The organism is Streptomyces sp. S063, from assembly GCF_002832675.1.
Taxonomy (GTDB): Bacteria; Actinomycetota; Actinomycetes; order Streptomycetales; family Streptomycetaceae; genus Streptomyces; species Streptomyces sindenensis.
The window spans coordinates 4371714-4427471 of sequence record NZ_CP021707.1; the positions used below are offsets into that span (position 1 = coordinate 4371714).

Here is a 55758-nt window from a genome sequence, read left to right on the forward strand (position 1 = left end):
CAGCAGCGCGCGGGCCTCCGCGTGGCGGGTGACCGCGTACACATGTACACCGCCCGGCAGCTCCACCTCCGCCAGCGGACCGGCGGCCCGCAGCGCGGCGCTCTCGCCGTCGAGGTCTCTGACGAAGGGGTCGAGCGCGATACGGGTCATGCGGGGCCTCCGTGGCTTCCGGGTCTGCCGAGGGCGGGGGTGGGAGTGAAGAGCACCGGCAGGTCCGTCAGACCGCGCAGCCACGGCGACGGGCGGCGGGTGAGCTGCTCGGCGGGGACGGCGAGGTCCACGTCCGGCAGCCGGTCGAGCAGGACCTCGATACCGGTACGGGCGATGACCTCGGCGGTCTCCTGGGCCGGGAACGGGCAGCGGTGCTCACCGTGGCCGAAGGAGAGGAAGGCGTTGTTGCCGCCGGTCAGCGCCGAGCCGTCGGTGCGCACCTGCGGGTCGCCGTTGGCGGCGGCCAGGCCCAGGAGCAGCAGGTCGCCGGCGCGGATGTGGCGGCCGCCGAGGTGGGTGTCGCGGGCGGCCCAGCGGCCGGCCACGTTCTGCGTCGGGGTGTCCTCCCAGAGGACCTCGTTCATGGCCTCGGCGACGCTGTGCCGGCCACCCGAGAGCGAGGCGGCGAACCGGTCGTCGGTGAGCATGAGACGCAGCGAGTTGCCCATCCAGTCGGCGGTCGGCTGGTGACCGGCCGCCATCATCACCATGAGGTCCTGGGCGACCTCCTCGTCGGTGAAACCGCCGGGGTCGGCGAGCATCCGGGTGGCCACGTCGTCGCCGGGCTCGGCGTGCTTGTCCGCCAGCAGCTGGAACATCGACGCCCCCAGGTGCTGCTGTCCGGCCAGCGCCCGCTCCCGGCCGTCGATCATGTCGTTGATCGCGCCGACCAGCGGATGGGCCTCCTCGTCGGAGAAGCCGTAGATCCTGGCCAGGACCAGGGCGGGGAGCAGCTTGGCGTACTCCGCGATGATGTCGACCGAGCCCTTGGTGCAGAACCGGTCGATCAACTCGTCGGCGAACTCCTCCGCGTACCGCTTCAGCGAGAACGGATCGACGCCCTCCAGCGCGTTGCTGATCATCATCGCCCGGACGCTGTGGCGTTCGCCGACCGTGTAGAGGATCGAGGGCTGCTTGCGCCCGATCATCGGCAGCAGCGGCCAGTCGTCGGGGATGCGGTCCCACTGGTTCCACAGGTCGGAGTCCCGGCTGAAGAGGACCGGGTCCCCGGTGACCTGGTGCAGTTCGCGGTAGCCGAGGACGAGCCAGGCGGGGATGTCGCCGTCGAGGACGACCGGGGCGATCGCCCCGTGGTCGCGCCGCAGGTCCCGGTAGAGCTGGACGGGGTCGCTCTGGAAGCGGGGCCCGGACAGCGGGACGGAGGTGTGGGTGACGGGGCAGCCGGAGACAGTGGTCACGGGGCGGGCTCCGGGGTCGGGCCGGCCGCCGCCAGGGCCGCCGTGGGCGCGGCCGCCGCGGAGGCGGTCGTGCCGGCGGCCTGGAGGCGGGCGGCGGAGAGCGCGGCGAGGTGCTCGACGAGCGTGATCAGCACGTACTTGCTGGAGGACCGGTCACGCGCGTCGCACTCCACCAGCGGCACGTCGTCCGCGAGGTCCAGGGCCTCCCGGATCTGCTGCTCGCTGTGGAGCGGGCCGCCGAAGTCGTTGCACGCCACGATGAACGGCGTGCCGTGGTGCTCCAGCCGGTCGATGGCGTACCAGGAGTCGGCGAGGCGGCGGGTGTCGACGAGGACGACCGCGCCGAGCGTGCCGGAGAACAGCCGGTCCCACAGGAACCAGAACCGCTCCTGTCCGGGCGCGCCGAAGAGGTACAGCACGGAGCGTTCGTCGAGCGTGATGCGGCCGAAGTCGAACGCCACCGTGGTGGACGTCTTGGCGTGGACGCCGTCGAGGTCGTCGACGGCCTCGCCCGCGCGGGTCATCGTCTCCTCCGTGTTGAGCGGACGGATCTCGCTCACGGATCGGACCATGGTGGTCTTGCCGACGCCGAAGCCGCCCACGACAACGATCTTGAGTCCGTTGTCGGCGGTGGAGCTCAGGGTGGCGCGGTCAGAGGTTGCGGAGTCCAACGAGCACCTGTTCCAGGATGTCGGGGTCGGGGAGCCGGTCCGCGACACGGGCTGTACGGGGGTGGCGGGCGCTGATCCGGCCGGTGTCGAGCAGGTCGCAGAGCAGGATGCGGACGATGCTGACCGGCAGGTTCAGGCTCGCGGCGATCTCGACGACGGCGGTGGGGCCCTGGCACATCCGCAGGATCGCGACGTGCTCGGACTGCATGCCCGGGGACGGGTCGCACTCGGCGACGATGAGCGTCACCAGGTCGAAGGCGGCGGAGTCGGACCGGCTGCGGCCCCCGGTGAGGGTGTACAGCCGGTCCGGATCGTCGTCGCGGCCCGGGCGGGGGCGGGGCGCCGTCGTCATACGGCCGGGGCCTCGGCGGGTTCGCGCGGCGGCGCGACGAGGTGCTCGCCGAGCTGCTCGACGAGCTCGCTCATGTTGTGGCCGACGAGGCCGACGTCGGAGTCCTCGTCGGCGACGACGGCCAGGTGGGCCCCGGCCCCCGCCTCGACGATGAACAGCACGCCGCCGTAGAACTCGGCCATCGCGGACCGTACGCCGCCGGTGCCGTCGCCGAACTCGATGGACGCGCCGTGCGACAGGCTCTGGATCCCGGCGGAGATGGCGGCCAGCTGGTCGGCCTGGTCGACGGAGAGCTCGGGGGTGCGGCACAGCTTGAGGCCGTCGCGGGACAGGACGAGGGCGTGGCGGGTACCGGGGGTGCGGTCGAGCAGCCCCTCCAGCAGCCAGTTGAGCTTCTCGTCGGTGGTCGCGGTCATCGGGTGTTGCCTTCCGGGTGCGGGGAGTTGGCTCGTACCGCCTTGCTGAAGGTGCTGAAGCGCGCTGCCTGGACCTTCGGGTCGGTGGTACGGGCCCGGGGGGAGTCGGCTCCGCCGGGGGCGGCGTGGCCGGTACGGGCTTCGGCGGCGGCCAGGGTCCGGCCGCGGCGGCGCTTGGGCAGCCCGCTCTCGCCGAACTCGGGCACGCTGCCGGTGGACTCGGAGACGGAGTCCACGGAGGGGGCCGGGGAGCCCGAGGGGGCCGCTTCCGCCGCCGGGGTCAGGGGCGTGGGGGCGCCGTCCTCGGTACGGGCCCGGGAGGTGCGGGCGGGCTCGGCGGCGTCGGCGGCGTCGCCGGGATCGGTTCCGGCGGCCGAGGCGTGCGAGGGCTCGGGCTCGGCGGGGACGGTGTCCACGGGGGCCGGGGCGGTGGCTGCCGGTGCGGCAGTCGCCGCCGCCGGTGGAGCCGGGGTCGGTGCGACCGCGCGGGAGATCAGCTCCTGGGGGAGCATCATCAGCGCGCCCGTGCCGCCACGGGCGGACGGCCGGAACGAGACGGTCAGGCCGTGCTTGCGGGCCAGCCGGCCGACGACCGCGAGCCCGAGACGGGTGCCGGAGAGGTTCGTGAGGTTCTGGTGGTCCGCGGAGACCGCCTGCTCCGCGCGGCGCAGCTGCACCTCGCTCATGACGAGTCCGCTGTCCTCGACGGTGATGACGATGCCCGCCGGGACCTCCTCCACGTACACGTGCACCTCGGCGGTGGGCGGCGAGAAGTTGGCAGCGTTGTCAAGGAGTTCGGCGAGTGCGTGCATGACGCCCTCGGCCGCGTGACCGGCGATGGCGACATCGCTGGTGGAGTGGAGGCGGACCCGCTGGTAGCTGCCGATCCGGCCCATCGCGCCGCGCAGGATCGACTCCATGACGATCGGCTTCGCCCAGCGCCGGCCGGAACGGGCCCCGGTCAGCACGGCGATGGAGTCGGCGAGGCGGCCCGCCTGGGCGGTGCGGTGGTCCAGGTGGAGCAGGTCCCCGAGCACGGACTCGTCGGAGTGCCGGTGCTCCATCTCGCGGAGGTCGGCCAGCATGCTGGTGGCCAGGGCCTGCATCCGGCCCGCCGCGTTGGCGCAGGCGGCGACGGCCGCGGAGCGCTCGGTCTCGGCGCGGGTCGCACGGGCCGTCAGCCGGTCGACGCTGAGCTGGAGGCGGGCTTGTTCGGCGGCGGCCGCCGCGACGATCCGCTCGTTCTCGGCGCGGGCCTCGGCGACGAGCCGTGAGGTCTCGGCGGCGGCGGCGCCCTTGATCCGGGCGGTCTCCGCCGTGAAGCGCTGGGCCTCGACGGCGGAGGCGGAGACCAGGCGCGAGGTCTCGGAGGTGAACCGCTGGGCGTCGGCGGCCCGCAGGGCGCGCAGCGTCCGCGCGGTCCCCAGGGTGTGGACGGTGACGGCCACGCAGACGCTCAGCAGCACGGCGGCTGCGCCCGCGCCCCAGGCCAGCGGGGTCCGTACCGTGTCGGGGGCCGCGGCGACGGCCCACAGGGTCAGCGTGCCGGTTGCGGCTGCCGATATCAGCAGGGCGAGTGCGGTGGGCCGGTGTGAGGGGCGCAATCGGAGTCCTCGGTTGCGGACGGTGCGGGGTGGCAGGGTGGTGCGAGCGGTGGTGCTGGTGTGGCGAATTCAGGACACTTCGTCACGGGTGTGGGCGATCCTGCACAACTGGAACTGATAGTTCCTGCGCAAGTCTTGGTCACTATAGGAGACTTGACGGTCTGTTTGGGAAGATCTTGTGGGCTTTTTTGCGCGACTTGTGTACTTTCATCCGTGCGCATCCCAAGAGTTCATCTGTACCGGCGGCATGCTGAAGGAATGGCCGAACAGCATCGACCGCATACCGGACCGTCCGCCGGACGGCCCGCTGGGCCGCCCGCAGGACCATTGGCCCCGGACTTCCCGGCTTTTGCCGCCGCGCTCCGCTCCGCCGTGCGCGGCGCGAGCGACTTCGGGCCCGCCGCCCGGGCGTTGACGACGATGGACGCGTCCAACTACCGCCGCGTCCCCCTCGGTGTGCTCGCCCCGCGCGACGCCGACGACATCGCGGCCGCGCTGACGGTCTGCCAGGAGTACGGGGTGCCGGTCGTTCCGCGCGGCGGCGGCACGTCCATCGCCGGACAGGCCACCGGCACCGGCCTCGTCCTCGACCTCACCCGCCATCTGCGGGCGATCCTCGACCTGGACCCCGCCGCCCGCACCGCCGTGGTCCAGCCCGGCGTGATCCTGGACGACCTGCGGGCCGCCGCCGCACCCCACGGCCTGACCTTCGGCCCCGACCCGTCCACCCACAGCCGCTGCACCCTCGGCGGGATGATCGGCAACAACTCCTGCGGCGCGCACTCGGTGGCCTGGGGCACGACGGCGGACAACGTGCGGGGGCTCTCGGTGACCCGGTACGGGGGACAGGCGCTGCGGCTGGAGCAGGGGAGCGGTACGGGCCCGGCGGGCGTCGACGCCCTCGTCGCCTCCCACCTCGCCCTCCTCCGCACCGGCTACCCCGGCCTCCCGCGCCGCATCTCCGGGTACGCCATCGACGCGCTGCTCCCCGAACACCCCGGCGGCCCCGACCCGGTGCGGGCGTTCTGCGGCAGCGAGGGCACCCTCGGCGTCGTCACCGAGGCCACCGTGCGTCTGGTCGAGGCCCCGCGCGCCCGCGCCCTGGCCGTCCTCGGGTACGCCGACGAGTCCGCCGCGGCCGAGGCCGCCCCCGGCCTCCTCCCGTACGGCCCGCTCACCGTCGAGGGCATGGCCGCCGACCTCGTGCGCGAACCCTCCGGGCTGCTGCCGCGCGGGGCCGCCTGGCTGTTCGTCGAGACCGGCGGGGCCACGCCGGCCGAGGCCCGCGCGCACGCCGAACGCGTCCTGCGGGCCGCCGACGCGGTGGACGGGGCCGTCGTCACCGACCCGGCCGGGCAACGGGCGCTGTGGCGCATCCGCGAGGACGCGGCCGGGACCGCGACCCGGATGCCCGACGGCAGTGAGGCCTGGCCCGGCTGGGAGGACTGCGCGGTCCCGCCCGCCCGACTCGGCGCCTACCTCCGCGACTTTCGGGCCCTCCTCGCCGAACACGGCCTGCGCGGAACCCCGTACGGCCACTTCGGCGACGGCTGCATCCACGTCCGCATCGACTTCGACCTGATCACCGAGGCCGGGGTGGCCCGCTTCCGCCGGTTCTCCGAGGAGACGGCCGATCTCGTCGTCGCGCACGGCGGTTCCCTCAGCGGCGAACACGGCGACGGGCAGGCGCGCGCGGAGCTGCTGCCCCGGATGTACGGGGACGAACTCGTCGCCCTCTTCGGCCGGTTCAAGGACCTGTGGGACCCGGACGGAGGTCTGAACCCGGGGATGCTGGCCCGCCCGGACCGCCTGGATACGAACCTCCGCTTCGCCGTCCTCCCGAAACGCCCGGTGGACGTGGAGTTCGGCTATCCGCAGGACGGCGGGGACTTCGCGGGCGCGGTTCGCCGCTGCGTCGGCGTCGCCAAGTGCCGTACGACGGAGGCGAGCGGCGCGGGCGTCATGTGCCCGTCCTTCCGCGCGACCGGCGAGGAGGCCCACTCCACCCGGGGCCGGGCCCGGCTCCTCCACGAGATGCTGGCGGGCGAGGTGATCACGGACGGCTGGCGCAGCACGGAGGTCCGGGACGCCCTCGACCTGTGCCTGTCCTGCAAGGGCTGCCGCAGCGACTGCCCTGTGGGCGTCGACATGGCCACGTACAAGGCGGAGTTCCTGCACCACCACTACGAGGGCAGGCTCAGGCCCGCCGCCCACTACGCGATGGGCCGCCTCCCGCGGTGGCTGCGCCTCGCCGCCCCCTTCGCCCGTCCGCTCAACGCCCTCGCCCGGCTGCGCCCGCTCGCCGCGCTCGCGAAGCGGCTGGCGGGGATCGCACCCGAGCGGACGATCCCGGTGCTGGCGCCGGAGACGTACAGCCGGTGGCTGCGCCGGAGGCAGGGGAGCGGGACGCCCGTCCTCTCCGCCGGCCGGGCGGTGCACCTCTGGGCGGACACCTTCACCGAGTACCTGTCCCCGCAGGCCGGCCGGGCGGCGGTGCGGGTACTGGAGGCGGCGGCGGGGCGTTCGGTGCTGCCGCCCGTCCCCGGACTGTGCTGCGGCCTCACGTACGTCTCGACCGGGCAGCTCGACGCGGCCCGCCGGGTGATGCGCCGCACCCTGGACCGGCTGGACCTCCCGCCGGGCGAGCCGCTCGTCGTCCTGGAGCCGAGCTGCGCCGCCACCCTCCGCACCGATCTGCCCGAACTCCTCCCCGGCGACCCGCGTGCCGCCGAACTCGCCTCGGCAGTCCGGACGTTCGCCCAGTACCTGGAGGAGTACGCCCCCGACTGGACGCCGCCGCGCCTGGACCGCCCGGCCGCCGGCCAGACGCACTGCCACCAGCACGCGGTCCTCGGCGACGCGGCGGAACGGCGCCTGCGCGAACGGCTGGGCCTGACCGGCGAACTCAGCGGCGGATGCTGCGGGCTCGCGGGAAACTTCGGCTTCGAGAAGGGCCATTGGGAGGTGTCGGTCGCCTGCGCTGAGGAGCGGCTGCTCCCCGCCGTACGGGCCATGGAACCCGGGACGGAACTCCTCGCGGACGGCTTCTCCTGCCGTACTCAGCTCGACCAGCTGGCCGGGCGGCGGGCCCGGCATCTGGCGGAGGTCATCGCGGAGGCCATCGAGGAGGGCACGGGGGAGGTCACGCCGAAGCGCGCTTGAAGGGTTGGCTCTTCTGGGTGTCATGGCCTCCGGGCGACGATCTCGCGGGCGAGGGCGGCCAGTTGCGGGAGGGCCGGGTGGCCCGGGGCGTCGCGGCGGGCGAGGAGGACCGGGACGCCCGGGGCGTCGTCGAGCGGGACGTAGGCGACTCCCGCGTGCGGATGCAGCTCCGCGGTCGACGTGGTGGACACCCCGCTGCCGCGGCCCGCGGCGATGGCGGTGAGCCAGTCGTCGGTGTTGCCGACGGTGAGGGTGGCGGCCGGGCGGGTGTCCGGCGGCCAGAGGTCCACGGTGGTGGTGCCGGAGACGGTGTTGAGGACGACGGGACCGTCCGCGAGATCGGCGAGTTCGAGCGAGGGGCGCGTCGCGAGCGGCCCGTCCGCGGTCACCGCCGCCACCCGCGCCTCGGTGAACAGCACTTCGGTGACCAGCCCCGGCGCGTCCACCGGCCCACGCAGCAGCGCGCCGTCGACCTCGCCCCGTGCCAGTCCGGCGGTGCGGTCGTCGATCCGGAGCAGCTCCAGCGGGGTGCCCGGGAACCGCTCCTGCCAGGTCCGCAGCAGCGGTGTGGTGTACGGCCCGAACGCGGACCAGGCGTGCCCGAGCCGCAGCGGCCAGGTGCGCAGCCGCCCGGAGTCGAGCGCCTCGTCGAAGGCGGCGACCGCGGCGGCGGCCTTGTCGCGGAAGGCGAGACCGTCGGGGGTGAGGGCGAGGTGGTGGGTGGAACGGTCGACGAGCCGGACCCCGAGGTGCCGCTCCAGCGCGGCGAGGGTGCGGGACACGGCGGGCTGGGTCAGCCGGAGGCGGGCGGCGGCGCGCGTGATGTTGAGCTCGTCGGCGACCGCGAGGAAGGCCCGCAGATGCCGGAGTTCCACGGGGCGGCCGGGGGAGGGTTCCTCGTTCATGCGTGGGAAGCATAACGAGAGCGTGATGGGCATTTCACGGAACGCGCGGGCGTCTTTACCGTGAAGGGAAACCCATGGCGGACAGAGTTCCTCATCCTGTACCGTCCAGTCCATTGCACTGCACCTTCTCGCCACCTACTCGCTCAGTCCGGAAGGCCCCCGTGAACGACCAGCGCAGCGCCGCCGAACCGGCCGCCGCAGCCGTCGCCGTACCCGAAGCGGTGACGGCACTCGAAGGCACCGGACGGTCCTGGGCCGACCGCCGGGCGGCGCTGGCGCCGATCGCCCTGGTGGTCGCCGGCGGCCTGTCCGTCCAGTTCGGCTCGGCCGTCGCGGCGCTGCTGATGCCGAAGGCGGGCGCGCTGGGCGTCGTCACCCTGCGCCTGGCTGCCGCCGCGCTGATCCTGCTGGTGATCTGCCGCCCGAAGCTGCGCGGCCACTCGCGTGCGGACTGGGGCACGGTGCTGGCCTTCGGCGTCGCGATGGGCGGCATGAACACGCTCTTCTACCTGGCGCTGGACCGGATCCCGCTCGGTATCGCCGTCACCCTGGAGGTGCTGGGCCCGCTCGCCCTGTCGGTGTTCGCCTCCCGCCGCCTGATCAACGTCCTGTGGGCCGGGCTGGCCCTCGTCGGCGTGGTCCTGCTGGGCGGCGGCGGCTTCGACCGCCTCGACCCGGTCGGCGCGGCCTTCGCACTGGCGGCCGGGGCGATGTGGGCGGCGTACATCGTGTTCAGCGCCCGCACCGGCCGCCGTTTCCCGCAGGCGGACGGGCTCGCGCTGGCGATGGTGGTCGCGGCGGTCCTCTCGCTGCCGCTCGGCGTCATCGAGTCCGGGTCGAAGCTCACGGTCCCGTCCACGATGGCGCTCGGCGCGGCGGTGGCGGTCCTCAGCTCGGTGCTCCCGTACACCCTGGAACTGATGGCCCTGCGCCGGCTGCCCGCACCCACGTTCGCCGTGATGATGAGCCTGGAGCCGGCCATCGCCGCCGGTGCGGGCTTCCTCATCCTGGACCAGGCCCTCTCCACGACGGACGCCCTCGCCATCGCCCTGGTCATCGGGGCGAGCATCGGCGCGGTGCGCAGCCGGTCGGGGCCGGCGCCACGACGCGAGCCCTGAGGCGCGGACGGCCGGCCCGGGAACGCCTCAGCAGTCGGCTGGCAGGATCCGGAAGGAGTCCAGCCCCGGGGTCAGCGGTGACATCGCGCGGAAGTCGCGCTGGTCCAGGGTGAAGATTCGATCTGTCCGGTAGCGGTCGGCCAGGACCACTCCGACCGCGTCGGCCAGGTCGAGCCGCAGCCCTTCGTACTTCTGACGGACCTCATGGGCGGTGTGCAGGTCCGCGAGCTTGAGCTCGGCGAGGCGGTACTGCCCGTCGTCGATGCGGGAATTCAGCGCCTCCATCACCTGCAGGGCCGCCGGGAACCCCAGGTCGCGGTGGACCAGGTGATCCAGTTCGGTGACGACGAGCGGGGAGATCGCCAGGCGCTCGTGCTCCAGGACTCCCGCCGCCGCGGCGTGCTCGGCCTGGGCGGCGTCGAAAGCGGCGTAGAGGGCCGAGGTGTCGGCGACGATGATCAACGGCGTGCGGCCCGTTCCTTGATGTGCTCGTAGACGGCGTCGTCCATCTCGTCGGGCGTACGGGAGCGTCCGCTGTCGAAGACCGGCAGCTCACGGCTGCGCTTCGGTCGCTCCGCGCTGTCCAGCAGCATGGCGATGCCGCGCCGGATGAGCTCGGCCTTGCTGACGCCGGTCGCGGACGACTCGGCGTCCAGTCTTACTTCCAATTCGTCCGGAAGATACACGGTCGTCTTTATCATGCTGCCCAATTTACCACCCTGCCCTACGTAGGGCAGGGTGGTAAACGGTGAGACCCGGCCCGACGTCAAGCCGACGCGGGGAACGGGAAGCGGACGTCGGTCAGCCGTTCCGACACCTCCCAGAGCCGCTGCCCGGTCCCGGCGTCGGTGGCCCCCGCGGCGAGCGGGACCCGGGCCGGCCCGCCGCGCAGCTCCCCGCGGCCGTCCGGGCCGATGAGCTCGCCGCCCCGCGCGCCCGGGTCCGTCGCCGCGTACAGCTGCGGGAGGGCGCCCGCGTCGGGCTGCTGGGCGAGGGGGCGCAGGACGCTGCCGAACAGCACTTTCACCAGGCCGGTCGGCCCGCTCGTCTGGAGCCGGGTGGCGGTGTAGCCCGGGTGCGCGAGCAGGCTGCGGACCGGGCTCCGGGCCGCGGTCAGCCGCCGGTGCAGCTCGTGGCCGAAGACGGCGTTGGCGAGCTTCGAACGGTCGTAGAAGGTCATCGGGCGGTAGGCGCGTTCGCCGTTCAGGTCGTCGAAGTCCAGGTGCGCCCTGCGGTGGTTGACCGAGGTGACCGTGACGACGCGGGGGTCGCGCCCCTCGGCCAGCAGGTCGAGCAGCAGCCCGGTGAGCGCGAAGTGGCCGAGGTGGTTGCAGGCGAACTGCAGCTCGTGGCCCTGCGCGCTCGCCGAGCGGGGCGGCGCCATCACCCCGGCGTTGTTGACCAGGACGTCCAGTCGGGTGTGACCGGCGTGCAGGTCCTCGGCGAACGCCCGTACGGAGTCGAGGTCGGCCAGGTCCAGGCGGCGCACCTCGACGGAGGCCCCCGGCCGCCCGGCCGTGATGCCGGCGGCGGCCCGGCGGCCCTTCTCCTCGTCCCGCACGGCGAGGATCACGTGCCCGCCCCGGTGGACGAGAGCCCGTGCGGTCGCCAGGCCGAGGCCGCTGTTGGCTCCGGTGACCACGGACACCCGGCCGGTCTGGTCGGGGATCTGCTCGGCGGTCCAGCGACGCTGCGGTGCCGGGTTCCGTGCCGTGCCCTGCGTCGGTTCCTGTGTCATGTGGCATACGTTGTCGTTGATGGCATCAAGTGTCAAGAAGCTACTGAGTGCCAACGATGGCATGGGGCTACGATGGTGGTGTGAGCCTCCGTCCCGCAGTCACCATGGCCCAGCGCAAACGTCAGCTCGTCTCCGACGAGCTGACCGAAGCGGCGCTCCAACTGATGGCACGGGAAGGGTTCGACGCGGTCACGGTCGACGCGATCGCGGCCGCCGCCGGAGTGTCCAAGCGGACGTTCTTCCGGTACTTCGCGTCCAAGGAGGACGTGGTGGTCCGGTTCCTGGCCGACATGGGGGCGGGCATGCACGCCGAACTGGCCGCCCGCCCCGCGGCCGAACCCCCCTCCACCGCGCTGCGGCACGCCGTCTGGGTCGCCATGGCGGCCTGCGCCGACGGTGCCGAGCACTCAGGCCGGGCCCTGCGGGTGGTCCAGCTGATCCTGCGCACCCCCGCCCTGCGCGCCCGCTTCCTGGAGCACCAGGCGCAGTGGCGCGACGACCTCGCCGTGGAGACGGCCCGCCGCCGGGGGCTCGACCCGGAGACGGATCTCTATCCACGCCTCGCCGCCGGGGCGGCGCTCGTCGCGTTCGACACCGTGCTGCGGCGCTGGAGCGACAGCGACGGGGCGGAGGACCCCGCCGCGCTCACGGACCGGGCGTTCGCCCTGCTCGCCCCGGCCCTGGACGCCGGCTAGTACGCCCCAGGGACGTCTCACCACATGCACGGCGGGCCCAACTCGGTGATCGAGTCGGCCAGTTCCGCCGGGCGCTCGGGCCACCCCGTCCGGTGCCAGTGCTCGATGCGCCAGGACAGCCGCCGGGGCCACAGCGGGGTGGCGGGCAGGCGCTCCACGGGCACCCAGGCCGGGGCGCCGCCGTAGTTGTCCAGCGTCTCGGGCGGGCCGACCTCGCCGGTCGCGGACACGAGGAAGTAGTGCTCGTGCCGGCCGTCCTTCCAGACCCGGGCGACCTCGGGCCCGACGGTCCCGGCCAGGCCGGTCTCCTCGTCCAGTTCCCGCAGGACGGCTGCTTCCGGCGTCTCGCCCGCCTCGACCCCGCCGCCCGGAATCTCGTAGTGCGACCCGCCGCCCTCCTCGGTGAACCGGATCAGCAGCAGGGCCCCGTCGCGGATGACGACCGCCCCGGCCCGCACCCGTACCGGCTCCACCGCCGCGGGGTCGACCAGGGCCACCGGCCCCTGCGGCGCCGCGCCCAGCGACCAGGCACGCAGGACCGCCTCCGCCGTCCCGGCGGGCCGGATGCGGGCGTGCAGGGCCTCCTCCAGGGACAGCGCGACGCGCGGTGCGGCAGCGGTCCCGGGGCGCCCGCCGGGAAAGGCGTGGTACGCGCCCTCCGCGTCGTGGTGGAGCTCAAGGATCAGCTTGTCCGCGTCGAACAGGACGGTCACCGGGCGGGTTTCGGCAGTCATCGACGGAGGCTAACGCGCCCCGGGGCGGGCCGCGCCCGGAACGAGAATCCGGCCGGGCAGAAAATCATGCAAGCGTGCTTGATTGTTTCTCGGCGCGCTGCCATGCTCCTGGGCACCACACCCGGTCCCGAGGGGGCGCACGTGTCCGCTGTCGTAGCCGTGATCGACGATCTGCGCGAAGAGAGCGATGAACTCGACAAATTGGTCGGGGAGTTGGATGCCCCGGGCTGGCGCGGACCGACCCCGGCGGAGCGGTGGACCGTCGCCCACCAGATCGCCCATCTCAGCTGGACCGACGAGGTCGCGGTGCTGGCGGCCACCGAGCCGGACCGGTTCGGCGACGAGGTGGCCAAGGCCCTGGCCGCCCCCGACTCCTTCGTCGACGAGGCGGCCGACGCCCTGGTCGCCGCCCATGCCCCGGACGCCCTGCTCGTCCGCTGGCGGGAGGGCCGGGCCCGGCTCGACAAGGTCCTTCGCGACGCCCCGGACGGCACCCGGATCCCCTGGTACGGGCCGCCGATGAGCGTCGCGTCCATGGCGAGCGCCCGGCTCATGGAGACCTGGGCCCACGGCCAGGACATCGCCGACGCCCTGGGCGTGACCCGGGCCCCGACCGCCCGGCTCCGGCATGTGGCCCGGATCGGCGTCCGGGCCCGGAACTACGCCTACGCGGTACGCGGGATCACCGCGCCCGAGGAGGAGTTCCGCGTCGAACTCGACGCGCCGGGCGGCGAAATGGTCGCGTACGGCCCCGAAGGCGCCGGCCAGCGCGTCACCGGCCCGCTCCTCGACTTCTGCCTTCTGGTCACCCAGCGCGCCCACCGCTCCGACCTCGCGGTCACCGCCGAGGGGCGCGACGCCGACCAGTGGCTCTCCATCGCGCAGGCCTTCGCCGGCCCGCCGGGACCGGGCCGGCTGCCGCGCGCGGAAGAACCGCATCGCGCGGAGCGGGAGACCCGATGAGCAGCGCCCCCGCCCCCGCCCTCCGCATCGGCAACGCCTCCGGTTTCTACGGCGACCGCTTCGACGCCCTGCGCGACATGCTCACCGGCGGCCCTCTCGACGTCCTCACCGGCGACTACCTCGCCGAGCTGACCATGCTCATCCTCGGCCGCAGCCGCCTCAAGGACCCGCGGAAGGGCTACGCCACCACCTTCCTGCGCCAGTTGGAGGAAGGGCTCGGTCTCGCCCATGAGCGCGGGGTGAAGATCGTCGCCAACGCGGGCGGCCTCAACCCGGCCGGACTCGCGGACGCGGTCAGGCGGTTGGGGGACAAGGTCGGTGTGCCCGTCACCGTGGCGCACGTCGAGGGCGACAGCCTGCCCGTCCCGGACGGGGCCCTCACCGCCAACGCCTACCTCGGCGGCTTTGGGATCGCCGCCTGTCTGCGGGCCGGGGCCGATGTCGTCGTCACCGGCCGGGTCACCGACGCGGCCCTGGTCACCGGGCCGGCCGCCGCCCACTTCGGCTGGGGTCCGGACGACCTGGACGCGCTCGCGGGGGCCGTGGTCGCCGGGCATGTCCTGGAGTGCGGTACGCAGGCGACCGGCGGCAACCACGCCTTCTTCGGCGAGTACGACCCGGCCCGGCTCCGCCGCCCCGGCTTCCCGCTCGCCGAGATCCACGCCGACGGCTCGTCCGTCATCACCAAGCACGACGGTACGGGCGGGGTCGTCGACCTCTCCACCGTCACCGCCCAACTCCTCTACGAGACCGGTGGAGCCCGGTACGCGGGCCCCGACGTCACCGCCCGCCTCGACACCGTACGGCTCACCCCCGACGGCCCCGACCGGGTCCGCATCGACGGCGTACGCGGCGAGGCCCCGCCGCCCACCCTCAAGGCCGGGGTCACCCGGCTCGGCGGCTGGCGCAACGAGGTCGTCTTCGTCCTCACCGGCCTCGGCGTCGAGGCCAAGGCGGCTCTGGTGAAAGCCCAGTTCGCCGACGCCCTGGAGCGGGGCGGCACCCGCCCGCCCGCCGAGGTGCGCTGGGAGCTGGCCCGTACCGACCACACCGACGCCGACACCGAGGAGCGAGCCAGCGCCCTGCTCCGGCTCGTCGTCCGCGACCAGGACGCCGAGGCGGTCGGCCGCACCGTCTCCGGGGCCGCCGTCGAGCTGGCCCTCGGCAGCTATCCCGGCTTCCACGTCACCGCCCCGCCCGGAAAGGGGGCGCCCTACGGGGTGTTCGAGGCCAGGCCGGTACCGGCGGCCGAGGTCGAGCACCTCGCCGTGCTGCCGGACGGACACCGGCTAATCATCGAACCCCCAGCTATCACGCAGGAGTTGGCCGAGGTCGAGCAACCGCCGCTGCCCGACCCGTACCCCTCCACAGCCACCCGGCGCGCCCCTCTCGGTCTGATCGCGGGCGCGCGCAGCGGTGACAAGGGCGGTGACGCCAACGTGGGCGTCTGGGTCCGCGACGACGCTGCCTGGCGCTGGCTGGCACACGAGCTGAGCGTCGAGCGGTTCAAGGAACTTCTGCCGGAGACAGTCGACCTGACCGTCGTCCGCCATGTCCTGCCCAACCTCCGCGCCCTGAACTTCACCGTCCACGGCCTCTTGGGCGAAGGCGTCGCCGCCCAGGCCCGGTTCGACCCGCAGGCGAAGGCGCTGGGGGAGTGGCTGCGGTCGCGCTGGCTGCGCGTCCCGGTCGGGCTGCTCGAAGGCATCGATGACCCGGAGGTGACCGCATGACCGTCCTGCCCACCGCGCTCGACACCCACAGCCCCGAGTACGCGGCGAACCGGGCCACCATGGCGGAGAAGCTCGCCGAGCTGGAGACCGAGCACGCCAAGGCGCTCGCGGGCGGCGGCGAGAAGTACGTGACCCGGCACCGGGGGCGCGGCAAGCTCCCGGCCCGGGAGCGGATCGAGCTGCTCGTCGACCCCGACACCCCGTTCCTGGAGCTGTCGCCGCTGGCCGCCTGGGGCAGCGATTACGCCGTCGGGGCCTCACTCGTCACCGGGATCGGGGTGGTCGAGGGCGTCGAATGCCTGATCACCGCCAACGACCCGACCGTACGCGGCGGGGCCTCGAACCCGTGGACGCTGAAGAAGGCCCTGCGCGCCAACGAGATCGCCTTCGCCAACCGCCTGCCCTGCATCAGCCTGGTGGAGTCGGGCGGGGCCGACCTGCCCTCCCAGAAGGAGATCTTCATCCCCGGCGGGGCGCTCTTCAGGGACATCACCCGGCTCTCCGCCGCCGGAATCCCCACCGTGGCCGTCGTGTTCGGCAACTCCACCGCCGGAGGCGCGTACGTCCCCGGCATGTCCGACCACACCGTGATGATCAAGGAGCAGTCCAAGGTCTTCCTCGGCGGACCGCCCCTGGTGAAGATGGCCACCGGCGAGGAGAGCGACGACGAATCCCTCGGCGGAGCCGAGATGCACGCCCGTACATCGGGGCTCGCCGACCATTTCGCCGTGGACGAGCACGACGCGATCCGGCAGGCCCGCCGGATCGTCGCCCGGCTCAACTGGCGCAAGGCACACACCGATCCCGGCCCGGTCGAGCCGCCGAAGTACGACGAGGACGAGCTGCTCGGCATCGTGCCGGGCGACCTGAAGGCCCCGTTCGACCCGCGCGAGGTCATCGCCCGGCTGGTCGACGGCTCGGACTTCGACGCGTTCAAGCCGCTGTACGGGACGAGCCTGGTCACGGGGTGGGCACGGCTGCACGGCTATCCGGTCGGGATCCTCGCCAACGCGCAGGGGGTGCTGTTCAGCGAGGAGTCACAGAAGGCCGCCCAGTTCATCCAGCTCGCCAACCAACGCGACATCCCGCTCCTCTTCCTCCACAACACGACCGGCTACATGGTCGGCAAGGAGTACGAGCAGGGCGGCATCATCAAGCACGGCGCGATGATGATCAACGCCGTGGCGAACTCGAAGGTCCCGCATCTGTCGGTCCTGATGGGCGCGTCCTACGGGGCCGGCCACTACGGCATGTGCGGCCGCGCCTACGATCCGCGCTTCCTCTTCGCCTGGCCCAGCAGCAAGTCCGCCGTGATGGGCCCGCAGCAGTTGGCCGGGGTCCTCTCCATCGTGGCCCGCGCCTCCGCCGCCGCGAAGGGGCAGCCGTACGACGACGAGGCGGACGCCGGACTGCGCGCGATGGTGGAGCAGCAGATCGAGGCGGAGTCGCTGCCGATGTTCCTGTCCGGGCGGCTGTACGACGACGGGGTCATCGACCCGCGCGACACCCGGACCGTCCTCGGGATGTGCCTGTCCGCGATCCACACCGCACCGGTCGAGGGCGCCCGCGGCGGCTTCGGCGTCTTCCGGATGTGAGGCCCAGATGACCACCGCTACCGATGGGGCCCGGATGACCATCACCACGTTGCTCGTCGCCAACCGGGGCGAGATCGCCTGCCGGATCTTCCGCACCTGCCGCGACCTCGGCATCACCACGGTCGCTGTGTACTCCGACGCGGACGCCGACGCCCTGCACGTACGCGAGGCGGACCTCGCCGTACGGCTGCCGGGCGCGGCCCCCGCCGACACCTATCTGCGCGGCGACCTCGTCGTGGCCGCCGCGCGGGCCGCCGGGGCGGACGCCGTGCACCCCGGCTACGGCTTCCTCTCCGAGAACGCCGCCTTCGCCGCCGCCGTGCAGGACGCGGGGCTGGTGTGGGTGGGCCCGCCGGTGAAGGCGATCGAGCTGATGGCCTCCAAGACCCGGGCGAAGGAGCTGATGGCGGGGGCGGGGGTGCCGCTGCTGGCCCCGGTGGACCCGGCGACGGCGGGCGAGGACGATCTACCGCTGCTGCTCAAGGCGGCCTCCGGCGGCGGTGGGCGCGGCATGCGCATCGTCCGCGAACTCGACGCACTACCGGGCGAGTTGCTGGCAGCGGCTGCCGAGGCCGCGTCCGCCTTCGGTGACGGGGAGGTCTTCGCCGAGCCGTACGTGGAGCGCGGCCGGCACGTCGAGGTCCAGGTGATGGCGGACGCGCACGGCACCGTGTGGGCGCTCGGCACCCGCGACTGCTCGCTCCAGCGCCGCCACCAGAAGGTCATCGAGGAGGCCCCCGCTCCCGGCCTGGACGAGGCGCTGCGCACGCGGCTCCACGAAGCGGCGGTGGCGGCGGCCCGTGCCGTGGACTACCGGGGTGCGGGCACCGTGGAGTTCCTGGTCTCCGCCGACGGCCGCCCGTACTTCCTGGAGATGAACACCCGCCTCCAGGTCGAACACCCGGTGACGGAAGCCGTGTTCGGGCTCGATCTCGTCGCCCTGCAACTGCGGGCGGCGGAAGGCGAACCGCTGCCGTCCCCCGAGCCCCCGCAGCCGTCCGGCCACGCGGTCGAGGCCCGGCTCTACGCCGAGGACCCGGCACGGGGCTGGCAGCCGCAGACCGGTGCGCTGCTCACCCTGGAGGTGCCGGAGGGCCCCGGCCTGCGCCTGGACACCGGGTACGCCGGCGGGGACACCATCGGCGTGCACTACGACCCGATGATCGCCAAGGTGATCGCCCACGCCCCGACCCGCACCGAGGCCGTCCGGCTGCTGGCCCGAGCGCTGGAGCGGGCCCGTGTCCACGGCCCGGTCACCAACCGCGACCTGCTCGTACGCTCGCTGCGCCACCCGGACTTCGCGGCGGCCCGCCTGGACACGGGGTTCTACGGCCGGCACCTGGCGGAGCTCACCGCCCCCGGAGCCGGCCGGGACCCCGCCACGGCCGCCCTCGCGGCCACTCTGGCGGAAGCCGTACGGGGCGCGGAAGCGGGCCGGGGCGCGGAAGCCGTACGAGGCACCGAAGCGGGCCGGGGCGTATCGACCCACGGCCCCGCCCCGGCCCGCTTCGGGGCCTGGCGCAACGTCCCCTCGCAGCCCCAGCGCAAGCGCTACCGCAGCGAACCCGACGGCACCGAGCACGAGGTGGCCTACCGCACCCCGCGCACCGGAATCCCGCAGCCGTACGAGACCCCCGGCACCCGGGTCCTGGCCGCGAAGCCCGACCACGTGACGCTCGAAGTGAACGGTGTGACACGGCACTTCGCCATCACCGCGCACGGCGGCCGGGTCCACGTGGACGCCGCCGACGCCTCGTACACCTTCACCGCCCTGCCCCGCTTCACCGACCCCGCCACGCACACCGCCCCCGGCTCCCTGCTCGCCCCGATGCCCGGGACCGTCGTCCGCCTGGCCGACGGTCTGACGACCGGGGTCACCGTCGAGGCCGGGCAGCCGCTGATCTGGCTGGAGGCGATGAAGATGGAGCACCGCATCCTCGCCCCCGCCTCCGGCACCCTCACCGCTCTGCACGCCGCCCCCGGCCACCAGGTCGAGGTCGGCGCGCTGCTCGCCGTGGTCCAGGAGGACCCGGCCGCCACCCCTGTACCCGTTCCCGTACCGGAGGAGACCGCATGAGCACCGCACGCACCGTCCTCGAAACCGAAGAGCACCAGGCCCTGCGCGCAGCCGTCGCCGCCCTCGGAAAGCGGTACGGGCGCGACTACATGACCACCGTCATCCGCGAGGGCAAGCACACCGACGAGCTGTGGGCGGAGGCCGCCAAGCTCGGCTACCTCGGGGTGAACCTCCCCGAGGAGTACGGCGGCGGAGGCGGCGGCATGGCCGAACTCTCGATCGTGCTGGAGGAGTTGGGCGCGGCCGGCTCTCCGCTCCTGATGATGATCGTGTCGCCGGCGATCTGCGGCACGGTCATCGCCCGCTTCGGCACGGAGGAGCAGAAGCGGACGTGGCTGCCGGGCCTCGCCGACGGCAGCCTCACCATGGCCTTCGGCATCACCGAGCCGGACGCCGGGTCGAACTCCCACCGCATCACCACCACCGCCCGCCGCGACGGCGGCGACTGGGTCCTCACCGGCCGCAAGGTCTTCGTCTCCGGTGTCGACATAGCCGACGCCACGCTGATCGTCGGGCGGACCGAGGACGCGCGCTCCGGGAAGCTGAAGCCCTGCCTGTTCATCGTCCCGCGCGATGCCCCCGGGTTCGGCCGGAACCGGATCGACATGGAACTCCACGCCCCGGAAAAGCAGTTCGAGCTAGTCCTGGACGATGTGCGGCTGCCGGCGGACGCCCTGGTCGGCGACGAGGACGCGGGTCTGCTTCAGCTCTTCGCCGGGCTGAACCCCGAGCGGATCATGACGGCCGCGTTCGGCATCGGGATGGGCCGTTTCGCACTCTCCAGGGCCGTCGAGTACGCCCGTACCCGCCAGGTCTGGAAGGAGCCCATCGGCTCGCACCAGGCCATCGCGCACCCGCTCGCCACCGCGCACATCGACCTGGAGCTGTCGCGCCTGATGATGCAGAAGGCGGCCCGGCTGTACGACGAGGGCGACGACATCGGGGCGGGCGAGGCGGCGAACATGGCGAAGTACGCGGCCGGGGAGGCGTGCGTGAAGGCCGTCGACCAGGCGGTGCACACGCTCGGCGGCAACGGACTGACCCGGGAGTACGGCCTCGCGTCCCTGATCACCGCGTCACGGGTGGCCCGGATAGCCCCGGTCAGCCGCGAGATGATCCTGAACTACGTCTCGCACCAGTCGCTGGGCCTGCCGAAGTCGTACTAGTCCCCGTTCCCCGCTGTCCGTTCTTCGTGATCCGATCCCGTCCGACCCCTCCCCCTACCTCCCCCACAGGGGTAATTCTGACCTCCACACCCGCACGGCGTCCCGTGCCGCCACCCGGGCGGCGCGGGCGACCGCGACGACAGGGGACCGCCATGGTGTTCCGCAGCGAGTACGCAGACGTAACGGCCCTCGACACACCCATCCACGACGCGGTTCTCGGCGAGGCCGCAGGGTTCGGTGACACCGTCGCCCTGATCGACGGGACGAACGGGATGTCCCTCACGTATGCCCAACTCGACGGCTTCCACCGGCGTATCGCCGCCGCGCTGGCCGAGGCGGGGCTCAGGAAGGGCGACGTCCTCGCCCTGCACAGCCCGAACACCATCGCCTACCCGGCGGTCTTCTACGGTGCCACCCGCGCCGGGGCCTCGGTCACCACGGTCCACCCGCTGGCCACGCCCGAGGAGTTCGCCAAGCAGCTCGCGGACAGCGGGGCGCAGTGGATCGTCACGGTCTCCCCGCTGCTGGCCACGGCCCGTCGCGCGGCCGAACTGGCGGGCGGTGTACGGGAGATCTACGTCTGCGACCAGGCGGAGGGGCACACCTCCATCCTGGACATGCTGTCCTCCACGGCTCCCGAGCCGGAGGTCGCGATCGACCCCGGCGAGGACGTGGCGGCCCTCCCGTACAGCTCCGGCACGACGGGCACGCCCAAGGGCGTGATGCTGACGCACCGGTCGATCGCGACCAACCTGGAGCAGCTGAGACCGTTCATCCCGATGAGCGAGGGCGACCGCATCCTGGCGGTCCTGCCGTTCTTCCACATCTACGGCCTCACGGCGCTGATGAACGTACCGCTGCGCTGCGGCGCGACGGTCGTCGTACTGCCCCGCTTCGACCTGGCGCAGTTCCTGGAGGCGATCCAGACCCACCGCATCTCCGGCCTGTACGTGGCCCCGCCGATCGTGCTGGCCCTGGCGAAGCACCCGCTGGTCGGGGAGTACGACCTGTCCTCGCTCCAGTACATCGTCAGCGCCGCCGCCCCGCTGGACGCCGAGCTGGCGGCGGCGTGCTCGGCCCGGCTGGGGGTGCCGCCGGTGCGGCAGGCGTACGGGATGACGGAGCTGTCGCCCGGTACGCACGTGGTGCCCCTCTCCGTGGAGCAGCCGCCGCCGGGCACGGTCGGCAAGCTGCTGCCGAACACCGAGATGCGGATCGTGTCGCTGGAGGACCCGGCGAAGGACGCGGAACCGGGGGCGGACGGCGAGATCCTGATCCGTGGCCCGCAGGTGATGAAGGGCTACCTGGGTCGCGCGGACGCCACGGCCGCGATGATCGACGAGGACGGCTGGGTGCACACGGGTGACGTCGGCCGGACCGACGAGGACGGCTGGCTGTACGTCGTCGACCGGGTGAAGGAGCTGATCAAGTACAAGGGTTACCAGGTCGCCCCCGCCGAGCTGGAGGCGCTGCTCCTGACGCACGAGGCGGTGGCGGACGCGGCGGTGATCGGGGTGTACGACGCGGAGGGCAACGAGGTCCCGAAGGCGTTCCTGGTCCGGGGGCCGGGAACGGCGGCGGAGGGTCTGACGGCGGACGACGTCATGACGTACGTAGCCGAACGCGTGTCTGCCTACAAGAAGGTGCGGCAGGCCGAGTTCATCGAGGCGGTGCCCCGGGCGGCCTCCGGCAAGATCCTCCGGCGCGAGCTGCGCGACCGCGAGAAGACGAGTCGTTCGGGAACATCGGAGGACCAGTGACCCTGATCGCCACATCCCGGGACCGGGGCATCACGACGCTGACGCTGGACTCCCCGGCCAACCGCAACGCGCTGTCGACAGCGCTGGTGGGCCAGCTGCGGGAGGCTCTGGCCGGCTGCGCGGCCGACGACACCGTACGGGCGGTGGTGCTGACCCACACGGGGTCGACGTTCTGCGCCGGGGCGGACCTGACGGCTCCGCCGGAGCCGGAGGCGTTCGTGGGCCTGATGCGGGAGATCGTGGCGCTGCCGAAGCCGGTGGTGGCCCGGGTGACCGGCCACGTCCGGGCGGGCGGCCTGGGCCTGCTGGCGGCGTGCGACATCGCGGTGGCGGGCGAGGGGTCGTCCTTCGCCCTCACCGAGTCCCGCCTGGGCCTGGCCCCGGCGGTCATCTCCCTCACGCTGCTGCCGCGCCTGGACCGTACGGCGGCGAACCGCTACTACCTGACCGGGGAGAGGTTCGACGCGGCGGAGGCGGCGAGGATCGGCCTGGTCACGGTGGCCGCCGAGGATGTGGAGAAGGGCCTTGTCCCGGTCCTGGACGGACTGCGCCGGGCCTCACCTCAGGGGCTGGCCGCATCGAAGGAGCTGGTCACGGCTACGGTGCTGAGGAGCTTCGACCAGTACGCCGAAGACCTCATCGCCCGATCAGCGAAGCTGTTCGCCTCCGACGAGGCGAGGGAGGGGATGACGGCCTTCCTCGAACGACGGGACCCGGCATGGGTGCGGTGACACCTTCCTTCTCTGCTTCGCGGGCTGCTCACGCGCCCAAGCAGGACCGCAGCCGGGCGACGCGGCAACGGCTGCTGGAGGCGGCGGTGGCCTGTCTGGCCGAACACGGCTGGGCGGGCTCCACCGTCTCGGTGGTCGCGGAACGGGCCGGCGTCTCGCGGGGCGCGGCCCAGCACCACTTCCCGACCCGGGAGGACCTGTTCACGGGCGCGGTGGAGTACGTGGCCGAGGAACGCTCGGCCGCCCTCCGCGCGCTCCCCGTCCAGGGCCGGGCGGAGGTGGTCGCGGCCCTGGTCGACCTCTACACAGGCCCGCTCTTCCGGGCGGCGCTCCAGCTCTGGGTGGCCGCCTCCAACGAGGCCCAGCTCCGCCCGCGCGTCACGGAACTGGAGGCGCGGGTGGGCCGCGAGACCCACCGCATCGCGGTCGAACTCCTGGGCGCGGACGAGTCCCGCCCGGGTACCCGCGAAACGGTCCAGGGCCTCCTGGACATGGCCCGCGGTCTCGGCCTCGCCAACCTCCTCACCGACGACACGGCCCGCCGGGAGCGGGTGGTGGCCCAGTGGGCGGCGCTGGTGGAGGAAGGGCTGGGCTGAGGCCGGGCGGGGCCCTCCCGGTCACTCGGCGGCCGGGACGGGCGTGGCCTGGTGGTAGTACATCCGCCAGCCCGTCTCCCCGTCCCGCCTGCGCCACAGCGAACTGCGACGGGCCCGACGCCCGCCGAAGTCGGTCTCGTACGTGAGGTGCACGATGCCGGGGGCGAGGACGACCCCGCTCATCCGGGAGGGCTCGAACCGGGCCCCGCCCCCGCTGCTTTTGCCGTCCTCGCCCTCGCCCTCACCCCCGCCGTCCAGGTCGGGGAGGGCGGCGAGCATCTCCTCGTACGTCCACCGCCGCCCCGAGGCCCCGACCTCGACGAACTCGGGCGAGGAGGCGCGCGGCGAGCGGGCGTGACGTGCGGACGAGGGGGTCCAGCAACTGGAGCTCGGCGTCGATGGCGGCGTTGACGTCGGCGGCTTCCTGGGGTTCCTGGCTGATCCGGCTCATCGGTTCATGATCGCGGAAGGGGCCGGGGAGCGCACGCCCGTATGTTCCGGGCCGCTTGCTCTAGGGCGCTTTGAGGAGGTCTCGGAGGTTGGCCATGTGAGCTTTGACGGCGGCGATGTCGGTGGGGTCGGGTGGACCGGCCTGGTGGCCCTCGGCGTGGGCGGCGCGGCAGGGGCGGCAGAGGCCGTCCGGGAGGGCTTCGGGCTGGCCGGGGCGGCCGCAGTCGGTGCACTCCATGAGGATGCGGGGAGCTGGACTGCCGGTGTTCGGCCTGGCGGGTTCGGCGGGCAGCCGGGGCGGGATCTTGTCGGTGAGGCGGCGGCGGACGAAGCGGGGCGGGCAGTCGACCTGGGCGGGGAGTCCTGCGGTGAGGGCGGCAATCAGGTAGTCGGCGTTCACGCCTCGGGCGAGCCACTCCGCGGCCTGGGGTTCGAGGGCGGCGCAGTCGTCGGCGGACAGCGCCAGCCGGATGTCCCGGCGGCCGAGTTCGGCCAGGGCGAGGTAGGCCGGGGAGGGGGCGGTGGTAGGAGCCGGTGTCGGTGCCGCCGGAGCTGTTTCGGGTGCCGGGGCGGGGTCGGGCACGGTGCGCTGCTGCGGTACGGCGGCGGGGGCCGGGGGCTCCGCAGACGCTGAGGGTGCTTGCGGTGCGGCGGTGGGGGATGCGGTCCGGCTGGCGTTCTCGGTGGCGAGGTAGGCGGCCCACCACTCGTTGTCGCGGGCAGTGCGGGACCAGAACGTGCGGAAGACCCAACGGGTTTCGTCGCCCGCGCCGACAGAACACCGTACGCGTCGAAGGTGCCCGGCGACGGACAAGGCCTTCAGAGCGGTGGAGATGGCCTGTTGCCCGTACAGCGGGAGCTGCTTGGCCAACTGCTTCACGCTCATGGCTGCCCCGTCGGGTAGGCAGTCGACGAATCCGGCGACGTAGCGCTCACGAATCGGAAGGAATGCGAAGTCGTCGCGTGTTCGGTGCTGTTGGCCGGGCGCGGAACGTTTCCCGTACCCGGGCTTGGCCATCGGGTACGCAGGTGAGACTGCGGGGGCGGGAAGGGCGGAGCTAAGGTGCTGGGTAGCCAATGGATCGTCTTTCTAGGGTATCGATCTTGCGGTGAGACCCCGACTGGTGCTCCAACACCGTGTCGGGGTCGTTCAGTTCTCGCACCGTAGGCGGCCGTCACGCTGCGCCGCAAGCTGTCACGATTAGTCATACTGGCTGGCCGTGACGGGGTGGGGAGGTGGGGGAGGTTTTCCCAACCCCCTTCTTCTACCGCCCGGTTAAAGAAGGCGCTCGAACCCCGGGTCTCGCATCCCGACGCCCGGGTCTCGACACCCGAGCTTCGGGCCGGAGCCCCGTTCACGCACCCCCGAACGAGTGATGTCGGAGGCTCGGGTCTCGGGTCTCGGGCCCCGAGCTTCGGGGGATTACGCCTTGCCCTCGCCCATGGCCGCCCGCAGCCAGTCGAGGCTTCCTTGCGCCAAAAGTTCGTCGGCGAGGCGGTTGGCGGTCTTGGTGACGAGTCGGCCTCGGCTGTTGTCGATCCACCGCTGAGCGTTCTCGTAGCCCTGGGCCTTGTACTCGATGCCCTGGAGCAAGCACTCCCAGCTTGTCCGCGTCCCGGACACATACCGCCTCCGGCGATTCCTTCGCCTCGTACTCCGCGACCAGTTCGCGGATCGCCGAGGCCAGCACCTCGGGCATTCCCGCAGTTTGGTCGGCGGTGACCTCTTGGGGGTCGCCGACGGGGGCGTACTTCTTCCCGAGGTGGTTCACGTCCCCGGTCCGTGTCTCCTGTGCGTCGTGCCAGACGGCGAGGTAGGCGGCCCGGGCGGGGTCGGCGCCCTACAGCTTCGCGATGATCGTGGCGATCAACGCCGTACGCCAGGAATGCTCGGCCACACTCTCCGGATCGCGCACCCCGGCCATCCACCAGCCGGTGCGCCGCGTCTGCTTCAGCGTGCCCGCCTCGTACAGAAAGCGGCCCACCGCGGCCAGGTCTTCGCTCACGACCCTCTCCTCTCACGCTTCGCTGAGGCGGATCGCGTACCGGTGCCTTCAGGCGTTGTGAGCCTGTGCCTGGTGCGCCGCCGCGATCCTGTCGATCCGTGCAGCCAGATCGAAGTCGGCCGCTGTGAGCCGGTGCCCGGCGTCGTGCGTCGTGATCCGGAACCGTACGTGATCCCAGCGCAGGTCGATGTCCGCGTGGTGGCCGACGAGCCGCTCGACGTCCGCAACGTTGACGATCAGCGCGACGCCGCCGTGGTACCGGACGCCGAACTCGCGGGTGATCGTGTTCCCTTCCCGGTCCCACCCCGGCAATCCAGCCAGGCACGCGGCAATCTCCTCGTCCGGCAGCGGATCCTTGCCCATCGTCAGCTCCCCTCGGTCACCGGTGCCAGGATCTCTGCGAGGTCCCGGCCGACCGGGGCATCGTGCCACGGGCGCATCGCACGCTCCAGCCTCGCCAGTTCCCGGCACATACGGGCCGAACGGGTTTCAACAGCGATGGTGGCCACTGTGCGGGCGATCTCCACCGCACGGTCCGGCTCCCGCGCCGTGGCGGCGGCGGTCGCCTGCCGGGCCATGTACACCCCGCGGTCTCGGCGGGCTGTCTCCGGTACCACCGCCAAGACCTGCGTCCACAGGGAGCCTGCTTCTGCGCTCAGGCCGAGCCGCCCGTAGCAGGTGGCTCGCTGCACCTCCAGGTACCCCGGAGTCCGGCGGCATGCGTTGCCCCATGGCAGGTCGTCGTCGACGTTCGGGAGGAGGCGGTCGGCCTGATCCAGGAGGTGATCGACTGCGCGCCGTTCGCCGGTGAGGCTGGCACCGTGGGCCTGCTGCTGCATGGCCATGATCCGCACTTTCGGTACGAGCCGGTCGGTATCGTCGAGAACGGCCTCGCACAGCTCGACGACCGCGTGCCCGTCGCCCAGATCGGTACGCACCTGGGCCTGGTTCACCAGTGAGTACCCAATCAGGTGCGGGTCACGGGACCGCGCTGCGACTTCTTGCGTAACCCCTCGCCAGAACGCGGCTCCGTCGATGTCACCGGCATCCTGGTACAGCCAGCCGACGAGAGCCGAGTAGGCCGCGCCGGCGCGGAGAAGTCCACGCCGCGTCTCACCCTTGGCGGAGCGCACCAGCTTGTCGATGAGCTGGTACTGCGCGGACACCGTCCCGATCAGATCATGGGGGCCCAGGAGCATGTCGGCCCGGTAGTGACCCTCCAACTGCTGCTGGAAGTAGTCGACGAGAGCAGGGTCCACGTGCTGCGGAGCCGTGGGCCCCATGGCGAGCGCGGCCGCGGTGACGGAGGTGAAGGTTCGGCGGTTCACCTGCTCCTCCTCATGGTGCTCCGGTCGGATCCAGCCCGGCGGGGTCGTGAAACCCAGGTCCTCGGGCCAGCGGCCGAGGGCGTCATGGAGAACGATGGCGGTTTCCTCGGCCGGCCAGCCTGGGCGTTCTCCTTCCCAGCGGCGCCACGTCCGTGCGGAGACGGTGAACTGGCGGTCGTCCAGTAACTGTTGCCCGTGCCTGGTGAGCGCCGCAGCAGCGGCCTCGATGGTCCGCCACCCACGGCGCAGGCGGGCGGCTCGTAGTGCGTCGTTGCGGCCCATGCGTTCAGTGTGAGCTGTCATCGTCCGTACTTCTGGCCGTGGCCGCCGGATGGCCGCACGTGGCCATCGCACGACCTATTTCTCACTCGACGTGCTCGCTCATCATCAGGGTGTGACAGCGGGTCCTGCGGCGGAATGGCCGAGAGCCCGATGATTGGTCAGGGAGACCGCCGTGGCGATGACGCTGAAGGTGTACGAGGTGAACCGCACAGGCACTGTCCGTGTCCTGCGGGAAGAAGCCGAGGTGATTCCGTTCGAAGGGCCGGAAGTCTCGCACGAGTTCCCCGCCTGCGAATGCCCCACTTGCACCGAAGGCACGTCGTGAAGACCACTGCCCCGGGCGACACCGCCTACAAGCCCTGGCTCGGCCACACCCAGTTCTGCGCCGCCTGTCGTGCAGGGGCCTGCTGTCCGACGGCGGTGCGTTTGGGTCGTGCATGGCGGGAGGCTCGGCGCGGATGAGGTGTTACGTGAGCGGGGACGCGCATGACGTCCCGGGCGAGGACGAGCCGGGGGCTTACTGCGCCGAGCGCGGGGTGACGTTGCTGTGGCGGGGTGATCCGATCACCGCCGCCGATGAGGCCGGAGGACGGGTCGTTGCCCTGGACGCCCTGTCGGCGGGACCGGGTGGTCCGTGCAGCATCGTATGCCGAAGTGCCCTGGTGACGGACCTGGCCGAAGTGCACGCCCTGTGCCGGCTGCCGGGGTGCGCCTGCCCGTGCCACGCGGTGGCCACCGCTCCCCGGAACACCTGATGACCCCTCAACTTGGGGCGTGGCCGCCCCGTAGGCCAGTCAGTGGTATCGAACAGAGGAGATGGACGATGACCGCTACCCACGTTCCGGTTGAGGCCGGGAAGCATGGCGGGTCGCCGTCGGACAGGCCGTGGACGCCGCCGCAGGAGCCGAAGCCGTCGCCGGACGGCAACCGTCCCCAGTTCGTGCCGCAGTCGTGAGCGGCGCACCGCAGGCACCTACGCACCCGGACCTCGTCCGAGATCTCGCTGATCGCGGGTTGCTCGCCGGTCGTTGGCGGGAGGTGTTCGATGCTGTGCCGCGTAGCCGGTTTGTTCCGGGCGAGGTGTGGCGGCAGCTCCCGGACCGGTGTGAGCCGGTGGTGGGGGTGGATGCCTGGCTGGCGTTGGTGAACAGTGATGAGCCGGTGGTGACGCAGCTCGACGACGGGGCCGGGGGTGGGCCTGGTGTGGCGACGTCGTCGAACTCGATGCCGTCGATGGTGGCCCGGATGCTCGGGCTGCTCGACGTCCTAGACGGGCAGCGGGTGTTGGAGATCGGGACCGGCACCGGGTACGTGTCGGCGTTGCTGTGCGAGCGGCTCGGGGATGATCTGGTCCACAGCGTGGAGCTGGATCCGGTCGTGGCGCGGCGGGCGGCCGAGGCCCTGGCCCGGTCCGGGTACCGGCCGCACCTGCGGGTCGGGGACGGCGAGCGGCCGTGGCCCGGCCTGGGGCTGGTGGACCGGCTGATCGCCACGTGCGCGTTGCGGTACGTCCCGTACGCGCTGCTGCGGCAGGTCCGGCCCGGCGGGGTCGTCGTGGCCCCGCTGGCCCGGGAGTTCTGGTGCGGTGCCCTGGTCCGGCTCCATGTTCAGGGCGACGGCACCGCGTCCGGCCCGTTCTGTGGCGGGGCGATGTACATGCCGATGCGCGGCCACCGTGTGCCCGACCTCCACGACGTACACGGGAAGGGGCGGGCGCGTGCGGCCGGTCTGGACCCCGCCCAGGTCCTCGACCTCGGGTTCGCCCTGTACGCGGGCGCGCGGCTTCCCGGTGTCCGGCTGATCCACCAGAACACCGACGCAGGTGCCCAGGTGTGGGTGACTCGCGAGAACGGGAGTGCCGCGACGGCCGCCACGGGGGAGGAGGTGTGGCAGTACGGGCCCGGGTTCCTCTGGGAGGAAATCGAGCAGACCTGGTGGGAGTACGAAACGGAGGGCCGGCCCGACGCCGACCAGTTCGGGCTGACCGTCACCGACCGGGGCCAGCACGTATGGCTGCGCGACCCGAGCGAGGTCATCCGGCCGAGCCGGGCGGACTGTCCACCGCGTTCGGGCTCGTTCTCGTCGCACCGGGGCCGTGGCTCGGCGCGGTGACGGGCGACGTCCGGCCCTGGCAGTCCTCGCGGGACTCCCGCGAGCACTGCGGGGCGTCGCCGAGCCACGTGTCCCGCGCAGCGACAAGGGCTCGGTGGAAGCGCCTCGCCGGGCGGTGTACGTCGTGCGGATCCGGCCCCGGGCGGGCGGGGGCGAGCTGGCCTTCCCGGGGCTCGGGCGGCCTCGCCCGGCGAGCGCCCACCGAGCAACCTGATCCCGGCGGGCGCCGGGGCGTCGGGCCGGCCGCACCGCCGCCGACGGGCCCTGACCTCAGGGAGTGTTGCGCCCCTGGGAGGCGCTGCCGTCGTAGACGTGGTCCGGGGTGGCGATCTGCGTCACCGCGCGGGCGAGCAGGGTGGACGGCTCCTGGGTCCCGCTGAGGGAGTCCGTGTTGATCATGATGACCATGGTGGCCTTCTGCGCGGGCAGGTAGACGGTCACGGTCTCGTACCCCGGCAGCGAACCGTTGTGCCCGATCCACCCGCCGGTCTCGAAGATGCCGAGGCCGTAGCTGAGCCCCGGGAACCCGGTCGGCAGGGTCTTGAGCCGCTGCGCCTGGGTCTCCGGGCTGAGCAGCTCACCTGTGGCGACGACCTTGGCCCAGCGCCGCAGGTCGTGCAGATCGGAGATCATCGCCCCGGCGGCCCACGCCCAGCTGGGGTTCCAGTCCGTGGCGTCCTCGGTCTCACCGCTCAGCGTCTGGTCGGTGTAGCCGTGGGCGTGCGGTTCGGGGAACTCGGCCCCGGTCGGGAAGAGCGTGTTGTGGAGGTGGGCGGGGCGGAGCACCCGCTCGTGGATGACGCGGTCGAGGCGCTGACCGGTGACCTTCTCGATCACCAGCCCGAGCAGGACGAGGTTGGAGTTGGAGTACTGGAACTCCGCGCCCGGCTTGAAGGTGTTCTTGTGCTGCATGCCGTACGCGAGCACGCCGCGCGGGGTGAACGAGCGGTACGGATCGCTCAGCAGGTCGTGCACGAAGCCGGCGTCGGCGGTGTACGGGAAGAGACCGCTGCGCATCCCGGCGAGCTGGCGGAGCGTGATCCGGTCGCCGTTGCGCACGCCGGAGACGTAACGGGAGATCGGGTCGTCCAGCTTGACGCGCTTCTCGTCGACGAGCTGGAGCAGCGCGGTGACCGTGAAGGTCTTGGTCTCACTGCCGATCCGGATGCGGGTGTCGGCGGACATCGGCTCACCGGTGGCGGTGTTGCCGACGCCGCTCGCGTGGACGTAGCTTCCCCTGCCCGGCATCCACAGCCCGACGACGGCGCCGGGGATGCCGGCCCGCTCGCGGACGTCGTCGATGGTCCGGTCCAGCTCGGCGGTCAGCGCGGGATCGAGGCCGCCCGGCGGACAGTCGTCCTTGCTGTGCTGTCCGTGCTGGTCGAAGCCCGCGGCGTGCACCGCCGGGGCGGGAGCCATGGCCATCGAGGCCAGGACGGACGCCGCGAGCAGCGTCGTGGCGAGGAGGCGTCGGGCGGGGGTGCGGCGTCGCATGGCGGAAGGCCTTCCAGGCGGGGGTGCGGATGGCAAAGACACCATCCGCCCACCGGACCACGCGCCGTGTCCCTGCCGCGTCCCGCCAAGTCCACTCGTTCGGAGCCGCACGGGAACGGCCCCTCACTCCTGGCGCAGGCCCGTGATCAGCTCACGCGGCAGCCCATGCGTGTCGTGCAGGTAGTGGAAGTCCTCCTCGGTCAGCGGGCCCTGGAAGCGGGGGCGGGCGAGTACGGTGCGGCCCCGGTCCAGGAGGCGGCCGAACCGGTGCTCCTCGTCGAGCAGTGTCCGGAGGACGTCGGCCGGGCGGGCGTCCTGGCGGAAGTGGTCCAGAGTGTGCCGGACCAGGTCGTCCGGCAGGTCCCCGAGGCTGCGTGAGGCGTCCTGGCGCCACAGCACCGTGAGCAGCCGTCGTACCAGGCGGCGCAGTACGTAACCCCGGCCCGTGGTGGACGGGCGCACGCCGTCGCCGAGTACCACGACGGCCGAGCGCAGATGGTCGCTGACCAGGCGCAGTTCGGGCTCTTCCAGCGGCCACAGGGGCGGGACGAGACGGCGCCATGGGTCGAAGACGTCGCAGGCGAAGACGGACGGCTTGCCCTGGAGCAGGGAGGCCAGGCGCTCCAGGCCGAGGCCGGTGTCGACGTTGCGTTGGGGGAGCGGGACGAGCGAACCGTCTTCGCGTCGGCGGTGGGTCATCGTCACGTGGTTCCACACCTCCACCCAGCGGTCGTCGAGGGTGGGCGTCGACCGCGGCGGGCCGTCGCCGCTCCAGAAGAAGATCTCCGAATCGGGGCCGCACGGGCCGACGGGGCCGTCACCCCCGTCGTCGTCCACGCTCTTCGGCCACCAGTTGTCCTCCACCGTGAGCTCAACGGGGACGCCGAGGCCCTGCCACAGATCGAGGGAGTCGGTGTCCTGACCTGTCCCCGTCCGGTCGTCGCCGGCGTAGACCGTGGCGTGCAACAGGCCGGGGTCGACGCCCAGTCCCTCGGTGAGCAGCCCGTACCCCCAGTCGAGGCTGCGCGGGCCCCCGTAGTCGCCGAGCGACCAGGTGCCCAGCATCTCGAAGACGGTCAGGTGCGTGGTGTCCCCGACCTCGTCCAGGTCCGTGGTGCGCAGACAGCGCTGCACGTTGACCAGGCGCTTCCCCAGGGGGTGAGGCCGGCCTTCCAGGTACGGGGTGAGCGGGTGCATGCCGGAGGTCGTGAAGAGCACGGGGTCGCCGGGGGGTGGCAGCAGGGTCGAGCCGGTGATCCGGCGGTGGCCGCGTTCTTCGTAGTACTCGACGAACGTCCTGATGAGCTGGTCCGTACGCATGGGGGTGGCTCCTTCGCGTCGTAGCGGGGAGGCACCGGAGAACGGAACCGTTCAGTCACCCGGCCGGGGCCAGAGGCTCCGCGGCACTACCGACGGACCGTTTCCGGTCGCCGGGGGGAGAGAACGTCAGGCGGCGGCGGCCGGCGAGCTGGTCGCTCGCGCGGTCGCGGTGGTGATTCGGCCGGTGACGTTCATACGGCAACCCTAGCGCGGCTCCGGTCGGGGGAGCATGCGCTTTTGCCGTCGGTGTCGAACGGCCAGGTCAGACCGGCGGCATCAGGTCGCTCTCGCTGATGGTGTACGTCAGCGGGGGATAGGCGAAATCCGTCTCCTGGTTCTCCCGGCGCCGCAGCCGGTAGAACTCGCTCCGCTGCTCGTCGTCCGCCAGGGTGAGCCGCGCGCCCTGCGGGAGCCAGGCGTGCCCGTCGTCACGGAACCGGACCGGGGTCTTCGACGTGCGGAACGTCAACCCCAGCCATTCGTTTTCCTCCGCCTGTCCGTGTCCGGGCGCGTCCAGGACGATCTTGTGCTTGAGTCGTCGATTCGAGGCGACGGAGAAAGTGACCACGCTGTTGTGCGTGAGGGGGATCTCGAACGTCTCCCCCTCCGTGTCCTTCGATGCGAAGACCAGCTTTCGCGGAGGGCCGGATTCGGGGTTCCGGTAGCAGGAGAAGACGGCGATGTACGACTCGTCGGCCAGGTCCAGGGCCTGGTCGGAATGGGCGCCCATGGTCCTGTACGCGTTCGTGTAGCTCTCGAACAGCGCGTTGTTGAAGCCCGTCGGGAGTCCCGCGCGGTCTTGGATCCGCTGCGCCAGGCGCTCGTGCACCGGGCGGAAGCGCTGCGCCGGGGTGCTGTACCGCGTGGTCGTACGGACGAGAGGCACGCCGCCCGTCGCGTCGACCCTGGTGAGCACAGCGCCTCGGCGGCCCTTTCCCGCGTCCTCCAGGAAGGCCGATGCCGACAGTTCCGCGAAGAGGTCCTCCTCGGCCGGCAGAGCGGATGAGAGGACCCTTTCCGCGACCCTAGATTCTGGGGGCAACGTAATCACCGGAGTTCATGCTGAAGAGGAACTTGTCGCCGTAGTCGATGAAGGACGAGGTCCTGTTCTCCTCGGCGTACAGCCTGCGCAGGTCCTCCATGCCCTCCTGCGTGGGCGGTTCCAGCTTCACCAGGTCTCCGGCCACCTTGAGGAACGTGTGCCCGTCCTTGTGCACGGCCTCGGTGCTCGAACAGCGGACCACGTACCCCAGGCGGGTCGGGAGCAGTTCGGCGTTCAGCCCCGAGGGCCGGATCTCGTGGGTGTACAGGCGGTTGGTGGACAGCGGCATGAAAAAGACCGAGCCGGGGTGGAGAGTGATGCTGAACTGCTGGGGAAGGGCATCCGCCGTGCCCCGCTTTTCGGCCGTTTCCTTGAGGCGGAAGTGGAGTCGCGTGAGTCCGCTGACGCCCTTCACGCCGTAGTCGAAGGCGTCGCCGGGCATCGGCCGCAGATGGGCGAGCCCGTCGTAGAAGGTGCAGAAGGCCATGATGCCGTTGGCCGGCATGTCCTTGGTCTTGTCGGCGTGGGCCGAGATCCTGGCCTTGGCCTGCTTGCGCTCGGCCGTGGCACGGGTGTTGCGGTAGATCTGGGCGAGAACGTGGTTCAGCGGAGCGTGGTCCCGGAAGACGGTGCCGGCCTCGCGGTTCAGCTCCTCGACCACGCACGTGTCGGTCGGCCGGAACGTCTCGGTCGGGCCCGAGAGGTTCGTGGAGCACCGGAGCAGCCGGAAGTGCCGTTCGTCGCCGTTCTGTGTGACGGGCGTCAGATAGATCCCGCTGCGATGGGACGTTCCCGGCTTGGTGGACTCCGTCAGGGACTGGAACACATGCTCCGAGCTGATCCGTCCGAAGTGGTCGGCGTCGAGGTCGAAGAAGCGGCGGTAGTACACACCGACCCCGTGCACGCGCAGGGGGACGCGGCCGAGGCCGACGGCCGTCCACGGTCGGCCGGCTCCCTCCTCGTCACCGTGCGACAGCTCCCGGATCACAAAGACCCTTGCGGCGGAACGCAGTTGATCGTCGGACATGGCCGACAGGTCGCCGCACAGGTAGACGGTCTTCCCCGTGAGGTCGGGCGGATCGGAGGCGAGCTCCTCCGGAGTGATCGTGGACCCGAAGAAATTGCTGATCGCGTCGTCGCCCCGTACGTCCGAGGGGGCCACCAAGACGTTGTCCGCCTCGTCGATACGGGCCTCCGAAGGCCCTGTCGCGTACGTCAAGACGCTCGCCGCCCTTTCGCGGACATCAAGCGCGGCCGCGCGAAGTCCGTGTTGTCCACCACCGCGTCCATCCTCGGCAGGGGGTCCACCTCGTCGAGGTAGAGACGCTCCGCCACCAGGTATCGGTTTCGGTGGATCGCCTCCGCGTCCGAGCCCGCCCAGTTCTGGTCGCGTTCCGCACCACGGCGTACGGAGAGTTCGGCGTCCACGTCCATCCAGATCCGGAAGTCCCAGTAGGCGTCGATCTCGGGCCGGAACGCGAAGACGCCGTCCACGATCAGGACCGAGTCCGGGGTGAGCGGGGTCGTCTCGGCCGCGTGGTTCTCCTGCGTCAGCGGGTCGATCGAGCACAGGGCGCACGACTCCGCCTCCGGCGAGCGGAACGGGTCCAGCAGGAGACGCTTGGCCGCGTCGTAGTCGTACGCGTTGCGGTAGTAGCCCTCGCCCGACTCCCGGTCGTACAGGTGCCGGTCCTTCCACGGGTTCTTGAAGTCGTCCAGCGTGGCCCGGAGCGCCGGGCGGCCCGACTCGGCTATGCGCGCGGCGAGTTCGTGGCCGAAGCTCGTCTTGCCCGCCGCCGTGAAGCCGTCTATGCCGACCGTGATCCGGCCCGGCCCCCGGTCCCGTACGCGGTCCGCGATCGCCGCCGTCAGCGCGCTGCGCTCGGCCGACGCCGGTGCGGGGCACGGCTGTTGCCAGGTCGAGGGGGAATGGCTCACGGATGCTGCCTCAGGTCGTCCCATCCGCCGATCCTCGCAAAGGTCCCTGGCGCGCCCGCAGGTGGGCCCGTTCCCCCTGGTGACCGAAGAGGACGAGCAGTTCCACGGTGCGGTCGTCGTCGGGGCCGAGCCAGTGCGGGACATGCGTGTCGAACTCGGCCGCCTCGCCGGGCTTCAGGACCAGGGTCCGCTCGCCCAGGATCAGGCGTAGCCGGCCGGCCAGGACGTACAGCCACTCGAAGCCCTCGTGGGTCCGCAGGGCCGGTTCCGCGCCGGCCGGGCTCGGGCGGATCAGCAGTTTGTGGGCCTGGACCCCTCCCGGGCGGCTCAGCGGTACGTAGGTGAGGCCGTCCCTCGTCACCGGGCGGAGGTGGATGCGCGGATCGCCCGTGCGGGGCGCGCCCACCAGTTCGTCCAGCGGGACCGCGTGGACCTCGGCCAGCGGCAGCAGCAGTTCCAGCGTCGGCTTGCGGGTGCCGCCCTCCAGGCGGGACAGCGTGCTCTCGTTGATCCCGGTCCGCTCCGCCAGCTCGGCCAGCGTCATGCCGTGCCTGCGTCGCAGTTCGCGCAGGCGGGGGCCCACGCCTGCCAGCACGCCTGCCCGGCCTCTGGTGCCCGACGTCGGTGACGGCTGTTCCGGTGGTGGCTGTTCTGAGGCGTCTCCCATGCGCCCCAGGTTGCCGAAACGGCATGGAAGCTTGCAAGGGCGGCAGGCCGCGGCGCACCTTCCTCCCCAGGGGACAGGGAAGCGCACCTTCCTCCCCCTCCCCCCCGGAAGCAGGGACAACGAAAGGGATCCGCCATGAGCAGCGACACCACCCGTGCCACCGACTCCGCCGCGTTCTGGGAGCACCACTACGCCGGCGTCGACCCGCAGTGGGGCACCCGGCCCAACGCCGTCCTCGCCGAGGTCGTCACCGCCCTGGCCCCCGAGCCGGGCGGCGGCGGTGACGGTGGCCGGGCACTCGACCTCGGCTGCGGGCACGGCGGCGACGCCCTCTGGCTCGCCTCGCTCGGCTGGGACGTCACCGCCGTCGACGTCTCGGCCACCGCCCTGGAACGGGTCGCCGCCGGGGCCGCCGCGGCCGGGCTGACCGGCCGCGTCCACCCGAGCCGGCACGACCTGGCCCGGTCCTTCCCCGACGGGACCTTCGGCCTGGTGACCGCCGGCTACTTCCACACCCCTGTGGAGATCCCCCGGGAGCAGATCCTCCGCCGCGCCGCCGAAGCCGTCGCCCCCGGCGGCCTCCTCGTCCTGGTCGAGCACGCCTCGCTCGCCCCCTGGTCCTGGCGGGACGGCCACGAGGACGTACGGTTCCCCAGCCCCGACGACGTACTCGCGTCCCTGCGGCTCGGCGATGGATGGCGTACCGAGCGATGCCACGCGCCCGAGCGGACCGCCACCGGGCCGGGCGGTGAGACGGCGACCGTGACCGACAACGTCATCGCCGTGCGCCGGGGCCGACCCGTCTGAGGCCGCCTGAGTCCGCCTGAACTGTCGGAGGCGGGTGGCAGAGTGGAGATCGTCCGAACAAGAGGGGGAGCTGTGGGGGATTACTTCCAGACCGTCGTCGACCGCGATGTCAGCGAGGCGGACGCCGCCCCGCTGGCCGCACGCGTCATCGCCTGGCTCGTCGCCGAGGGCGTCATCGGGCCCGACCGCACCGCGCCCGTGCTCGGCCGCGACCCCGGATATCCGCCGGGACCGCGTATCCGTGAGGTCGTCGACAGCAGTGGGTGGGGCGAGCCCTGGCAGGGCGGGGGGCTCGACGTCGCCGTCACCCGCACCGTCTTCGACGCCGGGCAGTATGCCGATCCGTCCTCGGCCAGATGCCCGCGCTGCGAGCGGGACGTCGAGTTCCGCGACAGGGCCTTGCAGGAGATACCGGGGGCCTGGGCCCCCTTCTCCGAGGCGATCGAGGACTGGGAGGCGGGTGTCGAGGCCCTCGTGCGGTGCGCGCACTGCGACGCGTCGTCCCCGCTCGTCGACTGGACCGGCATGGGGCACTGCATCACCTTCGGCGCCCTCGGCTTCACCTTCTGGGGGTGGCCCGACCTCACTCCGGCCTTCCTCGCGGAGTTCGACCGCCGACTGGACGGCCACCGTACGGTCGTCGTGAGCGGGAAGATCTGAGCCGGGCCGACGACGCGTCCGCCGCTGTCGTGCCGGGGGCGGGCCCGGGCTACGACAAGGTGTCAGGCTCCGCCTGCCGTGCCGGGGCGGCCGGGTCCGACGGGCCCGGGGCCACTGCGTCCTGGACCGTCACCCGGCCCTGCTCGGCCATCTCCCGGGTCTGCTCCGCCACCCACTCGGGGCTGATCGCCGGAGGTTCGCCCGGGGCCTCTTCGTTCACGAACAGGCAGAACGGATGGCCCACCGGGTCGAACATGACCCGTACGTCGCGCTGCGGCTGGAACTCCGCAGGCGTCGCGCCCTCCGCGACCGCGTGGGCCACGGCCGACTCCAGGTCCGCCACCTCGAAGTCCAGGTGCAGCATCGTCAGCTGGTCGCCGGGGGAGGCGGGCCAGACCGGGGGCACGTACGGCTTCGAGGTCTGGAAACCCAGGCCCGAGCCGCCACCGGGCGGGAGGAGCTTCACCCAGCCGGGCTCCTCCTGTACGGGTTCCCACCCCAGGAGGCGGCGGTAGAAGCCCGCCAGCTCCTTCGCGTCCGGGGCGTCGAGAACCGTGCTGGACAGGGCCAGGGTCGGGTGGGGCGCGGTCATGGTGTGCCTCCTCGTGCCGGGAATGCGCCGGAAACGTGCTGGTACGTCTGCCCCGTACCGGCACCTTCACCGAACGGGGACGGCCCCGGTCCCCGGCTCAGCCCGCGACGATGTCCTCGTACCCGCTGATCTCACGCGGGTCCCGCGTCCCCGGGCCCACGTACGTCGCCGACGGGCGCACCAGGCGGCCCGTGCGCTTCTGCTCCAGGATGTGCGCCGACCAGCCCGCCGTGCGGGCGCACGTGAACATCGACGTGAACATGTGCGCCGGGACCTCCGCGAAGTCCAGCACGATCGCCGCCCAGAACTCCACGTTCGTCGCCAGGACCCGGTCCGGGCGGCGGTTGTGCAGCTCCTCCAGCGCCGCCTTCTCCAGCGCCTCCGCCACCTCGAAACGCGGTGCGGCCAGCTCGCGGGCCGTGCGGCGCAGGACGCGGGCGCGCGGGTCCTCGGCGCGGTAGACGCGGTGGCCGAAGCCCATCAGCCGCTCGCCCCGGTCCAGAGCCTGCTTCACGTACGCGGTCGCGTCGCCCGTACGCTCGATCTCCTCGATCATGCCGAGGACCCGGGAGGGGGCGCCGCCGTGCAGCGGGCCCGACATCGCACCCACCGCTCCGGACAGGGCGGCCGCGACGTCCGCCCCTGTCGAGGCGATGACCCGGGCCGTGAACGTCGAGGCGTTCATGCCGTGCTCCGCTGCCGAGGTCCAGTACGCGTCGACCGCCTTCACATGCTTCGGGTCCGGCTCGCCGCGCCAGCGGATCATGAACCGCTCCACCACCGACTGCGCCTTGTCGATCTCGCTCTGCGGCACCATCGGCCGTCCCTGGCCGCGCGCCGACTGGGCGACGTACGACAGGGCCATCACCGCGGCCCGCGCCAGGTCGTCGCGGGCCGTCGCCTCGTCGATGTCCAGCAGCGGCTTCAGGCCCCAGACGGGCGCCAGCATCGCCAGCGCCGACTGGACGTCGACCCGGATGTCACCGGAGTGCACCGGGATCGGGAACGGCTCGGCGGGCGGCAGACCGGGGTTGAACGCCCCGTCCACCAGCAGGCCCCACACGTTTCCGAACGAGACGTGGCCGACGAGATCCTCGATGTCGACCCCGCGGTAACGGAGCGAACCGCCTTCCTTGTCCGGTTCGGCGATCTCCGTTTCGAACGCGACGACTCCCTCAAGACCGGGTACGAAGTCGGACATCAGGCGGCTCCCTCAGTTCGGCGGGCGGCGTGCGGTGCGCGGCGTGCTGGGCTGTGCGGAGGCCACAGCGGCCTGCCCCAAGATATTGGCGGGTTCCTCCGATGCGGGGAAGCGTGACATCCGGCACAGGGCCCCCTTTCGACGGCGTGCGGTTACGGCCCCTCGGCGCCGGGCAGACTCGGCCCCTGCGGCAGGATGGGGCCCGTGCCCACACCAGAAGGTTCCACGGGACCCCTCCCGGACGATTTCACCACCGATCCCGCGGCCATGCGCGAGCAGTACCGCTCGGAGGACTTCGTCGAGCGCGACCTCGCCGCCGATCCGATGGAGCAGTTCGCCCGCTGGTTCCGCCAGGTCGCCGTCGGCGGCGTCCTGCACGAGCCCAACGCGATGGTCGTCTCCACCGCCGACACGGACGGCCGCCCGTCCTCGCGCACGGTGCTGCTCAAGCAGTACGACGACCGGGGCTTCGTCTTCTTCACCAACTACGACTCCCGCAAGGGCCGCGAGCTGACGGCGAACCCGTACGTCTCCCTGCTCTTCCCCTGGCACCCGATGGCCCGCCAGGTCATCGTCACCGGCACCGCCTCCCGCACCTCCCGCGAGGAGACCGTCGGCTACTTCCGTACCCGCCCGCACGGCTCCCAGCTCGGGGCGTGGGCCAGCGCCCAGTCCACCGTCGTCGGGTCCCGCGAGGAGCTGATCGCCCGGTACGAGGAGCTGGCCGCCCGCTACCCGGAGGGGGAGAAGGTCCCGGCCCCGCCGCACTGGGGCGGTTTCCGGGTGGTGCCCGAGACGATCGAGTTCTGGCAGGGGCACGCGAACCGGCTGCACGACCGGCTGCGGTACGTCAGGGAGGGCGACGGGCGGGGCGGCCCCTGGCGGGTGGAGCGGCTCTGCCCGTAAGGCCCTCGCGCCCGGTCCGTACAACGCAGAAACCCGCAGGCTCTGGTTCCTCCGTGCACAGAGGAGCCGGCCGGACTTACCGGCGAGCCTGCGGGTCGGTGACTGCTGGGAATTGGCCGGCGTCCGGCCTTGCACTGCAAAAGAGTGCGACGACGGGCGTCAGCCCGCAGCCACCTCACGAGTCCGAAGAGAAATCACTTCCGGAACACCTCCTTTCCTGTGTGCGCCACAGCCTAGGAGCGCCCCGCATCGCGGTACAAGCGATTTATTCGCCCGTCCGGGCCAGAAGATTTGGGCGAAGTGGATGTGTGCTGGGTCACGTTCGAGTTGAATGGTCTGACGTGCAGCAATACACGCGGCGACGCGTGGGACGACGGCCGACACGTTCTGCGGGGGGTGCGGAGTGGGTGTTCCCAGGAGCAGGGGGGCCACCGACGAGCTCGGACCGGACGAGGATCCCGGCGGCGGGCCGCCGGGGTGCTCCGCGAGCCCCGGAGCCTCGGTCGGCGACGACGCGGTCCCCGGTGCGCCGTCCGACGGGTCCGAGCTGCTGGCGGCGCTGCTCGACGGGATGGACGCGGCGCTCTGCGCGTTCGACGCGGCCGGCACGGTCACCCACTGGAACCGCGAGGCCGAACGCGTTCTCGGCTGGTCGGCGGAAGAGGCCGTCGGCCGCAGCGGCTTCGCGGGCTGGGCGGTGCGGCGGGCCGACGCCGACGAGGTGCGGGCCCGGCTGATGTCGGCCATGGACGCGCCGGGGCGGCAGGTGCACGAGTTCGCGCTGCTGCGCAAGGACGGCGGCCGGGTGCTGGTGCGGACCCAGTCCGCCGGAGTGCGCGGCGCCGACGGGCAGCCGGCCGGGGTCTACTGCGCGTTCAGCGAGGTGCACGCCCAGATCGACCTGGAGCGGGCCATCGCCCTGAGCGAGGCGCTGCTGGAGGACGCGTCCTGGGGGGCCGTCCTCGTCGATGTCGACCTGCGGCCCACGGTCGTCAACGCGCACGCCGCCCGCGCGCTCGGCGGGAGCCGCACCGCCCTCCTCGGCCGCCCGCTCGGCGAGTTGGTCGTCCAGGGAGTCGAGGAGCTGGAGGCCGCCCTGCACCATGTGCTCGCCGAGGGGGCCCCGAGCGCGCCGGCCGAGCTGTGGGTGACGCTGCGGACGGCCGAGGGCGAGCGGCGGCGGTGCTGGCGCAGCGGATTCCTGCGGCTGGCCTCGCCACTGACGGAGGAGCCGGTTCCGCTCGGGGTGGGGTGGCTGTTCCAGGACGTCACCGCCGCCCGGCTCGCGGAGCAGGAGGCCGACCGGCTGCGGTTCCGGACGAGCCAGCTGCACCGGGCCGCGCGTACGGCCTGCGAGTACGAGGACCCGATGGAGGCCGCGACCTCCCTGCTGGACTTCGCGCTCGCCGGGTTCGCCGATCACGTCCTGGTCGACCTGATGGCGGGCGAGCGCCTGGTGCGTACGGCCGCCACCCCGTTCGACGCGCCCGGCCCGTGCCTGTTGGTGGCCGGGGGCTCCCTCCCCGCCCGGTACGCCCCCGGCCACCCGGCCCTCCAGTCGGTCGAGCGCACCGGCACCGTCCGCACGAGCGCGGGAGCCGGGGCCGCCGCGTCGCAGGCCTGGGCCGCGGAGCGCCGCTGGCCCCGGGACGCGGCGCACGCACTCTGCGCGGTGCTGCGGAGCCGCGGCCGGACGCTGGGCGTGCTGACGTTCCTCCGCGCGGCGAACCGGGCCGCCTTCGAACGCCCCGACGCGGCATACGCGGAGACGGTCGCGGCCCGGGTCGCGGGGGCCGTGGACCTGGCGCTGGTGACCCGGGCGGCGGGCACCCCTTGAGACCCCGGGCGGCCGTGAGGGGACGGGCCCCGCGCCCTCCCGAGCCCTGTCCGCCGCCCGGCCCCGCCGCGCCGCGGACACCCCTGGGGCGCACCCCGCACCCCGGCGGACACCCCTGGGGCGCACCCCGCGCACCCCGCACCGCGTGCGGTGCCTTACGCCGTGCGCCGCCCTACGCCGCGTGCAGTGCCAAGGTCGGGGAGAGCCGGGACGCCCGGACCGCCGGGTAGAGGCCCGCCACCGTGCCGATGACCAGCGTCGCGCCGAAGCCTCCGGCGACCGCCCACAGCGGCACCACCCACGGCAGCCCGCCGGAGTGCGCGTACACCCCCGTCGCCGCCGCGCCCAGCGCCACGCCCGCCAGGCCGCCCAGGCCCGACAGCATCAGCGACTCCGTGACGAACTGGATGCGGATCTGACCCCGCGTCGCGCCCAGCGAGCGGCGCAGGCCGATCTCGTACCGCCGCTCCAGGACCGAGATGATCATGGTGTTGGCGACACCGACGCCCCCGACCAGCAGGGCGATGCCGCCCAGGCCCAGCAGCAGGCTGCTGAACGCCCCCTCCGTCGCCGCCTTGGCGCGGAGCGCCGACGACGGGTCGGTGACCCGCACGTTCTGCGGGTTCTGCGGGTCGACCGTCGCGGCCATCACCTTGCGTACGTCCTCGACCGCCGCGTCCGCCGACCGCTCGTACACCGAGGTCGGGTGGCCGTCGAAGTCCAGCAGGCGTTTCGCGCCCTCCCAGCCGACCAGGGCGGAGCGTTCGATCTCCGGGGCGAGGGGGAGCGGGGCGAGGATGCCGACCACCGTGAAGTAGCGGCCACCCAGCCATACTTGGCGGCCCGGCTCGGTGATGCCCAGGCGCTCCGCCGCCACATGGCCGAGCACGGCCGAGGGGTAGCGTCCGGTCGCCGCGTTCAGCCAGCTGCCGCTGCCGACCTCGCCGCGCAGGACACGCAGCAGGCCGGCCGTCGTCGCCTTCACCGCGATCCCGCCGGTGTCGTCCTCGTCGACCTTCTCGGTGCGGCGTACGGTCGCGTCCAGGTCCGCCGTCGCGCCCACGTCCTGGACGCCCTCGATCCGTCCCACCATCCCGACCGACTCCTCCGGCAGCTTCACCTCCTCCCCGGCGAACATCGACTCGCCGGGCGAGGCGACCAGCAGGTTCGTCCCCAACGTGTCCAGCTCGCGCAGTAGTTTGGCCTGGCTGGAGGCGGAGATGCCGACCACCGAGATCATCGTGGCGATGCCGATGGCGATGCCCAGCGCCGAGAGCACCACCCGCATCGGACGGCTGCGCAGGCCGGACGAGCCGACGTGCGCCACGTCCCGGGGGCTCAGCCGGGCAGCCTTCAGCCGTTCCCGTCCCCGGCTGCGCGTGCCGTTCACAGGGCCGCCCCCGTCGTCGCCGCCGTCCCGTGGGCCACGTCCGCGACCACCTGACCGTCCCGGATCCGCACCTCGCGCGGCAACCGGGCCGCGATCTCCGTGTCGTGCGTGATCACCGCGATCGTCGCTCCCTCCCGGTTCAGGTCGCGCAGCAGCTCCATCACCGCCGCCCCCGACGCCGAATCGAGCGCCCCGGTCGGCTCGTCCGCCAGCAGCAGCGCGGGCTCGCCGACCACCGCCCGGGCGATGGCGACCCGCTGCTTCTGGCCGCCGGACAGCTGGTGGGGCTTGTGGTCGAGGCGGTCCGCGAGGCCGACCCGGGCCAGCGCCTCGGCGGCCTTGCGGCGGCGCACCGAGCGGGAGAGGCCCGAGTAGAGCAGGCCCTCCGCCACGTTGTCGCGCGCGCTGACGCCCGGCACCAGGTGGAACGCCTGGAAGACGAAGCCCACGTGCTGGGCGCGCAGCGCGGAGAGCCTGCGGTCGGAGAGCGCCGCCACGTCGTGGCCCGCGATGTGGACGGAGCCCTCGGTGGGGCGGTCCAGGGTGCCGATGATGTGCAGCAGGGTGGACTTGCCGGAGCCCGACGGGCCCACGATGCCGAGGAGTTCGCCCTCCTCCACGGTCAGGTCGACCCCGCGCAGCGCGGCGACCGGGCCCGGGTACTCCTTGGTGACGCCGGCGAGCGCGACGACCGTACGGGGACGGGGCGCCGGGTCCGCGGCGGTGCCGGTGCTCATATCTTCGGCACCCCGACCTTCATGCCCTCGCTCAGACCGCCGCCGGACACCTCGACCCGGCCCTCCGCGAACAGGCCCAGCTCGACCTTCACCTCGCGGGACGTGCCGCCCCGGACCACCTGGAGGCCGAAGCCGCCGCCGGGCAGTGCCAGCAGCGCGTTCACCGGCACGGTCAGGACGTCCTCGCGGGTCTCGCCCGTCAGGTTCACCGTGACCGGCGACTGGTCGAAGCCGCCCACCCCGTCCGGGTCGTCGAAGGAGACGGTCAGCGTGATTTTGGGGCTGTCGTCCTGCGGGTCGTCGCCGGACTTCGCGGTCCGGCCGACCGACGAGACCTTCCCGCGCGCGGTCGTGCCGTCCGGCAGCTCCACGTCCACCTTCGTGCCCACCTTCGCCAACTGGCTCTCCGCCACGTCCAGCCGGAAGGTGACGATGCGCTCGGAGCCGGTCGTGACCAGGACCGGGACGCCCGGCTGGGCCCGCTCGCCCACGCCCGCCCCGACGCTCTTGATCCGGACCTTCCCCGGGGCGAACGTGACATCCCCCGGCCCGACCTTCCCGGTCTGCCGCGCGCCGTGGGACTTCTGCCAGCGCTTGACGGCCGCCGCCGTCAGCTCGGTGTACTCCCGGTCCGGCGTGAAGCCCGTGTAGCCCAGCTCCGCGAGATTGCGCTCCAGCTGCTCCACGTCCCGGCCCTTGTCGCCCGGCTTCAGCGTCCGGTACATGGGCCCGGAGCCGTACATCAGCCGGACCGGCCGCCCGTCGACCTCGTACAGCCGCTCGTTCCGTTCCACGGTCGAGCCCGTGCGCGGGGTCCAGGTCACGGTGCCCGCCGCACCCGCGTTGACCTTGCGTTCCTCGTCGTAGCCGAGGGTGCCGTCGGCCTGGGTGGTGTCGCGCAGGTCCCCGCGCTCGACCGCGGCGGTGGCCGGGGGCAGCCCGGTGTTCTTCACCCCGCCGCCCTCCTCCTCGCCGCCGAGCCGCGTGAGGGCGACCGAGCCGGCCGTCACCGCGAGCACGGCCACCGCCACCGCCGCCGTCACGGCCCGTCCCCGCCTCATCGGCCGGTGCTTTCGCACGCCTTGTTGGCCTTCTCGAACTTCTTCATGTCCTTCGACTTCAGCGCGGGCGCCGCCTGCATCGCCCCGCCGTCGAATTTCGGGTCGGGCATGTCGAAACCGTTCTGGCGCATGCACCGGGCGTAGGCGACCATCTTGTCCTTCTCCGCCTGCGACAGATCCTTGGGCCCGCCGCCGACCGCCTTGTCCTCGCAGGCCTTGAACGCCTTCTCCATCTTCTGCTTGCTCATCGAGCCGCCGTCGATGGTCACGCCCATGCCGTTCTCGCCCGGCTTCGGCTCGGGTATGTCCAGGCCCTGCTCGCGGAGGCACTTGCGGTGCTCCAGCGCCTGGTCCTCCTCCGTCTTCCCGCTGCCGGACGCCGATCCGGCGTCCTTCGTCCCGCCGCCGTCGCCGGAGCACGCGGTGGCCGTCAGGGCGAGGGCGGCGGCCAGGGCGCAGGCCGCGGCGAGGGACCGCCCGCGTGAGCGCGCGGCGGTCCGGCGGGAAAGGGTCTGGTTCATGGAGGCTCCTCGTCGCTTGCCGACAGGTCCGTGCAGGTCCGTACAGGGACGGCCCGAGCGTGCGCGAGGACGCTGTTTCGCTTCTCTCAGCGCCGACGCTTACACCGGCGAAACATCGCTTTCGGGTACACAGAGCCCATGCGTGTGCTGGTGGTGGAGGACGAGGAATTCCTGGCGGAGATGATCGCCGAGGGGCTGCGCCGTGACGCCGTCGCCGTGGACATCGCGCCCGACGGCCGGGAGGCGCTGGAGCGGCTGCGGTTCGGCGCGTACGACGTGATGATCCTCGACCGGGATCTGCCGGGGCTGCACGGTGACGAGGTGTGCCGGCGTGTGGTCGCCCTGCGTCTGCTGACCCGCATTCTGATGCTGACCGCCGCCGGGACCGTACGGGACCGGGTGGCCGGCCTCGGGCTCGGCGCCGACGACTACCTGACCAAGCCGTTCGCGTACGACGAACTCCTCGCCCGGGTCCTCGCGCTCGGCCGCCGGGCCCGCCCCGCCCTGCCGCCCGTCCTGGAGCGGGCCGGGCTGACGCTCGACACCGCCCGCCGCCAGGTCTGCCGCGACGGCCGCTACCTGTCGCTCTCCCGCAAGGAGTTCGCCGTGCTGGAAACCCTGCTGCGGGCCGAGGGCGCGGTCGTCAGCGGCGAGGACCTGATCGAGGAGGTGTGGGAGGCGGACACCAGCTACCGCACCAACGCGGTCCGCGTCACCCTCTCCAAACTCCGTACGAAACTGGGGGCGCCACCCGTGATCGAGACCGTGCCCGGAGCCGGGTACCGCATCGGGGACAGCGGCAGCCGCCCGGCCCCCGGCGCCCCCGGGAGCGACACCCCGTGAACAGTGAACGCACCCGTCTCGCCGCGCTGTACGGCGGACTGCTGGTCCTGGCCGGCGTCCTCCTCCTGGCCATCGTCTATGTGCTGGTCAGCGAGAACGTGTACGCCGGGATCGTCACGGCCGTCGCCCCGGCCGTCCCCGCCGCCCGGCTTGACGCGGGGGCGGCCGCCCCCGCTCCCGCCCTGCCCTCCTCGGACTGGGCGCAGACCGCCGTCGTCGAACCCGGGCAGTACGCGCTCGTGCAGAAGGTCGGAACGGTGGCCGGGGACGCGGCCCTCAGCCAGCTGCTGACCGTCTCCGGGATCGCCCTCGCCCTCTACTCCGCGCTCTCCGTGGCCCTCGCCTGGTGGATGGCGGGCCGGGTGCTGCGGCCGGTCGGCGTCATCACCGCCCGTGCCCGCCGGCTCTCCGGCTCCAACCTGCACGAACGGATCGCGCTGAAGGCCCCGCCGGGCGAGCTGAAGGAGCTGGCCGACACCTTCGACGGGATGCTCGACCGGATCCAGCAGCTGGTGGCGGCCCGGCAGCGGTTCGCCGCCAACGCCGCCCATGAACTGCGCACCCCGCTCGCGGTGCAGCGGGCCGCCGCCGAGATCGGGCTCGCCGACGACCCGCCGCCCGAGAAGGTCGCCTGGATCCGGGAGAAGCTGATCGGCACCGCGGCCGACAGCGAACGGCTCATCGAGGGGCTGCTGCTCCTCGCGGTCTCCGACGAAGGACTGCGGCGGCGGGAGCGGGTCGCCCTCGACGAGACCGTCACCACGGTCACCGGGGCGCTGGCCGCCGAGGCGAAGGAGCGGGACATCACCGTCGAGGTGACCGCCCGGCCCGTGACGGTCGAGGGCGACGCGGTCCTCCTCGACCACCTCGTGCACAACCTGGTCGCCAACGCGCTGCGCCACAACCACCCCGGCGGGACCGTGACCGTCCGGGTCGGCCCGGACGGGCTGGAGGTCGCCAACACCGGGCCCGAGGTGGCCCCGGCGACCGTGCCACTGCTGTTCGAACCGTTCCGCCGGGCGCGGGCCCGCCGCCACGCACCCGGTGAGGGCGCGGGCCTCGGGCTCTCCATCGTGGCGTCGGTGGCGCGGGCGCACGGCGGTGACGTCGGCGCGCGGGCCAACCCGGGCGGCGGGCTGACGGCCCGCGTCACCCTTCCCACGCGTGCCCCGGCTGCCGGGGAAGGCTGTTTCACGCGTCACCCGGCGGCCGGGGAAGCCTCTCCCACGCGCGCCCCGGCGTCCGGAGGCCAAGACGAGCCCGCTCGCCTTCCTGTGGCGCGGGCTCAGTGCCGGTAGAAGATCCGGTCCCGGTTCTCCGTCATGACCCGGCCGTTCCACTCGTGGCCGCCGTCGACGTTCCCCGAGCGCAGCATGGGCGGCTCGACACCCCGGGCCACCAGTTGCTCGACGGCGGCCGCCAGCATCGACTGCATGATGGCGCTGGTGACCACGGTCGAGGCGGGGGCGAAGGGGGCCTCGACGCCGGGGACCGTCAGCTCCGCGTCGCCGATCGCGATCTTGCTGTCCAGGACGATGTCGCAGTGGTCCCGCAGGAAGCCGCCCGAGGCGTGCCGGGAGCGGGTGTTCTCCGCGTACGCGACCGAGGTCACGCCGATGACCTTCAGCCCGAGGGCCCGGGCGTTCTGCGCCATCTCGACCGGCAGGGCGTTGCGCCCGGACAGCGAGACGATCACCAGGAGGTCACCCGCGGTGAGGGGGCTGGAGTCCAGGACGGCGGAGGCCAGGCCGTCGACCCGCTCCAGCGCAGAGCCGAGCGGGGCGGGCATGACGTCCACGCCGACCACGCCGGGCACGGTGAGCAGGTTCATCAGGGCCAGGCCGCCCGCGCGGTAGACGACGTCCTGGGCGGCCAGCGAGGAGTGGCCCGCGCCGAAGGCGAAGAGCCGGCCGCCCGCCTCGACGGTGTCCGCGACGGCCGCGCCCGCGGCGGCGATGCTCTCCGCCTCCTCGTCCCGCACCCGCGTCAGCAGGCCGATCGCCGCATCAAAGAACTGACCGGCCAGCTTGCTGTCGCTCATCGGGGGGAGCCCTTTCGACGGAATGCGCGGAGTGCGCGGAATGCGAGGGGAGGGTGGGGCGGTGGGGTGGGGCGGGCGTGCGGCGGCCCGGGAATGCCCGTGCCGCCGATCACGTTGCGGTCTGGACCAGTGGACTGTCAATACCGCCCGGTGCCCGTACGCGCACCCACTTCCACCGGTCTTCCACGGGGGCGGCACGGTTGCCGGTGCCATGCGTCAGAATTGGTGCAGGGCCATCGCACGACGTTTTCTAGTCACAGCATCGAGGGGCACGTATGTCCGGACTGATCGACACCACGGAGATGTATCTCCGCACCATCCTCGAACTGGAAGAGGAAGGCGTGGTCCCCATGCGCGCCCGGATCGCCGAACGGCTGGACCAGAGCGGTCCGACCGTCAGCCAGACGGTCGCCCGCATGGAGCGCGACGGACTGGTCCAGGTCGCGGGGGACCGCCACCTGGAGCTGACCGAGGAGGGCCGTCGCCTCGCCACCCGCGTCATGCGCAAGCACCGGCTCGCCGAGTGCCTGCTCGTGGATGTGATCGGCCTGGAGTGGGAGCAGGTCCACGCCGAGGCCTGTCGCTGGGAGCACGTGATGAGCGAGGCGGTGGAGCGGCGGGTGCTGGAGCTGCTGCGCCACCCGACGGAGTCGCCGTACGGGAACCCCATCCCGGGCCTGGAGGAGCTGGGCGAGAAGGCCGAGGCCGAGTCGTTCCTGGACGCCTCCATGGTGAGCCTGGCCGAGCTGGACCCGGGCACCGAGGGCAAGACCGTGGTGGTGCGGCGGATCGGGGAGCCGATCCAGACCGACGCCCAGCTGATGTACACGCTGCGCAGGGCCGGGGTGCAGCCCGGGTCCGTCGTGAGCGTCACCGAGTCGCCCGGCGGGGTGCTCGTCGGCTCCAGCGGTGAGGCGGCCGAGCTGGACACCGAGGTCGCCTCGCACGTGTTCGTCGCCAAGCGCTGACCGCGCCGCCGCCCGGCGGCGGCGCTGTTGCCGCGCGGCAACACAACCGTGATGTGCGCTCGCCGGTTTCCGTCCGGAACGGCAGCGCCCGGACGCTGTCGCATGCCAGGCTGATGCCAGGCAGAGGACCTGAGGGTGTCGGCCGGCTCCGGTCGGCACGGTCGGGGAGGGAGCAGGGAATGCGCCCGTCGCAGCAGGACGCGCACCGCACGGCTGCCATCGTTGTCGGGATCGTCGGCGGCGGTCCCCGGACGAGGGGCGGTCGTCCCCGGACCAGGGTCGGCCCCGGCGTCCGCAGACGCCGGGGCCGTTCCTCCCCTGTGCTGACCCGGAGCCCCGAGCTCTCAAGGTCAGTTCCCGCGGGCCCCTGTCCCCGAGCGGCCCGCCTCCCGCTGAAGATCTCCCCAGGCCGGTCGGCATCAATCCTTGACCGGTGTCACTCGAACGTGGGGTGTTGGGTGGCGGAACCCCTTTTTCGAATATGAGTTCGATAGCCTGGCGACGCGACCACACGGTGACCGAGGAGCAGAAGGGGGTGCCAGGACTATGGTGCGGCGCATCGACGTAACCGGAACCGACGGCGTACGCCTCGCGGCATGGGAGTTCGCCGACCCGCCCGAGGAGCGCGCGGAAGTGGTCGGCGCTCCCGGGGTCTTACTGCTGCACGGGCTGATGGGCCGGGCCTCGCACTGGGCCCCGACCGCGCGCTGGCTCGCCGAACGGCACCGCGCGGTCGGCCTCGACCAGCGCGGCCACGGCCGCAGCGAGAAGCCCGCCGGCGGCCCGTACACCCGCGACGCCTACGTCTCCGACGCCGAGGCCGCGATCGAACAGCTCGACCTCGGCCCGGTCACCGTCGTCGGCCACGCCATGGGAGCGCTCACCGGCTGGCAGCTCGCCGCCAAGCGTCCCGACCTCGTCCGCGCCGTCGTCATCTGCGACATGCGGGCCTCCGCGCTCGGCGCGGCCTCCCAGCGCGAGTGGAGCGACTGGTTCGACTCCTGGCCGCTGCCCTTCGCCACCCTCGCCGACGTACGGAAGTGGTTCGGCGAGGACGACCCCTGGGTGGAGCGGCCGAACCCCGCGCGCGGCGAGTTCTACGCCGAGGTGATGGCCGAGGGCGAGGACGGCTGGCGCCCCGTCTTCTCCCGCCGCCAGATGCTGCGTTCCCGCGCCACCTGGGTCTTCGACGCCCACTGGGAGGAGCTGGCCCAGGTCCAGTGCCCCGCCCTGGTGCTGCGCGGCCTCGACGGGGAGCTGGGCAGGGCCGAGGCCCAGGAGATGGTCCGGGTGCTGCCCCGCGGCCAGTACGCGGAGGTGGCGGACGCCGGCCACCTCGTCCACTACGACCGGCCGGAGGGCTGGCGGGCCGCGGTCGAACCCTTCCTGGAACAACTCGCCGAGGACAACCGCGACAACCGCGAGCCGGTCTCGCCGTAGAGCCTGTCGTCCCACCGCTGCCCGCCCCCGCCGAGGGCGGCGGCTCAGCCCTTGCTGACCGCCGCCAGGATCTCCGGCAGCCGGTTCGCCGTGCGCCCGGCCGCGATCCGCAGCCCCGCCCACCCGATCAACACGCCATACACGAGCCCGCCCGGCACCATCAGCCACAGCGCGTCGTGGCGGTCCGTGACATGCATCCAGATCGTCGGCACGATCACCGGCGCGGACAGCAGCGCGGCGGCCAGCATGCCCCCGAGGATCGAGATCCAGGCCAGACCGCCCTGCCCGGGCGCCGCGTTCTTGAACGCGCCCTCCTGCGGAATCGAGTACGGGAACAGCGCCGAGGCCACCGCTCCCGTCGCCACCATCGAGCTCAGCAGCGCGAACGACAGTCCCAGCGCCCCCGGCAGCGACCGCCAGTCACCGAGCATCGCCGCCGTCACCACACACACGAGCAGCGTGAACGGCAGGGTGAGCAGCAGCAGGACCAGCGCCCGCGCCCGCAGTTCGACGTACGCGTCCCGGGGCGAGGAGATCGTCAGCGCCACCATCCAGAAAGCCGAGGTGTCCTGGCCGAACTGGTTGTACATCTGCATGCCGAGCATCCCGGCGGCGAAGCACGCGAGGTAGACCGAGCCGGTCCCCTGGACCGCGTTGAGCAGCGGCACGATCGCTCCGATCGCCAGCGCCGTCACCCAGGCCGCCTTGGTCTTCGGGTCCCGGGCCACGTACCGCAGGCTGCGCTGCATCACCGTCGCCGTCCGGCCCTCCGGCAGCAGCACCGAAAGCCCGCCCCGGCCGGACGCCTTCTCCCGGGCTGGCTCCGCCGCCGCCAGCGTCGAGCCGTCCGGCGCGGTCATCAGCTTCACCAGGCTCCGCTGCCACATCCACATCAGCGCGGCCAGGGCCGCCACCGTGATCAGGAGCTGGGCGACGGCGACCCCGTACGCACCGTCCGACGCCGCGTCCACCGACGCCACGGCGGAGGCGCCGGGCAGCCAGCGCACCACACTCGCCGCCGGGTCCAGCGCGGAGAGCCCGCCCGCCTCGCCGAGCCGCTGCGCACCGAAGTTGACGAACTGGATGCCCACGGCGATCACCAGCCCGCTGAGCACCGCGAGGTCGCGGCCCTTGCGGGAGTTCAGCAGCTGGACGTTGGCCGTGGCCACCGCCCTCGACAGCGCCACGCACAGCAGCATCGCCGACGGGACCGCGAGCACCGCGAACACCACGCCCGCCGCCCCGTGCGCCAGCGCGAGGACCGAGCCGACGACCAGGCACAGGGTGAACAGCGGGCCGATGCCGATCATCGAAGACACCAACAGGGCCCGGATCAGCGGCTCGGGGCGCAGCGGCAGCATCACCAGCCGGGTCGGGTCGAGGGTGTCGTCCCCGCTCGGGAAGAACAGCGGCAGCACCGCCCAGCCGAGCGCCACGACGCCGGTCAGCAGCACGACGACGGTGCCCGCGTGCTCGTTGCCGCGCAGCAGGACCAGGCCGAGCACCTGGCCCGCGGCGACCAGCAGGCTGACGACGAGGGAGGCGATGAACGCCGCCCTGCGCCCGGCCGACTGCCGCAGCCCGTTGCGCAGCAGCGTGAGCTTGAGGCGTACGAAGACCGGGGTCAGGCCCGTCGTCGGCGCGGCCGGGGCGGCCGCGGTGACCGAGGTGTCCAGCACGCTCATCGGGAGCCGCCCAGCCAGTCGAGGGAGTCGCCGTTGTCCCGGCCGCCCGCGCCGACCAGTTCGAGGAAGGCGTGCTGCAGCGAGGGCGCGTCGCCGCGCACCTCGTCCAGCGTGCCCCGCGCCTTGATCCGGCCCGCCGCCATCACGGCGACCCAGTCGCACAGCGACTCGACCAGCTCCATCACATGGCTGGAGAAGACCACGGTCGCCCCGGACCGGGTGTAGCGCTCCAGCACCCCCCGGATGGTCTGCGCCGACACCGGGTCGACGCCCTCGAACGGCTCGTCCAGGAAGAGCACTTCCGGGTTGTGGAGCAGGGCGGCGGCGAGCCCGATCTTCTTCCGCATGCCGGTCGAGTAGTCGACGACCAGCTTGTGCTGCGAGCCGGAGAGGTCCAGCACGTCCAGCAGCTGTGTGGCCCGCTTGTCGACCTCGTCGCCCGGCAGCCCGCGCAACCGTCCGTTGTACGCCAGGAGTTCACGGCCCGACAGCCGCTCGAACAGCCGCAGCCCCTCCGGCAGCACCCCGATCCGGGACTTCACCTCGACCGGGTCCGTCCACACGTCGTGGCCCGCGACCTCGATCTTCCCCATGTCGGGCCGCAGCAGCCCGGTGACCATGGAGAGCGTCGTCGTCTTGCCCGCCCCGTTGGGACCCACCAGGCCGATGAACTTGCCCGCGGGCAGCTCCAGATCGATCCCCGCGACGGCGACCTGCTCCCCGAACCGCTTCCACAGTCCTTGCACACGGACGGCGGGCCGCACCTCGTGCGCCCCGCCTGTCACCGTGTCCGTCGTCGCGTCTGTCTTCGTACGTGCATCTGCCCGGTCCGGCATGGCACAGCCTTTCGATATCCCCACGTGGTGAGGACACCCTACGAAAGGCCCCGGGGTCCTATGCGGTCCGGGCGCGGGCGGCGGCGGCCTCCCGGGCGCAGGCGTACGCCAGCGGGCTGATCAGCTCGTCCACATCGGGCAGCCAGCGGTTGGCGTTGGTGGGCCCGCAGGCCCACTGCACGGCGCCCCGGCCGCCGACCCGGGTGGGCGGGGCGGCGATGTACTGGCCCTCGCCGCGTCCGGTCAGATCGATCGCCTCGGCGTTCCAGCCGAGCGAGCGCACCAGCTCGGCGGCCTTGGCCGCGCCGCCCTGCAGCACGAAGAACAGCATCCGGCGGTCGGGCGTGCAGGTGACCGGGCCGAGTGTCAGGTCCATCCGCTCCATCCGGGCCAGTGCCAGGAAGCCCGCAGCCTCGGGGACCTCCAGGGCGTCGAAGGCGCGGCCGGTCGGCAGCAGTACCGAGGCGCGGGGCTGCCGGGTCCACATGCGCCGGGCCGCGGCCCCGCTGCCGGTCGCCTGGCCCGCCCAGTCCGGCCGGTCCGCGTGGGCCCCGGGCAGGGCGCAGTCGGCATCGCCGCAGGAGCACCGCTCCGCGCCGCCCACCGCCTCCAGCCAGGTGCCGGGGAACACGTCCCAGTGACGCTCTTCCGCATACCGCACCGCGGCGTCGAGCAGCAGCTCGCTCCGCTGCTGGGGGACCTGTGCGGCTTCCGTGACTCCGATGGGCTTCTCCACGCCCAGCACAACTCCCGCCGTCACCAGGGGTTACGGCCTCCCCTGAACCGGAGCCCGGCGCATCGGTCCTGCACGCGGGGCGCATCGGTGCACGGGCGGGGGCGCGCGTGAGGCGTCGCACCGAAGGAGGGGTAACCACCTCCAGGACCGCCGCCCAGGACCGCTCCCGGCCCGCCGCGACGGTGCGACGCCCCATGTCCGTACCGAATGCCGATGGAATATGCGCATTTCTTGTGTATGTGCCGGGCAGTGATCCCTTTCACCGATCACTGCACATAACCGATGTTTCAGGGGGACATATGGCTGCAAGGCCTCTCGTAGCCCGCCAGCCCAACGAACGGCTCCAGACGCTCATCCAGGAGGCCGCCTGTTCCAACGCGGGCCTCGCGCGCCGGGTGAACATGGTCGGGGCCGAACGCGGGCTCGATCTGCGCTACGACAAGACCTCGGTGGCCCGTTGGCTGCGGGGACAGCAGCCCCGGGGCCGGGCTCCGGGGATCATCGCCGAGGCGCTGGGCCGCAAGCTGGGCCGTACGGTCACGATCGACGAGATCGGCATGGCCAACGGCAAGAACCTCTCCTCGGGCGTCGGCCTCCAGTACGCGCCGACCGTCGCCGGGGCCGTCGAGCAGGTCTGCGAGCTGTGGCGCGGCGACGTGGGCCGCCGGGATCTGCTCACCGGGTCGGCGGTCGCCGCGTCCGCGCTCGTCGAGCCCAGCCGGGACTGGCTGATCTCGGGCCCCGACGCCCAGGTCGAGCGGACGGCGGGGGCCCGGGTCGGGATGTCCGACGTGGAGGCGGTGCGGGCGATGACCACCGCGCTCACCGACCTCGACCACCGGTTCGGCAGCGGCCAAGTCCGGCCGGTGCTCGTGCACTACCTCAACAGCGTGGTCTCCGGGCTGCTTTCGGGGGCGTACCGCGAGCAGGTGGGGCGCGAGCTGTTCGCGGCCGTGGCACGGCTCACCGAGCTCGGCGGATACATGGCGGTCGACACCGGCCAGCCCGGCCTGGCCCAGCGCTACTACATCCAGGCGCTGCGGCTCGCGCAGGCCGCGGGCGACCGGGCGTACGGCGGTTATGTGCTGGCCGCCTCGATGAGCCACCTCGCCGCCCAGCTCGGCAACCCCCGCGAGATCGCCCAACTCGCCCGCGCCGCACAGGAAGGGGCCCGGGGCCAGGTCACCCCACGCGCCCAGGCCATGTTCTACGCGGCGGAGGCCCGGGGGCACGCGCTCCTCGGGGACGCCCGGACCTGCCACGCGGTGGCGGGGCGGGCCGTCGCCGCTCTGGAGCACGCCGATCCCGACACCGCCGACGACCCGGTCTGGATCCGGCACTTCGACACCGGCTACCTCGCGGACGAACTGGCCCACTGCCACCGGGATCTGGGGCAGCCGCACGAGGCGGCCCGGCGGGCCAAGGAGGCGCTG

Annotated in this window: 52 protein-coding genes and 2 pseudogenes (2 of these 54 running past the window's edge); 22 read left to right on the forward strand and 32 right to left on the reverse strand. The window is 72.7% G+C overall.

What is annotated here, in order from left to right:
• The 6 genes in view from CCZ36_RS20240 to CCZ36_RS20265 are tightly spaced (each overlapping or abutting the next) and all read right to left on the reverse strand, a layout consistent with a single transcriptional unit that may run on beyond the window.
• Nucleotides 1-150 carry the beginning of a cytochrome P450 family protein gene (locus CCZ36_RS20240; RefSeq protein ID WP_069735351.1) on the reverse strand. 1083 nt of this gene lie to the left of the window's left edge, so only the first 150 of its 1233 coding nucleotides appear in the window; it begins with the start codon at nucleotides 148-150; the stop codon falls past the left edge of the window.
• Nucleotides 147-1409, reverse strand: coding sequence for a cytochrome P450 (locus tag CCZ36_RS20245; RefSeq protein WP_128818286.1), 1263 nt, complete (start codon nucleotides 1407-1409; stop codon nucleotides 147-149). The genes CCZ36_RS20240 and CCZ36_RS20245 overlap by 4 nt, the downstream gene beginning before the upstream one ends.
• Nucleotides 1406-2080, reverse strand: a complete 675-nt coding sequence (locus tag CCZ36_RS20250; RefSeq protein WP_069735349.1) for a GTP-binding protein — start codon at nucleotides 2078-2080, stop codon at nucleotides 1406-1408. The genes CCZ36_RS20245 and CCZ36_RS20250 overlap by 4 nt, the downstream gene beginning before the upstream one ends.
• A complete protein-coding gene (locus tag CCZ36_RS20255) occupies nucleotides 2061-2432 on the reverse strand; it encodes a DUF742 domain-containing protein (protein ID WP_069735348.1) in 372 nt (123 codons plus the stop codon). The genes CCZ36_RS20250 and CCZ36_RS20255 overlap by 20 nt, the downstream gene beginning before the upstream one ends.
• Nucleotides 2429-2848, reverse strand: coding sequence for a roadblock/LC7 domain-containing protein (locus CCZ36_RS20260; RefSeq protein WP_030709614.1), 420 nt, complete (start codon nucleotides 2846-2848; stop codon nucleotides 2429-2431). The genes CCZ36_RS20255 and CCZ36_RS20260 overlap by 4 nt, the downstream gene beginning before the upstream one ends.
• Nucleotides 2845-4452, reverse strand: a complete 1608-nt coding sequence (locus CCZ36_RS20265) for a sensor histidine kinase (RefSeq protein ID WP_069735347.1) — start codon at nucleotides 4450-4452, stop codon at nucleotides 2845-2847. The genes CCZ36_RS20260 and CCZ36_RS20265 overlap by 4 nt, the downstream gene beginning before the upstream one ends.
• Before the next feature lie 258 nt (nucleotides 4453-4710).
• On the opposite strand from CCZ36_RS20265, the gene CCZ36_RS20270 reads away from it, so the two are divergent.
• On the forward strand, nucleotides 4711-7614 hold the full coding sequence (locus CCZ36_RS20270) for an FAD-binding and (Fe-S)-binding domain-containing protein (protein WP_443069813.1): 2904 nt from the start codon (nucleotides 4711-4713) through the stop codon (nucleotides 7612-7614).
• Between the two features lie 20 nt (nucleotides 7615-7634).
• On the opposite strand, the gene CCZ36_RS20275 is transcribed toward CCZ36_RS20270, so the two are convergent.
• Nucleotides 7635-8519 (reverse strand): LysR family transcriptional regulator, encoded by an 885-nt coding sequence (locus tag CCZ36_RS20275; protein ID WP_128818288.1) that lies wholly within the window; start codon nucleotides 8517-8519, stop codon nucleotides 7635-7637.
• A 161-nt stretch (nucleotides 8520-8680) separates the two neighbouring features.
• On the opposite strand from CCZ36_RS20275, the gene CCZ36_RS20280 reads away from it, so the two are divergent.
• Complete coding sequence (locus CCZ36_RS20280; RefSeq protein WP_069735344.1) at nucleotides 8681-9637, forward strand: EamA family transporter; 957 nt, start codon at nucleotides 8681-8683, stop codon at nucleotides 9635-9637.
• Nucleotides 9638-9664: 27 nt separating this feature from the next.
• Here the strand turns inward: CCZ36_RS20280 and CCZ36_RS20285 are convergent, their stop codons facing one another.
• From CCZ36_RS20285 to CCZ36_RS20295, 3 genes are all read right to left on the reverse strand, one after another.
• On the reverse strand, nucleotides 9665-10099 hold the full coding sequence (locus CCZ36_RS20285) for a PIN domain-containing protein (RefSeq protein WP_128818289.1): 435 nt from the start codon (nucleotides 10097-10099) through the stop codon (nucleotides 9665-9667).
• Complete coding sequence (locus tag CCZ36_RS20290) at nucleotides 10096-10338, reverse strand: CopG family transcriptional regulator (RefSeq protein ID WP_069735342.1); 243 nt, start codon at nucleotides 10336-10338, stop codon at nucleotides 10096-10098. Before CCZ36_RS20290 ends, CCZ36_RS20285 begins: the two co-directional genes overlap by 4 nt.
• Nucleotides 10339-10403: 65 nt before the next feature.
• A complete protein-coding gene (locus tag CCZ36_RS20295) occupies nucleotides 10404-11375 on the reverse strand; it encodes an oxidoreductase (protein WP_128818290.1) in 972 nt (323 codons plus the stop codon).
• 56 nt (nucleotides 11376-11431) lie between these two features.
• Between CCZ36_RS20295 and CCZ36_RS20300 the strand changes: the two genes are divergently transcribed.
• Entirely contained in the window at nucleotides 11432-12070 is a 639-nt protein-coding gene (locus CCZ36_RS20300) for a TetR family transcriptional regulator (protein ID WP_069735340.1), read from the forward strand.
• Nucleotides 12071-12087: 17 nt separating this feature from the next.
• Here the strand turns inward: CCZ36_RS20300 and CCZ36_RS20305 are convergent, their stop codons facing one another.
• Entirely contained in the window at nucleotides 12088-12804 is a 717-nt protein-coding gene (locus CCZ36_RS20305; protein WP_128818291.1) for an NUDIX domain-containing protein, read from the reverse strand.
• Between the two features lie 141 nt (nucleotides 12805-12945).
• On the opposite strand from CCZ36_RS20305, the gene CCZ36_RS20310 reads away from it, so the two are divergent.
• The 8 genes from CCZ36_RS20310 (at nucleotide 12946) to CCZ36_RS20345 (ending at nucleotide 23425) form a co-directional block, all read left to right on the forward strand.
• Nucleotides 12946-13767, forward strand: coding sequence for a TIGR03084 family metal-binding protein (locus tag CCZ36_RS20310; RefSeq protein WP_069735595.1), 822 nt, complete (start codon nucleotides 12946-12948; stop codon nucleotides 13765-13767).
• Nucleotides 13764-15500: an acyclic terpene utilization AtuA family protein gene (locus tag CCZ36_RS20315; protein ID WP_128818292.1), complete on the forward strand. Its 1737-nt coding sequence runs from the start codon at nucleotides 13764-13766 to the stop codon at nucleotides 15498-15500. The genes CCZ36_RS20310 and CCZ36_RS20315 overlap by 4 nt, the downstream gene beginning before the upstream one ends.
• Nucleotides 15497-17095, forward strand: a complete 1599-nt coding sequence (locus CCZ36_RS20320) for an acyl-CoA carboxylase subunit beta (protein WP_069735337.1) — start codon at nucleotides 15497-15499, stop codon at nucleotides 17093-17095. The genes CCZ36_RS20315 and CCZ36_RS20320 overlap by 4 nt, the downstream gene beginning before the upstream one ends.
• A 34-nt stretch (nucleotides 17096-17129) precedes the next feature.
• On the forward strand, nucleotides 17130-19172 hold the full coding sequence (locus CCZ36_RS20325) for an ATP-binding protein (protein ID WP_128818293.1): 2043 nt from the start codon (nucleotides 17130-17132) through the stop codon (nucleotides 19170-19172).
• Complete coding sequence (locus tag CCZ36_RS20330; protein ID WP_128818294.1) at nucleotides 19169-20338, forward strand: acyl-CoA dehydrogenase family protein; 1170 nt, start codon at nucleotides 19169-19171, stop codon at nucleotides 20336-20338. Before CCZ36_RS20325 ends, CCZ36_RS20330 begins: the two co-directional genes overlap by 4 nt.
• A gap of 152 nt (nucleotides 20339-20490) precedes the next feature.
• A complete protein-coding gene (locus CCZ36_RS20335; protein WP_128818295.1) occupies nucleotides 20491-22098 on the forward strand; it encodes a 4-coumarate--CoA ligase family protein in 1608 nt (535 codons plus the stop codon).
• Nucleotides 22095-22829 (forward strand): enoyl-CoA hydratase family protein, encoded by a 735-nt coding sequence (locus tag CCZ36_RS20340; RefSeq protein ID WP_128818296.1) that lies wholly within the window; start codon nucleotides 22095-22097, stop codon nucleotides 22827-22829. The genes CCZ36_RS20335 and CCZ36_RS20340 overlap by 4 nt, the downstream gene beginning before the upstream one ends.
• Nucleotides 22817-23425, forward strand: coding sequence for a TetR/AcrR family transcriptional regulator (locus CCZ36_RS20345; RefSeq protein ID WP_032764234.1), 609 nt, complete (start codon nucleotides 22817-22819; stop codon nucleotides 23423-23425). Before CCZ36_RS20340 ends, CCZ36_RS20345 begins: the two co-directional genes overlap by 13 nt.
• A 21-nt stretch (nucleotides 23426-23446) precedes the next feature.
• Here CCZ36_RS20345 and CCZ36_RS20350 read toward each other — a convergent pair.
• From CCZ36_RS20350 to CCZ36_RS20370, 5 genes and pseudogenes are all read right to left on the reverse strand, one after another.
• Nucleotides 23447-23876 (reverse strand): annotated as a pseudogene (locus tag CCZ36_RS20350) (nuclear transport factor 2 family protein).
• Nucleotides 23877-23936: 60 nt separating this feature from the next.
• Nucleotides 23937-24953: a MarR family transcriptional regulator gene (locus tag CCZ36_RS20355; RefSeq protein ID WP_128818297.1), complete on the reverse strand. Its 1017-nt coding sequence runs from the start codon at nucleotides 24951-24953 to the stop codon at nucleotides 23937-23939.
• Nucleotides 24954-25298: 345 nt separating this feature from the next.
• Nucleotides 25299-25881 (reverse strand): annotated as a pseudogene (locus CCZ36_RS20360) (HD domain-containing protein).
• A 48-nt stretch (nucleotides 25882-25929) separates the two neighbouring features.
• On the reverse strand, nucleotides 25930-26244 hold the full coding sequence (locus CCZ36_RS20365; protein WP_128818298.1) for a 4a-hydroxytetrahydrobiopterin dehydratase: 315 nt from the start codon (nucleotides 26242-26244) through the stop codon (nucleotides 25930-25932).
• Nucleotides 26245-26246: 2 nt separating this feature from the next.
• Nucleotides 26247-27491 carry a Twin-arginine translocation pathway signal gene (locus CCZ36_RS20370; protein ID WP_128818299.1) on the reverse strand — a complete coding sequence of 415 codons (1245 nt, stop codon included), beginning with the start codon at nucleotides 27489-27491 and terminating at the stop codon, nucleotides 26247-26249.
• Nucleotides 27492-27663: 172 nt separating this feature from the next.
• On the opposite strand from CCZ36_RS20370, the gene CCZ36_RS34820 reads away from it, so the two are divergent.
• Together CCZ36_RS34820 and CCZ36_RS20380 are read left to right on the forward strand one after the other, a co-directional pair.
• Nucleotides 27664-27816, forward strand: coding sequence for a hypothetical protein (locus CCZ36_RS34820; protein WP_164873531.1), 153 nt, complete (start codon nucleotides 27664-27666; stop codon nucleotides 27814-27816).
• Between the two features lie 626 nt (nucleotides 27817-28442).
• Nucleotides 28443-29603, forward strand: a complete 1161-nt coding sequence (locus tag CCZ36_RS20380; protein WP_206515756.1) for a methyltransferase domain-containing protein — start codon at nucleotides 28443-28445, stop codon at nucleotides 29601-29603.
• 270 nt (nucleotides 29604-29873) lie between these two features.
• Here the strand turns inward: CCZ36_RS20380 and CCZ36_RS20390 are convergent, their stop codons facing one another.
• The 6 genes from CCZ36_RS20390 to CCZ36_RS20420 form a co-directional block, all read right to left on the reverse strand.
• Nucleotides 29874-31097, reverse strand: coding sequence for a serine hydrolase domain-containing protein (locus CCZ36_RS20390; protein ID WP_128818301.1), 1224 nt, complete (start codon nucleotides 31095-31097; stop codon nucleotides 29874-29876).
• A gap of 123 nt (nucleotides 31098-31220) precedes the next feature.
• Nucleotides 31221-32417 carry an alanine--tRNA ligase-related protein gene (locus CCZ36_RS20395; protein WP_128818302.1) on the reverse strand — a complete coding sequence of 399 codons (1197 nt, stop codon included), beginning with the start codon at nucleotides 32415-32417 and terminating at the stop codon, nucleotides 31221-31223.
• 262 nt (nucleotides 32418-32679) lie between these two features.
• Nucleotides 32680-33459, reverse strand: a complete 780-nt coding sequence (locus tag CCZ36_RS20405; RefSeq protein ID WP_128818303.1) for an alpha-ketoglutarate-dependent dioxygenase AlkB — start codon at nucleotides 33457-33459, stop codon at nucleotides 32680-32682.
• Nucleotides 33443-34678 (reverse strand): hypothetical protein, encoded by a 1236-nt coding sequence (locus CCZ36_RS20410; protein WP_128818304.1) that lies wholly within the window; start codon nucleotides 34676-34678, stop codon nucleotides 33443-33445. The genes CCZ36_RS20405 and CCZ36_RS20410 overlap by 17 nt, the downstream gene beginning before the upstream one ends.
• Entirely contained in the window at nucleotides 34675-35397 is a 723-nt protein-coding gene (locus CCZ36_RS20415) for a uridine kinase (RefSeq protein ID WP_237302712.1), read from the reverse strand. Before CCZ36_RS20415 ends, CCZ36_RS20410 begins: the two co-directional genes overlap by 4 nt.
• A 10-nt stretch (nucleotides 35398-35407) precedes the next feature.
• Nucleotides 35408-36064, reverse strand: coding sequence for a helix-turn-helix domain-containing protein (locus CCZ36_RS20420; protein WP_128818305.1), 657 nt, complete (start codon nucleotides 36062-36064; stop codon nucleotides 35408-35410).
• Nucleotides 36065-36199: 135 nt separating this feature from the next.
• On the opposite strand from CCZ36_RS20420, the gene CCZ36_RS20425 reads away from it, so the two are divergent.
• Nucleotides 36200-36871 (forward strand): class I SAM-dependent methyltransferase, encoded by a 672-nt coding sequence (locus CCZ36_RS20425; RefSeq protein ID WP_128818306.1) that lies wholly within the window; start codon nucleotides 36200-36202, stop codon nucleotides 36869-36871.
• Nucleotides 36872-36943: 72 nt separating this feature from the next.
• Nucleotides 36944-37531, forward strand: a complete 588-nt coding sequence (locus CCZ36_RS20430) for a hypothetical protein (protein ID WP_069735320.1) — start codon at nucleotides 36944-36946, stop codon at nucleotides 37529-37531.
• Between the two features lie 49 nt (nucleotides 37532-37580).
• Here CCZ36_RS20430 and CCZ36_RS20435 read toward each other — a convergent pair whose 3' ends face one another.
• Together CCZ36_RS20435 and CCZ36_RS20440 are read right to left on the reverse strand one after the other, a co-directional pair.
• Nucleotides 37581-38123: a VOC family protein gene (locus CCZ36_RS20435; protein WP_128818307.1), complete on the reverse strand. Its 543-nt coding sequence runs from the start codon at nucleotides 38121-38123 to the stop codon at nucleotides 37581-37583.
• Between the two features lie 97 nt (nucleotides 38124-38220).
• Nucleotides 38221-39324, reverse strand: a complete 1104-nt coding sequence (locus CCZ36_RS20440; RefSeq protein ID WP_069735318.1) for a citrate synthase 2 — start codon at nucleotides 39322-39324, stop codon at nucleotides 38221-38223.
• 267 nt (nucleotides 39325-39591) lie between these two features.
• Between CCZ36_RS20440 and pdxH the strand changes: the two genes are divergently transcribed.
• Both pdxH and CCZ36_RS20450 read left to right on the forward strand, forming a co-directional pair.
• Nucleotides 39592-40230 (forward strand): pyridoxamine 5'-phosphate oxidase, encoded by a 639-nt coding sequence (gene pdxH / locus CCZ36_RS20445; RefSeq protein WP_128819643.1) that lies wholly within the window; start codon nucleotides 39592-39594, stop codon nucleotides 40228-40230.
• Between the two features lie 403 nt (nucleotides 40231-40633).
• On the forward strand, nucleotides 40634-42067 hold the full coding sequence (locus CCZ36_RS20450) for a PAS domain-containing protein (RefSeq protein ID WP_069735316.1): 1434 nt from the start codon (nucleotides 40634-40636) through the stop codon (nucleotides 42065-42067).
• A 172-nt stretch (nucleotides 42068-42239) separates the two neighbouring features.
• On the opposite strand, the gene CCZ36_RS20455 is transcribed toward CCZ36_RS20450, so the two are convergent.
• From CCZ36_RS20455 to CCZ36_RS20470, 4 genes are read right to left on the reverse strand one after another with little or no spacing between them, the layout of a single operon-like run.
• A complete protein-coding gene (locus tag CCZ36_RS20455; protein ID WP_128818308.1) occupies nucleotides 42240-43457 on the reverse strand; it encodes an ABC transporter permease in 1218 nt (405 codons plus the stop codon).
• Nucleotides 43454-44194: an ABC transporter ATP-binding protein gene (locus CCZ36_RS20460; RefSeq protein ID WP_069735314.1), complete on the reverse strand. Its 741-nt coding sequence runs from the start codon at nucleotides 44192-44194 to the stop codon at nucleotides 43454-43456. Before CCZ36_RS20460 ends, CCZ36_RS20455 begins: the two co-directional genes overlap by 4 nt.
• Nucleotides 44191-45255, reverse strand: a complete 1065-nt coding sequence (locus CCZ36_RS20465; protein ID WP_206515757.1) for an efflux RND transporter periplasmic adaptor subunit — start codon at nucleotides 45253-45255, stop codon at nucleotides 44191-44193. The genes CCZ36_RS20460 and CCZ36_RS20465 overlap by 4 nt, the downstream gene beginning before the upstream one ends.
• Nucleotides 45252-45776 carry a hypothetical protein gene (locus CCZ36_RS20470; protein WP_128818310.1) on the reverse strand — a complete coding sequence of 175 codons (525 nt, stop codon included), beginning with the start codon at nucleotides 45774-45776 and terminating at the stop codon, nucleotides 45252-45254. Before CCZ36_RS20470 ends, CCZ36_RS20465 begins: the two co-directional genes overlap by 4 nt.
• A gap of 138 nt (nucleotides 45777-45914) precedes the next feature.
• Between CCZ36_RS20470 and CCZ36_RS20475 the strand changes: the two genes are divergently transcribed.
• Together CCZ36_RS20475 and CCZ36_RS20480 are read left to right on the forward strand one after the other, a co-directional pair.
• Nucleotides 45915-46619 (forward strand): response regulator transcription factor, encoded by a 705-nt coding sequence (locus CCZ36_RS20475; RefSeq protein WP_069735311.1) that lies wholly within the window; start codon nucleotides 45915-45917, stop codon nucleotides 46617-46619.
• On the forward strand, nucleotides 46616-47917 hold the full coding sequence (locus CCZ36_RS20480; protein WP_237302713.1) for a sensor histidine kinase: 1302 nt from the start codon (nucleotides 46616-46618) through the stop codon (nucleotides 47915-47917). The genes CCZ36_RS20475 and CCZ36_RS20480 overlap by 4 nt, the downstream gene beginning before the upstream one ends.
• On the opposite strand, the gene CCZ36_RS20485 is transcribed toward CCZ36_RS20480, so the two are convergent.
• Nucleotides 47905-48660 carry an SIS domain-containing protein gene (locus tag CCZ36_RS20485; protein WP_069735310.1) on the reverse strand — a complete coding sequence of 252 codons (756 nt, stop codon included), beginning with the start codon at nucleotides 48658-48660 and terminating at the stop codon, nucleotides 47905-47907. The genes CCZ36_RS20480 and CCZ36_RS20485 overlap by 13 nt on opposite strands.
• A 275-nt stretch (nucleotides 48661-48935) precedes the next feature.
• Between CCZ36_RS20485 and CCZ36_RS20490 the strand changes: the two genes are divergently transcribed.
• Nucleotides 48936-49628 (forward strand): metal-dependent transcriptional regulator, encoded by a 693-nt coding sequence (locus CCZ36_RS20490; RefSeq protein ID WP_069735309.1) that lies wholly within the window; start codon nucleotides 48936-48938, stop codon nucleotides 49626-49628.
• A gap of 546 nt (nucleotides 49629-50174) precedes the next feature.
• Nucleotides 50175-51068, forward strand: coding sequence for an alpha/beta fold hydrolase (locus CCZ36_RS20495; RefSeq protein ID WP_128818311.1), 894 nt, complete (start codon nucleotides 50175-50177; stop codon nucleotides 51066-51068).
• A 44-nt stretch (nucleotides 51069-51112) separates the two neighbouring features.
• Here the strand turns inward: CCZ36_RS20495 and CCZ36_RS20500 are convergent, their stop codons facing one another.
• The 3 genes from CCZ36_RS20500 to CCZ36_RS20510 are packed head-to-tail and all read right to left on the reverse strand — an operon-like array spanning nucleotide 51113 to nucleotide 54334.
• Nucleotides 51113-52753, reverse strand: coding sequence for a transporter (locus CCZ36_RS20500; RefSeq protein ID WP_128818312.1), 1641 nt, complete (start codon nucleotides 52751-52753; stop codon nucleotides 51113-51115).
• A complete protein-coding gene (locus CCZ36_RS20505; protein WP_069735306.1) occupies nucleotides 52750-53589 on the reverse strand; it encodes an ABC transporter ATP-binding protein in 840 nt (279 codons plus the stop codon). The genes CCZ36_RS20500 and CCZ36_RS20505 overlap by 4 nt, the downstream gene beginning before the upstream one ends.
• 58 nt (nucleotides 53590-53647) lie before the next feature.
• On the reverse strand, nucleotides 53648-54334 hold the full coding sequence (locus CCZ36_RS20510; protein ID WP_069735305.1) for a bifunctional DNA primase/polymerase: 687 nt from the start codon (nucleotides 54332-54334) through the stop codon (nucleotides 53648-53650).
• A 290-nt stretch (nucleotides 54335-54624) separates the two neighbouring features.
• Here CCZ36_RS20510 and CCZ36_RS20515 point away from each other — a divergent pair, with 290 nt between their 5' ends.
• A protein-coding gene (locus tag CCZ36_RS20515; protein WP_128818313.1) for a transcriptional regulator crosses the window boundary here: on the forward strand, nucleotides 54625-55758 show its 5' portion. It continues 249 nt past the right edge of the window; 1134 of the gene's 1383 nt are visible here — the first part of the coding sequence; it begins with the start codon at nucleotides 54625-54627; its stop codon lies beyond the right edge, outside the window.

Excerpts from the sequence above, each read along its gene's own strand:
- CCZ36_RS20335 (WP_128818295.1), top strand. The coding sequence starts at position 20,491 with ATGGTGTTCCGCAGCGAGTACGCAGACGTAACGGCCCTCGACACACCC.
- CCZ36_RS20320 (WP_069735337.1), top strand. The coding sequence starts at position 15,497 with ATGACCGTCCTGCCCACCGCGCTCGACACCCACAGCCCCGAGTACGCG.
- CCZ36_RS20270 (WP_443069813.1), top strand. The coding sequence starts at position 4,711 with ATGGCCGAACAGCATCGACCGCATACCGGACCGTCCGCCGGACGGCCC.
- CCZ36_RS20495 (WP_128818311.1), top strand. The coding sequence starts at position 50,175 with ATGGTGCGGCGCATCGACGTAACCGGAACCGACGGCGTACGCCTCGCG.
- CCZ36_RS20460 (WP_069735314.1), bottom strand. The coding sequence starts at position 44,194 with ATGAGCACCGGCACCGCCGCGGACCCGGCGCCCCGTCCCCGTACGGTC.
- CCZ36_RS20475 (WP_069735311.1), top strand. The coding sequence starts at position 45,915 with ATGCGTGTGCTGGTGGTGGAGGACGAGGAATTCCTGGCGGAGATGATC.
- CCZ36_RS20420 (WP_128818305.1), bottom strand. The coding sequence starts at position 36,064 with ATGGGAGACGCCTCAGAACAGCCACCACCGGAACAGCCGTCACCGACG.
- CCZ36_RS20290 (WP_069735342.1), bottom strand. The coding sequence starts at position 10,338 with ATGATAAAGACGACCGTGTATCTTCCGGACGAATTGGAAGTAAGACTG.
- CCZ36_RS20370 (WP_128818299.1), bottom strand. The coding sequence starts at position 27,491 with ATGGGCCGCAACGACGCACTACGAGCCGCCCGCCTGCGCCGTGGGTGG.
- CCZ36_RS20345 (WP_032764234.1), top strand. The coding sequence starts at position 22,817 with ATGGGTGCGGTGACACCTTCCTTCTCTGCTTCGCGGGCTGCTCACGCG.
- CCZ36_RS20395 (WP_128818302.1), bottom strand. The coding sequence starts at position 32,417 with ATGCGTACGGACCAGCTCATCAGGACGTTCGTCGAGTACTACGAAGAA.
- CCZ36_RS20500 (WP_128818312.1), bottom strand. The coding sequence starts at position 52,753 with ATGAGCGTGCTGGACACCTCGGTCACCGCGGCCGCCCCGGCCGCGCCG.
- CCZ36_RS20505 (WP_069735306.1), bottom strand. The coding sequence starts at position 53,589 with ATGCCGGACCGGGCAGATGCACGTACGAAGACAGACGCGACGACGGAC.
- CCZ36_RS20325 (WP_128818293.1), top strand. The coding sequence starts at position 17,130 with ATGACCATCACCACGTTGCTCGTCGCCAACCGGGGCGAGATCGCCTGC.
- CCZ36_RS20295 (WP_128818290.1), bottom strand. The coding sequence starts at position 11,375 with ATGACACAGGAACCGACGCAGGGCACGGCACGGAACCCGGCACCGCAG.
- CCZ36_RS20260 (WP_030709614.1), bottom strand. The coding sequence starts at position 2,848 with ATGACCGCGACCACCGACGAGAAGCTCAACTGGCTGCTGGAGGGGCTG.
- CCZ36_RS20300 (WP_069735340.1), top strand. The coding sequence starts at position 11,432 with ATGGCATGGGGCTACGATGGTGGTGTGAGCCTCCGTCCCGCAGTCACC.
- CCZ36_RS20365 (WP_128818298.1), bottom strand. The coding sequence starts at position 26,244 with ATGGGCAAGGATCCGCTGCCGGACGAGGAGATTGCCGCGTGCCTGGCT.
- CCZ36_RS20470 (WP_128818310.1), bottom strand. The coding sequence starts at position 45,776 with ATGAACCAGACCCTTTCCCGCCGGACCGCCGCGCGCTCACGCGGGCGG.
- CCZ36_RS20425 (WP_128818306.1), top strand. The coding sequence starts at position 36,200 with ATGAGCAGCGACACCACCCGTGCCACCGACTCCGCCGCGTTCTGGGAG.
- pdxH (WP_128819643.1), top strand. The coding sequence starts at position 39,592 with ATGCGCGAGCAGTACCGCTCGGAGGACTTCGTCGAGCGCGACCTCGCC.
- CCZ36_RS20315 (WP_128818292.1), top strand. The coding sequence starts at position 13,764 with ATGAGCAGCGCCCCCGCCCCCGCCCTCCGCATCGGCAACGCCTCCGGT.
- CCZ36_RS20305 (WP_128818291.1), bottom strand. The coding sequence starts at position 12,804 with ATGACTGCCGAAACCCGCCCGGTGACCGTCCTGTTCGACGCGGACAAG.
- CCZ36_RS20390 (WP_128818301.1), bottom strand. The coding sequence starts at position 31,097 with ATGCGACGCCGCACCCCCGCCCGACGCCTCCTCGCCACGACGCTGCTC.
- CCZ36_RS20275 (WP_128818288.1), bottom strand. The coding sequence starts at position 8,519 with ATGAACGAGGAACCCTCCCCCGGCCGCCCCGTGGAACTCCGGCATCTG.
- CCZ36_RS20490 (WP_069735309.1), top strand. The coding sequence starts at position 48,936 with ATGTCCGGACTGATCGACACCACGGAGATGTATCTCCGCACCATCCTC.
- CCZ36_RS20435 (WP_128818307.1), bottom strand. The coding sequence starts at position 38,123 with ATGACCGCGCCCCACCCGACCCTGGCCCTGTCCAGCACGGTTCTCGAC.
- CCZ36_RS20255 (WP_069735348.1), bottom strand. The coding sequence starts at position 2,432 with ATGACGACGGCGCCCCGCCCCCGCCCGGGCCGCGACGACGATCCGGAC.
- CCZ36_RS20330 (WP_128818294.1), top strand. The coding sequence starts at position 19,169 with ATGAGCACCGCACGCACCGTCCTCGAAACCGAAGAGCACCAGGCCCTG.
- CCZ36_RS20485 (WP_069735310.1), bottom strand. The coding sequence starts at position 48,660 with ATGAGCGACAGCAAGCTGGCCGGTCAGTTCTTTGATGCGGCGATCGGC.
- CCZ36_RS20440 (WP_069735318.1), bottom strand. The coding sequence starts at position 39,324 with ATGTCCGACTTCGTACCCGGTCTTGAGGGAGTCGTCGCGTTCGAAACG.
- CCZ36_RS20465 (WP_206515757.1), bottom strand. The coding sequence starts at position 45,255 with ATGAGGCGGGGACGGGCCGTGACGGCGGCGGTGGCGGTGGCCGTGCTC.